This is a genomic window from Propionivibrio sp., assembly GCF_029255185.1.
Classification (GTDB): Bacteria; Pseudomonadota; Gammaproteobacteria; order Burkholderiales; family Rhodocyclaceae; genus Propionivibrio.
On record NZ_JAPUVO010000091.1, the window covers coordinates 1 to 43,545 of the forward strand.

Genomic DNA, 43,545 nt, shown 5'->3' on the forward strand with positions numbered 1-43,545 from the left:
AATCATCAGCAGGGTGTCGATCAGAGGGTGACGGGTCGCGCCAAGGACATAGGAGTTGGAGAGAATGACGCTGTTGGCAAACCCGAGCCGCTGATGCTCTTCCTTGGCCAGGTGACGATACAGACGCGTATTGAGCGAACTATTGGCGCTGTGGCAGGCGAGACATTTCTTCTCGGCTTTGTCCTTGTTCAGGATTTCGTGCGAAATCGGCTCGCCGGCGGCGACAGCCGGAGTGTGGCACTCGACGCAGCGCACTGCTTTCCAGTGAGCGCGGGTATTGGGCAGCCAGTCGTGAAGGTCATCGATACGTGGACGGATTTTCTTGTCGGGTGCGAACTTGGCAAATTTATCGTCTGAATCATGGCAACTCAGACAGACTCGGTTGTCCTGGGCAACAATTTTCTGCGGATCGCCAAGTTTGGCGGCGAGGCGCATCAGGTGCGGATCGTGACAGGTTGCACAAGTGAATTTGTCGGCAAGATTCTTGGCGTGCACCGATTTGTCGAACTGTTTGCCGACCAAGGTTGCCGTCTTGTCATGGCAGTCGGAACAGGTGGTCGTCATGTCCTTGGCATCAGCGGCATGTGGGTGCTCGTCGTAGCCTTCGTTATGGCACTTGGTGCACGCCAGGCGCTGGTGGTCTGAGCCGTAAAAGGCATTGGCGTCACGCACCAGGCCGCGCAGAAGCTTGAGATCCATGCCCTGTTTGGGGGGATGCGCAATTCCGTCCGCGCTATGGCAGGCAAAGCACTCGTTGTTGCCGATGCGGATTTTTTCCAGTTGATCGGGGGTGATCACTGCTGCGGGCTTGTCCTGCGCCAGCGCCGGCACAGAAAGAAAGGCGAGGTGCAGCAACGTGGCGACGAGCACTTTATTGAACAGCGAACGCATTACGTCCCCTCGTAAAGAAACAGGGCAGGCGCTGCCTGCCCTGCCTTGATTCCGAAAGTTCATTGGAACCTGTAGATGTAGCGTATGCCGATGAAACTGGCGGATTGTGTTTTGTTGGACGTTACCGTGGTGCCGTCGACAACACCGGTATAGCCGGCACCCACACACCCGGTACAAGTTTGCGTTCCAGTGTAGTAGGCGAATGGTGAACCACCACCATAATTCCAGGACCAATCATCGGTATGCCAACGCTCGTGGATCAGGTCGAAACGAAGATCCGAGCTTTTGTCGATGGCGTATTTTGCATCCAGTTTGAGACGTAGAAGGTTGTTTTTAATGTCCGGCAGCGGCCCCGAAGTGCCGGGAGCTGCCGTCGGATAGGTCGCTCCAGCGCCAGAGAGCGTCAGATCCTGCGCCGTACTGCTGGTGCTACGGAACCAGTCAAGTCCTATACCGGCGTCGAGCCGGGCAGTTAGCTTCCCGCGTAAATTGAGCCCGAAAGAGTCGCCTACGTCCTTCAGGTGAGAATCCTTGACCGCATCGGCCGAACCATCCTTGGCCTGACGGAAACCAACTGCTCTGGCCTTGGTCCTCTCCAGGGAATACCAGGCGGAAAGAAGCCAGTTGTCGGAGAAGGCATAGCTTCCGTCAACCGCGTAGAGTTGCGCACTACCGTCCCTCATCCCGTAGGGACGACCATCCTCGGGATAAGTGTCCTGAGAGTGATCAATGCGCAATTGCAACGAAAGCTTGTCCAGAGGTTCCCAATCAAACGCAGCGCGCCATTTGTCACGGCTGCGGTCAGCGATGTGCACCGGATTGATCTGGTTCGAATACGGACTCGAGCCGTTCGCAGCCAAGTAAGACGACCCGTTCCGATCGCTGTGCAGATAGCCCAGAGTGCCATTCAGACTGTCCGCGAGCGAACGGCGCACTTGAAGCCGGTAAGTGGTTTCATTGACTTCAGTTCGGAATGGAACATAGACCGTTCCGACCGACGGTTGTGAACGATCCTGGCCGGAATAATCGACGCCCCCGGTCAGACTGAAATTTTCCGGCAAACGATAGGTCGCTTCAAGTTTCCCTGATGTCGTGGTGTATGACTGCGGGGTATTGTAAACACTAGCGACCCCCGTCGTATTGTTCCCGACAAATCCAGCCAATGGCGTTTTGTCATTCAGGTCGTAATAGCGAAGGTTGGCGGTGATCAACAGTTTGGGCATGGGTCGGGAACTCAGTCCCAGTTGCACCAATGTCGTATCGACTCGCCCATCCAGGTGTGACGGCGTACCGACGAAAGGTGCATTGGCGCCGGTGAGATCGTAGGAGGGCAGATGTTCGTCCTGCGTAGCCATCGAGTAGGCTACTTTAAAGGTGCCGCGCGTTGTTGGCGTAAATGCATAGCCACCATCCAGAAAAATCTGATGCGCCTGATTGCTCAGCGGCAATGACATCGGCGTAGTCGCGGAAAAACTCGCGCTGGTGCCTCCGGTCACGCCATTTAACTGCTGGAGCAGCAACGAGTTGTGATTGTCATACCAGCTGCCATAGTATCCGCCCGAAAGCTGTAGTTGCTTACCGGTGTACTGCAACATCGCTTCAAGCTGCCGGGTAGTGCTGTCAATCGGTTCAACAGAGAATAGAGCAGCACTCCCCCATCCTGCCAGCCGGGTACCTTTCTTGTCCTCATTCTTGAAATCAATTTTAAAGTCGAGCCCTGGAAGAAGATTCTTGTAGCCGCCCAAACGCAACAACTCACGGGTCGTGCCGAGGTCGACATCACGCTTGGCGAACGACCCTAGATTGGTACCAACGGTCACATTTGTTGTTCCGATTCCCTGCAAGCCTGTGTTGACCGTATAGGGGTTGTCACGTGGCGTCTTGTTATACTCGACGGAGCCACCGATATCGCCCTGACGCAGGTATTCCCCTTTGATCTCACGGGCGTCCAGCCCCAGATTGGTGGCCTTTAGCTTCAACCAGGTACCGGTGGTGTCATCGCGTTTGATGATGTCCGCGTCGAGCAGTCCATAGGCGCCCTTGTCACGCATGCCGTCATAGACGCCTTCGTGAGGACGGTCTGCTGACCAGTTGCCGATACCGACCGAGATGGAACTGTCCGGCTTGGCCAGCTCATCGACATTGGGTTCCTCAGCCAGTGCGGGCCCAAAGACAAGCATCAGAGCAACCGACATGGCAGTTGGCCGGAAAGTTTTTAGCATGGTTTTCATGAATCATCCCCCTCTCGAATTAGCGACGGAAGCGCCCGGCAGTCGCACTATTTACCGTGCTATTGCCGCCGTGAATGTTCGTGTGACAGCTCATGCAACCTCGACCCACAGTGCCCAAAAAGCCTGTTCCGTTGGTTGTACCGTTAGGCAGGGTTGCAGCCTGACCTGGATGGCTGTCATGGGAGTGGCATTCTTGGCACAACAGGGGAGAGCGCGCCTTGAGGAGATTGTCCACGTTCGTACCGTGGGGTTGATGACAGATTGAACAATCTTCCGACACCGGCTGATGGTTATGAACGAAGGGCCCGCGCTTCTCCATGTGGCAGGTGTAGCAGGTCTCGTTAGTGCTGTTCTTGACGAGCTGTTTCGGGTTATCGCCATGCACATTGTGGCAGGACGAGCAGGTCATCTTGCCCTCTATCACCGGGTGGTGCGAAGGCTTGTTGATCTGGACACGCTGCTCCTTGTGGCAGGTGAAACAGGTCTCGGTCTGCGTTGCCTTGCCCATCACCTTGTCGTTTCTGGCGTGAACTTGATGGCAAGAGGTGCAGGCAAGATCCTGGGTGCTGTGCGCACTGCTCTGCCAGCCAATGCGGTTGCCACCCTGGTGGCAATCAAGGCAGGCACCATTGCGCTCAGCAGCGGAGGTCTTGGTTTTCTTGCGGAAATCGCGATCGGTCAGCGGCGGGCTATCGTTGCCTCGGTACGCCAGATGTTTTTCGCTCTCGCCATGGCAGTCGGTACAGGTCGGCGTCCGTCCGTCGGCCTTGGTACCATGTTTGGTCTTGCCAATTGACAGTACCGACGGGTGCAGGTCGAGCATTGTCGGCTTGGCATCGTCGGCTTCGTCATGGCAGCCGGTGCACTTGGCGTCGCCCTTCAAAATGAGGTCCTTGGGCGACTCGGCCGGCTTGGCGGGTGTAGCCGCCAAGGCAAGGCCTGAACCTGCACCCAGCAAGCCCAGCAAGACCGACAACATGAAAAACTGGCGTAAACACTTCATTGCATTTCCCCCGATTCACTCAATCCCTGGATTGGCAGGACGGCTGGCACGTCGTCCACTCGCTATGCCTTTGGTACTCGTCCTAGGGTCGAGAGTGTAAAGAAACGTAAATAGCCTTGATATCAGCGCCAGGATTAAAAGCGGCATAGGAAAATTCCTACGTCGCTTTGTTTCCGCCTGTTGGCGCTCAAAAATCGGATGGAGCAGCCAACCCGTGGGTAATGGCGTAGCGAATCAGATCGACGGTGTTCGCCAAATTCATCTTTTGCAAGATGTGTGTTTTGTGCGTACTGATGGTTTTGACGCTCAGAGAAAGTTCGACACCAATTTCAGTCAGCCCGCGCCCGAGAACCAGCAGATTGAAAACCTGATACTCGCGGTCGGACAGGAGGTTGTGCGGCAGGGCGACAGTGGCCGGTCGGATGCCGCGAACCATGAGTTCGGCGACCTTATCACTGATATAGACGCCGCCCTTGACCACCTGCCGGATGGCAGCAACCAGTAGCTCACCATCGCTTTCCTTGGTCAGATAGCCCATGGCTCCGGCCTGGAAGGCACGGATAGCATACTGTTCTTCGTGGTGCATGCTAAGAATGAGAATGGGGAGATCGGGTTTTTCGTTCTTGATCATGTGGATCAGTTCCAGGCCGTTACGCCCAGGCATGGAGATGTCGAGCACCAGCACGTCCCAATCCTTCTCGCGCACCTGCTGCATGACCTCCAGCCCATTGGCAGCCTCGCCGGCCACGGCCAGATCGTCCGTATCGGCAAGAATCTGCTTCAGTCCATCGCGGATAATGGCGTGGTCGTCGGCCAGCAACACTTTCAGTTTTTCCATCAGGCTCTCTTTTGCTGCGCTGGAATAAAAACCTCGATCAGGGTCCCGGCGCCGGGCGCCGTCGTCACAGCGAACTGCCCACCGAGGATCTGTGCCCGCTCACGCATGCCGACCAGGCCAAGATCGCCACACCTACCATGATCATGCACAAAGCCGACCCCGTCATCATGGATCGACAAAGCCCATTGCACGCCCTGAAAATCGAGCCGGACCTTGACCCTGGTCGCCCGAGCATGGCGTGCGACGTTGGTCAGCGATTCTTGCAGCACGCGGAACAATGCCGTGGCCACTGTATCATCGTGTTGCGAATCGTCGGCCGGGAGAACCAGCTCTACCGGCAAGCCGGTACGCGCCGAAAACTGATCGACATACCAGCCCGCGGCAGCGGCAAAGCCAAGATCGTCGAGCACCAGCGGCCGCAGTTCGGATGACATGCGACGAACCGAGGCAATGGTCTGGTCGATCTGCCCCTTAATGGCAGTGACCTTGTCCGCCAGCGCCTGCTGCCCGTCCACCAGGCGCCCGCCCAGCCAGGACACCTCCATTCGAATGCCGGTCAGCATCTGGCCCAGTTCGTCGTGCAATTCCCGGGCTATTCCCGTCCGCTCTTCCTCGCGAACACTTTGCAGCGAGGCCGACAGTTCCTGCAGTTGGCGATTGGTTTCAAGCAATTCGCGTTCAGCGCGCTGGCGTTCGGTCAAGTCCCGGAAAACTGCGGTAAGCAGAGTTTTTCCCCGAAAAGTAGTGGTCGACAGGCTCAATTCGACCGGAAACTCCTGCTCGTCACGCAGTGATTCGATGATGCCAAGCAGAATTCTGCCGTCTGGCGAGCGCCAGCCTTCGTCCAGGAAGCGCAGCAGATTCGCCAGTTGTGCCTGGCTTAGGTAGCGCGCCAAGAGCTCATCGATATCACTGCCGATCGCTTCCTCGGCACGAACGCCGAACATATGCTCGGCCGCAGCATTAAAAAAAACGACGCACTTCGCGGAATTCACCGTCACGATAGCGTCCCTGGCCGATTGAATCATGTGCCGCAACTGCGCGTCACTGTCCTTCAACGCAGATTCGAGCACCCCTTTGCGCAGGAGATTGCGCGCCATAAGGAAAGTCACCAGTACGACGAAAAGAACGACCAGAACGACGCCAGCAACAATCGGTCGCATGACCTGACGCCAGGGCGTCAGGGCATCGTCTTCAGTGACTGCCGCACCAACCACCAGCGGATAATTGGCGACCTGGCGGTAGGCGACAAATTGCCTCCCCGCAACCGACTCTTCACTGACAACAACCACCCCAGCCACCTGCTGCTCCTGCAATTTCACCAGCGTCGCCGAGTTCCCGATGCTTTTGCCGAAAAGCATTTCGTCATGCGGCTTGCCGGCCAGGAAAACCCCGTCACGATTGAGCAGCAGGATGCGGCTGACAAAATCCAGGCCTATGCTGTCGTACAGCGACTCGAAATAGTCGATGTTGATCGCTGCCACCAGCACGCCACGGAACTGTTCATCAGCATCAAGCAGGCGCATGCTGACGTAATAGGTCCACTGACCATCGACTCGCGCTTTTTCCGGTCGACTGATGAAAATCTCGTCGTTGCCACCGGCGACGAAATGGCTGAAAAATTCCCGGTCGACCACGGACAAGCGCCGGGTGAAATCCGGGCGTGATGAATTGACGCCCAGACCCTGGCTATCGACCAGGAACAACGATGTCACCTGCGGCAGCCCGGCAATACGCGCTTGCAGCAGCAAATGGATAGGGCGGCTGTCGAGCTCGAAACGGCGACCAATGTCATCGGAAATTCGTTCTCGGGCGCCACGCATGGTCATGGCTACGCTCTCGAAAGTGCGTGTCGTCTGCTCGGAGAGAATTCGGGTCAGGCTGACGATTTCGCCCTGGGCGTGCGCCAGTTCCTTCTGGCGCAGATCCAGAAGCAAGGCAGTGGCCGAGATTACCGTCGCCAGAATCATGGCCAATGACAGCAAGAGCAGCGCCTTCACCGACGGAATCTGCCGCAGGCGGGCCTTCAGGCCAATTGATCGAAACACCAAACCGCTCTCCATATTCCAGGCTCCGGATGGAAAAATCGGTCAGCAAAAACCCATAGCGCCATACTCAGCCCGTCTTGAGCCTGGCATCATAGCACCCGTCACCAGCGCCATTTGCTTCATTTTATTTGACTCCCGTCAATCCACAGCTAAACTCGCGACTGCACAATAGCGGCCCTGCCCTTACTTTCAGATACTCCTGCATGCTTGAAGTCTCCGGTCTTGAATGCGTTCGTGGTGAACGTCGCCTTTTTGCCGGCGTCGGTTTCCGGCTGAGCGGCGGCGAGATGCTCTATTTGCAGGGTAGGAATGGTTGCGGGAAAACAAGCCTGTTGCGCATTCTCTGTGGCCTTTCACCAGTGACAGATGGCGAAATTCGCTGGCGCGGCGAGTTGATTGGCAAACTCGGCGAGGACTATCGCCAAGAGTTGTGCTATTTAGGGCACCACAACGCCATTAAGGAAGAACTGACGCCGCTGGAAAATCTGCTGGCGTCCGCCCGGCTGGCTGACGAAGCGCTCGTTGAGGGCGCCGCGCTCGACGCACTGGAAATGCTTGGTCTGGCTGGCCGCGAGGATTTGGCCTGTCGTTACCTTTCGCAGGGTCAAAAACGCCGGGTGGCATTGGCTCGGCTGGTCAATGAACGGCGCGCGCTGTGGGTGCTTGATGAGCCTTACGTAGCGCTTGACCCGGCGGCGATCGAGCTGGTCGCCGGTTTGATTGGCGCCCACTTACAGCGTGGCGGGCTGACGGTATTGACCACGCACCAGGCGGTCAACATCACCGCCGGCACGGTGCGTGAACTGCGACTGGGCTAACGGGATGCTGAAACTTGTCCGTGCCATCATCAGCCGCGATCTTCGCCTAGCCATGCGTCGGCGGACGGACATTGTTTCGGCGCTGTTTTTTTTCATCATTGTCGTCAGCCTGTTTCCGCTCGGCGTCGGCCCCGAGCCGGAACTGCTGCGCAAGCTGGCGCCCGGCGTGCTATGGGTGGCCGCATTGCTGGCCACCATGCTTTCACTGCCGCGCCTCTTTGCCGACGACCAGCGCGATGGCACCCTGGAGCAACTGGCGTTGGCGCCACAACCGCTGGGCCTGATCGTCCTTGGCAAGGTGCTCGCCCACTGGCTGGTTTCGGGCTTGCCGCTGGCGTTGCTGGCGCCGGTATTGGGCCTGCAATTCGACCTTTCAAACGACGCGCTGTGGGTACTCGCCTGCTCGCTGCTGATCGGTACGCCGGCGCTGTCCGGCATTGGCGCCATCGGCGCCGCACTGACTCTGGGCGTCCGCGGTGGCGGCGTGCTACTGTCGCTGCTGGTCCTTCCCCTGTATATTCCGGTTCTTATTTTTGGCGCGGGGGCCGTTGATGCAACAGTCACCGGACTCGGCGCGCAAGCCCATTTGTCCCTGCTCGCCGCACTAACGCTGGGCGGCGTGTTTTTCGCCCCATGGCCGACAGCGGCCGCTTTACGGATTGCTTTGGAGTGATGGAAGTAAAGACTTAAACACTTTCAACGCAGAGAGCGCAGAGACGCAGAGGCCGCAGAGAAATTCGGCATTTACGCGCTGGGTGAGTAGCGTTACTCTCGGAAACCTTTGCGTTCTCTGCGTCTCTGCGCTCTCTGCGTTAAAAGAGGTTTCATTTTTCTAATGGATAAACGATTGATCAACTGGTTCAAATTTGCCAGCCCGCAGGCTTTTTATCCGCTCGCCGGACGGATGATGCCGTGGTTCTGGGCGGCCGCTGCCGTTTTCGGCATTGCCGGCCTCTATGTCGGCTTTCTGGTGGCGCCGACCGACGCGCAGCAGGGGGAAGGCTACCGTATCATCTTCCTGCATGTTCCTGCGTCGTGGATGTCGATGTTCATCTATCTGGTGATGGCTTTTTGGGCTGGGCTTGGCTTGGCCTTCAACTTCCGCCTGTCGGGAATGATGGCTACGGCACTAGCGCCAACCGGCGCGCTCTTCGCCTTCCTCTCGCTGTGGACCGGCGCGCTGTGGGGCAAGCCGATGTGGGGCGCCTGGTGGGTGTGGGATGCGCGGCTGACCTCGGAACTGATCCTGCTTTTTCTCTACGTCGGCTTCATCGCCCTGCAGTCGGCGATTGACGATCCGCGCCGCGCCGACCGTGCCGGCGCAATCCTAGCGCTGGTCGGCGTGGTCAATGTGCCGATCATCTATTTTTCGGTCAAGTGGTGGAACACCCTGCACCAGGGGTCGTCGGTCAGCCTGACCAAATCGCCGTCGATGGCGATGATCATGCTCTGGGGCATGCTGCTCTGCGCACTGGCCTGCTGGATGTACGCCATCGCCGTAGCGCTGATGCGGGTACGGACGATCATCCTGGAACGTGAGCGGCATACGGAATGGGTGCGCATCGAGTTGAGCAGCAAGGAGTAGTGCATGTTCTGGAACAGTTTTTCCGAATTTCTGGCCATGGGTAACCACGGCGTCTATGTCTGGGGTTCGGTCGGCGTCATGATGATCGCGATGATCGTGGAACCGGTACTACTGATTCGGGGTCACAAGAGCCTTGTCGCGCGGCTCAAACGCCAGTTGCGTGCCGATCGCCGCACATTATCCCAAGGGTAAAGATTGAAATCACGTCACAAGCGCATCGCGCTGATCATCGGCGGCCTGGTCATTCTCGGCCTGGTCGTTGCCTTGGTGCTCAACGCCTTCCAGAGCAATCTGGTGTTCTTCTTTTCGCCGACTCAGGTGGTCGCCGGCGAGGCGCCCAAGGGCAAGTCTTTCCGCATCGGCGGCATGGTCAGGGAAGGCTCGATCAAGCGTGAGCCCGATGGCGTTACCCTGCGTTTCGTCATGACCGATACCGAGAATGACATGACCGTCGCCTACACGGGAATCCTGCCCGACCTGTTCAAGGAAGGCAAAGGCGCGGTCGCCCAGGGCAGGCTGCGCGACGACGGCATCTTCATCGCCAGCGAGGTTCTCGCCAAGCACGACGAGAACTACATGCCCCCGGAAGCAGCCAAGGCCGTTGGCGATGCGCACGAGCGTGCGGCGGCCACCAAGGCTGCCAGCGCAGCCGCAGCCAAGACATTTAAGCAGCAATAAAGGACCCTATGATTCCCGAAATTGGACACTTTGCTCTCATCGTCGCGCTATGCGTGGCGCTCGTCCAAGGCATTCTTCCGCTGATCGGCGCCCACCAGCGGCGACCCGGATGGATCGCCGTGGCGCGTCCGGCAGCTATGGCGCAGGCCCTGCTGATCGCCGTGGCTTTTGGCTGCCTGACCGCTGCCTTTGTGCAAAACGATTTTTCGGTGGTCTATGTGGCGCAGCATTCGAACACCCTGCTGCCGCTGCCGTACCGCGTGGCCGCCGTGTGGGGCGGTCATGAGGGCTCGCTGCTACTGTGGGTCATGATGCTGGTGATGTGGACGCTAGCGGTGGCGCTCTTCTCGAAACAACTGCCAGACTACATGGTCGCCCGTGTACTCGGCGTTCTGGCCCTGGTGGCGGCCGGTTTTCTGCTGTTTATCCTGATGACTTCCAACCCTTTCGAGCGTCTGTTGCCCGCTGCCGAAGAAGGGCGTGACCTCAACCCGCTGCTGCAGGATCCGGGACTGATCATCCATCCGCCGATGCTCTACATGGGCTATGTCGGCTTCTCGGTGGCCTATGCCTTTGCCGTAACCGCGTTGCTCTCCGGCCAGCTTGATGCCGCCTGGGCACGCTGGTCGCGTCCGTGGACCACGGCGGCCTGGATTTTCCTGACGCTCGGCATCGCGCTCGGCTCCTGGTGGGCCTACTACGAGCTCGGCTGGGGCGGCTGGTGGTTCTGGGACCCGGTGGAGAACGCGTCCTTCATGCCGTGGCTAGTCGGCACAGCGCTGGTGCACTCGCTGGCGGTGACGGAAAAACGCGGCAGTTTCAAGAACTGGACGGTACTACTGGCCATTTCCGCCTTCTCGCTGTCTCTGCTCGGCACCTTCCTGGTACGCTCCGGTGTGCTGACTTCGGTGCATGCTTTTGCCACCGATCCGCGCCGTGGCATTTTCATTCTCGTCTTTCTCGTCGCCGTGATTGGCAGTTCGCTCGCCCTCTTTGCCTGGCGCGCGCCCAAGGTTGGTCTGGGTGGTCGCTTTGCACCGCTCTCGCGCGAATCCCTGCTGCTTACCAACAATGTGCTGCTGGTCGTCGCCTGTGCTTCGGTTCTGCTCGGCACGCTTTATCCACTGCTCATCGACGCCCTCGGCGCCGGCAAGCTGTCGGTCGGCCCGCCTTACTTCGATTCGGTGTTCGCTCCGCTGTTCATCCCGGCGCTGTTTCTGATGGGCGTGGCGCCCTTTGCGCGCTGGAAGCAGGCGAGCGCCGGCGAACTGGCGCGCACCCTGCGCTGGGCCTTTCTGGTGGCGGCCGGGGTCGGCCTGCTGGCGCCCTTCTTCTTCGGCGCCTGGAAACCGCTGGTCGCCCTCAGCCTGCTGCTGGCAGCGTGGATCGTCCTCTCCGGGTCGCTTAACTTTTTCCAGCGCGTGCAATCAACACGTGCCGGCCAATCTTTCCTGGCGGCAGCGCGCAAACAGCCCCGCAGTTTTTTTGGCATGCATACGGCGCACGTCGGCATCGCCGTTTTTGTCGTTGGGGTGACGATGGTCAATGGCTATCAGGCCGAAAAAGACGTGATGATGGAGCTTGGCGACACCGTTGACGTCGGCGGCTATACCTTCAGGTTCAATGGCGTTCGCCAGGAGAAGGGGCCAAATTACACGGCACTGGTTGGCGACATCGATCTGCTCAAAAGCGGACAAGTGCTGCGCAAAATGAACCCGGAGAAGCGCAATTACGTTTCCTCTTCGATGCCGATGACCGAAGCGGCGATCGACACTGGCCTGCTACGCGACGTCTATGTGTCGCTCGGCGAGCCGATCGACAAAACCAAGCCGTTTGCCGCCTGGGCTGTACGTGTCTATTACAAGCCCTTTGTAGACTGGATCTGGGGCGGCTGCGTGCTGATGGCGATCGGCGGCCTGCTGGCCATGACCGACCGCCGCTATCGCAGCAGGTCGCGCGTGGCGGCAAGTGTTGCTGTGCCGCCGGCGCAGCAAGCGTAAGGATTAGCCTTAACCGAAAAACCTCACCGCAAAGGCGCGAAGAACGCAAAGTAACCTAGGCTTTCGATTTGTTTACCCTCCCTTGATTTTCTTTGCGGAACTTTGCGTTCTTTGCGCCTTTGCGATGAATCACTGAGCTTTTCAAAATGAACCGTTTTCTCTGGCCGCTGATCGGCTTTGTTGTTCTCGTTGCCCTGCTTGCGGTGGGGCTTAACCTCAATCCGCGCGATGTGCCCTCGCCGCTGGTCGGCAAGCCGGCGCCGCTGTTCTCGCTGGCCCGGCTGGATGCGCCGGAGCAGAACTTCTCGCCAAAAGACATGCTGGGCAAGGTGTGGCTGCTCAACGTGTGGTCCACCTGGTGCGTCTCCTGCCGGCAGGAGCACCCGGTGCTGGTCGACATGGCGAAAAGCCGGGCGGTGACGCTAATTGGTCTGAACTACAAGGAAGTTCGCGGCGATGGTGGTATCGACGCGGAGAAGCTCAGCGCGCTAGCCGAACGGCAGTTGGCGCTTGAGCGTTCGAACGCCTGGCTGCGCAAACATGGCAATCCCTACACCCTGTCGGTGCTCGATCTTGATGGCCGCGTCGGCATCGACTACGGCGTTTACGGCGTTCCTGAAACCTACATCATCGACAAGGCAGGTATTATCCGCATGAAACATACCGGCCCGATCAGCCCCGATGTATTCTCCGGCAAGATCCTGCCGCTAGTTGCGGAGTTGTCAAAATGAAAGTCTGGCTGACGGTACTGCTGCTGGCGCTTGCCTCACTGACCTTGCAGGCCAAAGAAGCTGCGCCACTGGCGCAAGATGAAGTCACCGAAAAGCGGCTGGTTGAGATTTCCTCCGAACTGCGCTGCCTGGTCTGCCAGAACGAGTCGCTCTCCGGGTCGCATGCGGAACTCGCCAACGACCTGCGGCGCGAAATTCGTACGCTGATCAAGGAGGGCAAGAGCGACAGTGAAATCATGGATTTCATGGTCAGCCGCTACGGCGATTTCGTTCGCTACCGGCCGCCGCTCAAGGGGACGACCCTGCTGTTGTGGTTTGGTCCGCCGTTACTCTTCGCCGGCGGCCTCGCCGGGCTGGTGCTCTATCTGCGCCGCCGCAATAAGGCCATCACGGACTCGCCGCTTTCCACTGAAGAACAACAACAGGCCGACCGCCTGCTCCAACCTTAAAGAGCCGCAACAATGACGCCCCAGACTGCATTCATTCTCGCTGCCGCACTGCTTGTTCTCGTCGTCCTGGCCATCATGCTGCCGCCGCTGTGGCGGGCACCCAGGCTGGCAAGTGCGGTCGACCGGCGCGAAGCCAATCTGGAGATCTTTCGTGATCAACTAAGCGAACTCGAACGCGACCGCACAGAGGGTGCGCTTGCCGAAGCTGATTTCGAGCAGGCGCGCAGTGAATTGCAGCGCCGCCTGCTCGAAGAAGTCCAGCCCGAGACCCCGCTGCAAGCACGAACCGGCGGGCGCAAAACCGCGCTGGCCCTGCTCGTCGCCATCCCGCTGGCGGCAAGCACCGGCTATGCGCTGCTCGGCAAACCGGAAGCGCTTGAACCGCTACGCACCCAAGCGCGGGTGAGCCCGCAGCAGATCGAAGAGATGCTGGTCAAACTGGCTGACCGGCTCAAGAAGACGCCGGATGACAATAAGGGCTGGGTCATGCTGGCGCGCTCCTATAAGGCATTGGGCCGTTATATTGAGTCGGTCGAGGCGTATAGCCATGGTGGTGCACTGGTCGATGCCGACCCCATGCTGCTAGCCGATTACGCCGAGGTGCTGGCGCAGGTCAACGGTGGCAGTTTCGAGGGCAAACCGCGCGAACTGATTGCCCGTGCCCTGAAGCTCGACCCGGACGAACCACAGGCCCTGTTCCTGGCGGGTGCGGCGGCGACCGATCGCAATGATTTCCCCGCCGTTGCCGATTACTGGGGACGTCTGCTACGGCAACTCGATCCAGCTTCGGAAGAAGCGCAATCAATGGAGGCCGCGGTGAATAAGGCGCGCGAAATCGTCGCACGAAAAGATGGAAAAGTGCTCGGGAAAGCGGGCCAGGAGCCGACGGCCAGCAAAGCCGCAGTCAGCTCTGAAGCGATTAGCGGCGAGGTGACACTCAGTGGCAAGATCGCTTCCCAAGCCAGGCCCGACGACCTGCTCTTTGTCTTTGCCCGCGCTGCGGAAGGTTCACGCATGCCGCTCGCCGTCATGCGGATGCAAGTCGCCGATCTGCCGTTTGAATTTCGTTTTGACGACGCGATGGCCTTGCCAGGTGGCCGGAAGATTTCCGAGTTCGCTACGGTCAGCCTCGAAGCACGGGTGGCCAAAGCCGGCAAAGCGCAAACGTCGAGCGGCGACCTCTTCGGCAGTATCAAGGCCGTCAAACCCGGCAGCAAGAACGTCAAGCTGGTAATCGATCAGGTCCAGCCTTAAGCCGCCTCATGCGCATTTTCCGTCTCGCCAAAATCCTTAGCGTCGCCAGCCGTTTCGGCATCGACGAAATGATTTTCGAACACGAGCCGAGCGGCCATCTGGCGGCGCTGTCACGCATTTTTCATTTCTGGCGGCGCTTCGATACTCCCCGCGCTGTACGTCTGCGGCTGGCGTTGGAGGCGCTGGGGCCGATCTTTGTCAAATTCGGGCAGGTCATGTCGACGCGCCGGGATCTGCTGCCGCTGGATATCGCCGACGAACTGGCCAAGTTGCAGGATCAGGTTCCGCCCTTCTCGTCCGAGCTGGTGCTAGCGCAGGTGGAAGCGGCATATGGCCGGCCGGCAAGTACGGTGTTCGCCGAGTTTGACGCGACGCCAGTAGCCAGCGCCTCTGTCGCGCAGGTGCATTTTGCCAGGCTCAAGGCTGAAGACGGCGGCAACGAGGTGGCGGTCAAGATCCTGCGCCCGAACATGCGCGAGGTCATCGCCCACGATCTGGCCCTGCTCGACACGCTGGCCGGGCTGCTCGAGAAGATTTGGTCCGACGGCAAACGCCTGAAGCCACGTGAGGTCGTTGCCGAGTTCGCCAAGTACCTCTACGACGAACTTGACCTGATGCGCGAGGCCGCCAACTGTTCGCAACTGCGCCGCAACTTCACCGCTTCGAAACTGCTGCTGGTGCCTGGTGTTTTTTGGGATCACTGCACGACGACGGTGATGGTCATGGAACGCATGCGCGGCATCCCGATCAGCCAGCGCGAAGTGCTGCTTGCCGCCGGGATCGACCTTTCGACGCTATCGCGCGCCGGCGTCGAGATTTTCTTCACGCAGGTGTTTCGTGATGGTTTCTTCCATGCCGATATGCACCCAGGCAACATCTTTGTCGCCACCGACGAAGAGCACCACGGCAAATATATCGCCCTCGATTTTGGTATCGTTGGCACACTGACCGACGTCGACAAGAATTACCTCGCGCAAAACTTTCTGGCCTTCTTCCAGCGTGATTACAAGCGCGTGGCACTGGCGCACATCGAGGCCGGCTGGGCCCCCGCCGATACCCGTGTTGATGAGTTCGAAGCGTCTATTCGCGCTGTTTGCGAGCCAATCTTCGACCGGCCGCTGCATGAAATTTCCTTCGGCCGCGCGCTGCTGCGTCTGTTCCAAACCTCGCGCCGTTTCAACATCGAGATCCAGCCGCAGCTCGTCATGCTGCAAAAGACCTTGCTCAATATCGAAGGACTAGGACGGCAGCTCGACCCCAACCTCGATCTGTGGACGACCGCCAAGCCCTTCCTCGAACGCTGGATGAGCGAACAACTTGGCCGACGGGGCATGATACGTGGACTAAAACAGGAAGCGCCGAACTGGGCGCGCATCGTTCCGCAATTGCCACGCCTGGTGCATCAGGCGCTAACACGCGAACCCGCCCCCGATCTGGCTCCAGTCTTAAATGCGTTGCTTGCCGCGCAGCATCGGCAAAACCGACTGCTCGGCCTTATCGTCGTGTTGCTGGCGGCTTTGCTTGCAATTTTGTACTTTTAAAGTCCAGCGGCGGCATCGAGGGGCTGAACAACAAGGTCATTTCCTTTTCACAACGAGTGGTTGCAAGAACAACGCAGAGTGGCGCGTCGTCCCGGCGCAAGCGACCGAAGGAAGTGCAGAGCCCGGGATCCAGCATCGGAGCGCTATTCTGGACATCGGTTTGCGCCGGTGTGACGGTCGCTTGCGATGGCCGGAGTGATGTTTCGGCGATGCTTTCGGCTTATGGTAGTGCCATTGCAGTCAGAGTTGAAATGCCAGCCACAGGAGCAGGCCCTCGGCCAGCTCGCGCGCCATCCCTGGAGTGCGCACGACATAGGGCGCGCACTCCTGACGCCGCGCCTCAACCCATGAGGAGAACCCGTGTACCGCCTTGTGATCGTAGAAAGCGATCATCATTTCGTAGTTGAGGAACAAGCTGCGCCCGTCGAGATTGGCTGATCCGACGAGGGAAAAATCGTCGTCGATCAGCACCGCCTTGGCGTGAATCATGTGTGGATGCAGCCAGATTCTGGCGCCGGCAGCGACCAGATCACGCATGGCGCGGTGGCGCGCGAAATCCGCCAGCCGATGGTTGGAGCGCGCGGGCAAGACCAGATCGACCTCGATGCCGCGACGGGCAGCCAGCGACAATGCCGTGATCAAGGCCGTGTCGGGAACGAAATAAGGCGTCACCGCCAGGATGCGCTGCTGCGAGGTAAAACAGCCTGAAATGAGCAAGGTAAAAATGGTGTCGTCGGGTTGATCAGGGCCGCTAGCCACTAGTTGCGCCAGTGTTTTCACATCGGGTGCCGGCGTTTCAGAAATCTTTGGCGCAGGCGTCGGACGCTCGGAGGCAAAGGCCCAGTCCTGCTCGAATTGCTGCTGCGCCTGTCCAGCAAGCTCTCCATCCAGATCAAAGCTCAGGTCGAGCCAGGGCGTGCTGCCAAGAATTGGACGTGGATCACCCTCAAAGTATTCGGCCGACAAATTGCGCCCGCCACACCATAAATGCCGGCCATCGGCGATGACCATCTTGCGGTGGTTGCGCAGATTGGTACGGCCGCGCTTGGTCGAGCGAAACGGCGGGACGAAACGTAGCACCTCGACGCCGGCTTCGGCAAAACCCTTGAGGTCGGGATAACCGCCCAGATAAACACCGATGCCGTCAATCAGCAGTCGTACTCTGACCCCTGCCCGCGCTTTCTGCTTTAGTTTTTCGGCAATTTCGTCGCCCAGCACATCGCGTCCGAAAACGAAGGTCGATACCTCCAGCGTTTGGCTGGCGCCGAGAATAATTCGCCGCAGCGCGACTAGCGCCTGCCTGCCATCGTCATGAATTCCCAACTCGCTATAGACCGCTGGATCAGGCAGCCCCATTGCCGCTCCCAACTGCTGCGCACGCGCGGCCGGGGTATTGGCCGCATTGGCGCGCATCCGCCGCGCACCTTGTGCCGGACGGGGGGCCACGACCTTGCGACTGCCAAAGGCGAGATAGAGCGGCAAGGTGACATAGGGAACCAGAAGAATGCCCATTACCCAGGCAATCGCCGCCGACGGATGGCGACGTTGATGCAGGGTGTGCGAGGCGGCGACGTAAATGACCAGCCCGACCGCGACCAGCAGGGCATCGAGCATTTTCCAGTGGAGGCCGATCAGGCCGGAGAGCCAACCGAAAAGTTCACTCATCGCGCTGCTTCGACACTGGTTTGAGCCCTGCGCTGCGCCGGCGCCACAGGAGGCGTAAGACGAATCCACCGAGCACCAGCAAACCCGTAGCGTAGCCCGCTACTGCATAATCTGAGCGCAAAGGCTTAAATCTTGGCGACGTCGGATCCTTGAGGTTCGCCGGGAAGGGACGCGGGCCCACGGGAACAAGCTGCTGTTTGGCCGGGTCTTGCGGCACGCGGCTATGGTATTCATCGATACCCGCCACCGGATAGCTGCCCCAGGCGCGGCTCGATGGCAATTGCGGAATGCGGACCAGCAGGATTTCCTCGACGTCCTGCCTGAGCAGTTCTTCGTAAGGCGTCAGTGCGCGCGTGGCCTCGCCACTGACCAGTTGCAACAAATCGGCGCTGGCCTGTTCAAAGGCCAGCGCCGGAAGGAGTCGTGTCTGATCTTCGGTTAAATAATCAAACATGGCCTTGCCCTTGGTCAGGCTGCCGGTCGTCACGGCAAACACAGGCAGCCCAGCAATCGCCTTCCACCAACTGACAGGACCCAACACCGGAACCTGCCAGCCAATGGTGCGCAGCGTCGAAACACTTATTCCCGTGCAATTGGCAGCGGCATGCTGATACACAAACTGGTGCCGGTAGAACTGGTTGAACACCCTGGCCAGCGCCGAACCCAGGTGTACCGCCGTGCGCTCAGCACGCAGGGTCGCCACCAGCATATAGGACGGCCGATACCAGGCCTGCCCGCTATTGAGGTCGGCAAGGTAGCTATCGAGCGGCAGCATGGCAGCGATGATACCTTTCTCGCTTTCCGAATCGAGGGCGTAGTAATTGGCAATCAGCCAATCGTGCATCTGCCCCTGCTCGCCAACACGTCCGGTGAGCAGGCCAAAATGACCACCGTGCGCTTCATCGTCGTCACCCTGTGCGCCATTGAGTAGGATGCCAATCAACGGCCGGCCGGCACGTCGCGCGGCCGCCGCCGGATCGCGTTGCCACAATAGTTGCGTTGCAAAAGCGCTCTGTGCACCGCCGCTCGGCTCGCTGCGAACGAACTCGCGGATGGCTTGTGGTCTGGCCGCGATAGGCCGTAGCGGCGCCTGCGGATCAAGCCGGAAATCAGAGGGCCAGATGCTGCGTGCGACAAACGAATTTTCTTCCTGGTTTGCTTTTTGGCTTGTTACCTTTTGCCCGCGCAAGCGCAGTTCGCGCCGACTGAAAAAGGCGGTGCTGTCGGCGTTGTAATAGGCCCGATTGGCAGCAAGCCGTGGCACCAAAGCAAAGCCGCTCACCTCTCTGACTGTCTTTAACTGCTCGCCTCGGGGGTCGAGCCAGGCCCGCTCTATCACCTGTGGCGAGCCAACCCACACCAGCGCTGGATAATCCCGCGCTGACCCGGGAGGGGTCAGCGCATTCCAGCGCTGCAGATCTACTATGGCGCGCAACTGGGGATCATATCCGGCAATGGGGTGTCCGACGCGGGGGACAGCAATGGTCTCATTTTTGAAGAACCACAGCGCCTGCGGGATGGTGGCACAATCGCCACACGCACCGGTCGTCACTCGAAAATCGTCGGCCGGGAACAGGCCATAGGCTGGCGCGTTTTGTGTGGCGCTTACTTGTGCAAGAATCATGAGGATACGGATCAGAAATATTCGTACGGCTTCAATCATCGCATTCTAGCGCGTGGACAGGTACCTTATTGATCCTGAACGAAAGGCTGGAAATATGTATCACGGAGAACGATTCAATGCCTGGACCCATCTTGTCGGCACCCTGCTCTCGCTTGCCGGAGTTGGCCTTCTGGTCGTCATGGCGACGACGACGGGCGATCCGTGGCGGGTCGTCAGCGTCTCCATCTTCGGCGCCACGCTGATCCTCCTCTACAGCACCTCGACGCTCTATCACAGCGTGCGTGGACGCGCCAAGGTTATCCTGCGCAAGCTCGACCACTTATCGATCTACCTGCTGATTGCCGGCACCTATACCCCCTTCTGCTTGGTTACTCTGCGCGGCCCGTGGGGCTGGTCACTGTTCGGTGTGGTATGGGGACTGGCTGTTGTTGGCATTCTGCAGGAAATGAAGCCACGCTCCGAAGCCAGAGTCATGTCACTGATCATCTACGCCGTCATGGGCTGGGTCATTATCGTCGCCGTCAAGCCGCTGCTCGACCATCTTGAGACTGCCGGCTTCATCTGGCTAGCCAGCGGCGGCGCACTATACACCATCGGCATTGTGTTCTATGCCTTCGATAGCCGCTTCAGGCACTGGCATGGCATCTGGCATTTGTTTGTCATTGGCGGCAGCCTAGCCCACTACATCGCCATTGCACTCTACGTCCTGTAGTTCTTGCTGCGACTTGGCAAACGCCTGACATGACTTACAGATGCTTAGCCGTTGTTATTGTTGTTGTTATTGTTGTTGTTATTATTGTTATTGTTCGAATTTCCTCCGCCATCGTTTTGCTTCTTCCTCGCGGAAACACTGGCGGTAGCCGTTCCGGGCAGGGTCAGGATCAATCCGGACGTGCCGAGCATGACCAGTTTGCCGGTACTCAGGAATTCTGCGCCATCGATCACCGAGAGCTTGCTGCCATCGCACCAGAGAGTGCGGTGCTGCGTCACTTCGGGCACGGCAAAGCTTTTCACCGCCTTGCCGCCGCTGTAACAATCGATCATCGATTTGCTGTAGATCACGCAATCGTCCTGTCTGTGACTTTTCCCAGCCAGCCAGCGCACCAGCCATTCTTCGGTGGCGGTGCGTTCGGGACCGTCATTTAGGCGCAATGCGTTGAGAAAGCATTCGACGGTGTAGGCGGTTCGTTCAAGCTCCGGCGTGCTCAAGGCGATTCTCCCGGTTCAAGGCAAGTAGTTGAATTCAAAATTCTGGAACGGCAGATTGATGGCCTGGATGTGGTAGAAGGCGTTGTTTTTTTGCTTTTGGTAATGGTACTCGCGCAGGGACAGCGTGGTGAAGAAGAGGTTATTGCGCACGCCCCGGCGGTAATGCTCGCGGTGCAGCTCGATCAGGCCGGCGAGATCGAGCATCAAGTAGTCGGCCCCCAGGCGGTTACTCGCCTGCAAACAACTGGCAAAACGCTGGTACGTAAACACGTGCTCCTGCTTGGCGCGCTGTTCGTCGCCATAAACAACCGACGTGTCACGCAGTAGTTGCAGGTACAGCGTGTTGCGCAAAAATTCAGGGCAGTTGGCGTCAAACAGGCTGCGCCGAGTATGCAGCACGAGTCGGTCACCGGGCACCAATGTGTACCAGGTGGCGCGGTCCTTGAGCAGTTGTGAGCTAAGCGGCACGAGCTCATCCCGCACTTCGAGCACAAAGGCGGTATCGCTATAGAGCGCCTGAAGCACCGGGTCGACGCCGATCATGGCCTGTAGGGTGTTTTTATCCTCGGCCAAGTCGCTAGGCAGGCGAATGCTGGCGGGCGGCGCGACAGCAGGCTGCGCAAAAGCGAGATTCGGATGCATGTTGAGGCGATATTGCCGAATGTCTTCGCGCTGCTCATCCGGCGAGGCCGCAGGGAAAGAACGTGGATTGTCGGCATAGATGGCCTTCTGCAGAGTGCAGGTGTACGAGTGGCCGCTGGCATTCTGATGTTTGACCACCGGACAGCCGGTATGACACAAACCAAGGTGGTCACAGCGCTGGCAATTGTCATCGAAACCGTGCGCCTGATGAATGCGTTCGATTTTGCGCGCGCCGTTGGCGAGGATGTCATCGATACGGTCGGTAAAAATGTTGCCGTAATGGAACTCCTCAAGACCCTGCCCGCGCACACAGGAATACACCGAACCGTCGCTTTGCAGAAGGTAGAAGCGTTCGCCGCAGTTAACGGCGTTAGTGCAATAGCTTGGCTTGAATTCGTCGAACCAGTTGCGGCGCAGACCATCTTCCAGTTCAGTTCCGATGAAGGCGCCCTTGAGCGCTGCGTAAAGCGCCATCTGTTGCGCTGGCGTGGCTGGCGAAAGCGCAGCATCACCCTTGTGGGCTCGATTCATCTCGGAGGCAAAAGCAAACATGATGTTGAACTGGTTCATGTCAAAACAAAGTTCGTCGTGAATGAAACGAATGTCGTCAATGATCGCCGGAATGTCGTTCAGGTGTTCGCTGCACAGCGTGGCGGAGATTTTTTTTGCGTGCGGATAGCGCGCCAGCAGGCGGATATTCTCGTGTGTTCGCGCTAGCCAGTCGCGGCCCCCGCGGGTGGTGCGGTAGCGCGCATGCATGCTCAGCGGCAGGTCGATACTGGCGCTGATCGAGACCTTGTGTTTGTCAAAAAGGTCATAGAAGGGTGCGAACTTGTAGAGGTTGGTCTTGATATGCGGTGACGATTTCCTGTGCCCGAGCGCGTTGATTGCGTCGAAATTTTCCAGGTAGTGGCTTCGGATCAGCGTAAAGAGTTCATCGAGCACGACTTCCGGCAGCGTCGTCACTTCGCCGCCATGCAGCGAGACATTGAAGGCCAGCACGCCGGCTTCGCGCAGGGCGTCGAGCGCGTAGCGCAGTGTGGCTACGGCGCGCCCGGCATCGACCTTCAGCGCCGCCTGCGTCGTCTGCTCGCCAAGGTAACAATAGGCGCAATCGAGATTGCAGCACAGCGTCGGCACGTAGAGCAAATGAATGCTGCGCCGGGCAACCGGTTCCGGCGCCAGCGTGGCTGCCAGGTCCATGGTCTGCGGATCAAGCACCGGCTACCACCGGCGATGCGCGGCGCACTTTCTCGATGATCTTGGCCGACACCTTGTTGAATTTGGCAGCCTTGTTTGCTGCGACCTTGTGTGCCTTGCGCGCATTGGTCGGGAATTTATCGCGTTCAAGCGTAAACGTAGCCCCGCTCGCCATTTTCAGATTCAGGCGGCCTTCGCCTTCATGCAGCGCTACTTGGGCCACGTTGGCGAAGTAGACAATGTCGTTACCGCAGACAAGATAGCGCGGGCCGAGGGCGAGGGTGCCCTGCCTTACGAAAAAAACACCCAGCGGGATCACCAGCGCCATCAGCCCGCCTGGGAAAGCAAAGAAAGCCGCGATCAGGGCTGCTGCCAGACTGATAAGCATGAAGGTTTTGCGCTTGGCGGAAAAGGCAACGCGTCCACCGTGCTTGTACTTGAACACGGCCAGTTGGGGTTGCTCCAGATCCATGCTTCACTCCCGTCTTGTGAATCACGAGGGAAGTATCGCCTGCCACCTAATCGGGGTCAAATGATCCAGTCTATCCCTCGGCGCTGATGCTCAAGCACTCCATGACGGGGCTGCTAGAATCACGGGTTTCCTAGACGAGTTGTTACTGCCATGCACCCCGATTATCTCGAAAAAATATTGACCGCGCAGGTGTACGACGTTGCGGTCGAAACACCGCTCGATGCCGCGCCCAATCTGTCGGCGCGTATCGGCAACAGCATTCTGTTCAAGCGCGAGGACATGCAGCCGGTTTTCTCCTTCAAGCTGCGCGGAGCGTACAACAAGATTGTTCAGCTTTCAGCGGAACGCCTGAAGCGTGGTGTGATTTGTGCCTCGGCCGGCAACCACGCGCAGGGCGTGGCGTTAGCCGCCGCCAAGGTGGGTTGCCGGGCGGTTATCGTCATGCCGACGACCACGCCGTCGATCAAGGTCGAGGCGGTGCGCAATCGTGGCGGCGAAGTGGTTCTGGCTGGCGATTCCTACGACGGAGCCTACACCCGTGCGCTGGAACTGGAGAGAACCGAAAAGCTTACTTTCGTCCATCCTTTCGACGATCCTGAAGTCATCGCCGGCCAGGGAACGATTGGCATGGAAATCCTGCGCCAGCACCCGAAACCGATCCACGCCGTTTTTTGTTGTGTCGGCGGCGGCGGGCTGATTTCAGGGGTAGCGGCGTACATCAAACGCTTGCGGCCGGAGACAAAAATCATCGGGGTCGAGGCCATTGATGCCGATGCCATGACCCGGTCCCTACAGGCCGGAAAACGAATCCGTCTTAAACAGGTCGGCCTGTTTGCCGACGGTGCGGCAGTGAAATACGTCGGTGAAGAGACCTTCCGCCTGTGCCAGTTGTACGTCGACGAAATGGTTTGTGTCGACACCGACGCCATCTGCGCCGCAATCAAGGATGTATTTGAAGATACGCGCGCCGTCCTCGAACCGGCGGGTGCGCTGGCCGTGGCGGGCGCCAAGGCCTACGCGGCACGTCACAAGCTGAAGGACAAGACGCTGGTGGCCGTTGCTTCAGGCGCCAACATGAATTTCGATCGCCTGCGTTTTGTCGCCGAACGTGCCGAGGTCGGTGAGCAGCGCGAAGCGGTGCTGGCCATAACCCTGCCTGAGCAGCCCGGCGCCTACAGGAAATTCCTCGCACTGATCGGTCAGCGCAACATCACCGAATTTAACTATCGTTTCAATGACCGCCAGGAGGCGCACGTTTTTGTCGGTGTTCAGGTTAGCTCGCGCGCCGAGTCGATCAAACTGGTCGAGCAACTGCGCAAGCATGGTTACGCGACGCTTGATCTGACCGACGACGAAATGGCCAAGCTGCACATCCGGCATCTGGTCGGCGGCCATGCGCCGCAGGTTGATCACGAGATCGTCTACCGCTTTGAATTCCCCGAACGCCCTGGTGCGCTGATGCACTTTCTGAATCAGATGAGCGCCGGCTGGAACATCAGCCTCTTCCATTATCGTAACCATGGCGCCGATTCCGGCCGCGTGCTGGTCGGCATGCAGGTGCCACCCGCCGAAATGAGCGCGTTCAGGAAATTCCTGAAAAATCTGGGTTATGCCCACTGGGACGAAAGCAATAACCCGGCGTACAAGCTCTTTTTGGGCTAGCAGCCTTCCGGGCACGTTGAAGGAGTTCTGTCACATGTATGATTTTGACAATGTCATTGATCGCCGCAATGGCGATTCGCTCAAATGGAACAAATATGCAAGGAAGGACGTGCTGCCGCTGTGGGTGGCGGACATGGATTTTGCCGCGCCACCGGCCGTCCTGGCGGCGCTCGAAAAGCGGATTGCGCAGGGCTGCCTTGGTTACCCGGTAGCGTGGCCGGCGCTGGTCGACACCGTACTGGCGTATTTGCAACGCGAGTACGCGTGGCGCGTCGAGCCGGAATGGCTGGTCTGGCTGCCCGGGCTGGTCACCGGAATCAATGTGGCCTGCCGTGCGGTCGACGGCGATGTCCTGACGGCAACGCCGGTTTACCCCCCTTTTCTCTCTGCCCCTCGTCTCTCCGGACGGCGACTCGCGCAGGTCGGCTTGCGTCTGGCTGATGGCTGCTGGGGTTGGGATTTTGCTGCAATGGAAGCGGCCCTGACTGCACAGACTCGCCTGCTTTTGCTCTGTCACCCGCACAATCCGGTCGGTCGCGCCTGGCGCGAAGACGAACTCGCTGAACTGGCGGCCTTCTGCGAGCGCCACGATCTGGTGGTGTGCTCCGATGAAATTCATTGCGGCCTCATTCTCGATGCCGGCCGGCAACACATTCCACTGGCCAGGATAAATGCAGATATTGCCCGACGCTGCATCACCCTGATGGCGCCGTCCAAAACCTACAACATTCCCGGACTCGGCTGTGCATTTGCCGTGATTTCCGATACGGCGCTGCGTAACCGCTTTACCGGCGTGATGCGCGGCATTGTTCCGGATGTGAACGTTCTCGGACTGACGGCGGCGCAGGCGGCGTATGGCGAGTGCGAAGACTGGCGGGCGGCGCTGATCAGCGTGCTGCGTGCCAACCGTGATCGTGTGACTACGGCCATTTCCGAGATGCGCGGGCTGACCATGACGCATGTCGAAGCCACCTATCTGGCCTGGATAGACGCGCGCGGCCTGGATGTAGCCAATCCTGCGAGATTTTTTGAAGCGGCCGGCGTCGGGCTGTCGCGAGGCGACGATTTCGGTTTGCCGGGCTGGGTACGGCTCAATTTTGGCTGTCCACGCAGTACCCTTGATTCTGCACTTGAACGAATGGCCACGGCCTGTTCTGCCAGGGCATCAAGTTTCCCCAAACCTTGCCGATAACGATCTGTACCCTTTTGATCGGAGGATATAGCGGGAACCCCGGCCTTGTTAAAGTGCCGGACTGAAGCACATGATCACGCGCAAGAACGCTAGACAATTGGCAAGCTGACCTACAGTCAAACAGGGATTCAACAAAACATTGGTCACCCATCTTCGTGCGACGCTTCGAATGACATTCTCCAGACAATCCCCCTTCCGCCGGCATTACCGGCTGCTGATTCTTGTCATCGTTGGACTGCTGGGGCTAGTTTCCACGGCCTGGGTGACACGAGAGATGATCAACCGTTCGAATGATCGGGTGGAACAGCGTTTCCTGCGTGACGCCCAGGAGCGTGCCGATTTGATCGTCGACGCTTTTAGCGAACCGCTCAAGCAATTCACTGTCCTGCAACGCCTGTTTCACAGCGTTGGCAAGGTCGACTGGCCGGTCTTCAAAAAATTCGTCGAGCCGATGCTTGGTCAGCCCGGAGTACGCAGCTTTGGCTGGATGCCGGCCGTCAATGCCGCTGATCGAGCTCAGTTTGAACAGAGCGGGCGACGTCTTTGGGGCAACGATTTTGCCATCAGCGAGCGCGATGCCGATGGCAATCTATTTCCTCTTAAGGCGCGTGAGCGGTATTACCCGGTTTTCTTTGTCTTGCCGGTCGACGTCAATCGCCAGGCGCTTGGGCTGAATCTTCATGCGGCAGCTAATCGCGGTCCGGTCATCGAGCAATCGATTGACACCGGAGGGCAAGCCGCCAGCGGAGTAAGCCAGTTGATTGTCGACAAGCAGAAACAAGTTACCGTGGCCATCATGGCTCCGGTCTATCGCGACGGCACAGTGCCGGCAACGCGTGATGAGCGGCGCGCCGCAGTGCGTGGCGTGCTGTTCTGCGTGCTCGATGTTGGCGATTTGTTCGATGCAGTCAATTCCGCGGTAGCGCGAAATGGTTTACACGTTAGCCTTCTCGACCAGACCTTGCCGGCAGACAGACGACTCATTCATCGTTGGGTGCCCAAGGCCGGCGAAGAGGCTTCGCCACGCTCCGGCATTGCGCTGTCCTATAGCCAGGAGTTCGAACTGGCGCGCAATCTATGGACGGTAAGGATTGAAGCGGGCCCCGCCTGGCTGGAGGCCAACGCACCAGGCAATGTCGTTTATGTCCCCCTGGTCGGCGTACTGCTGACCTTGTTGCTGCTCGTTTATTTACACCGACTCCTTGACCGCAGTGCGCTCGCTGATTCGCTGGAACATAGCCATGAAGACGACCTGAAACAGCGGCGAGCAGCCGAAGCCTGGGCCAACAAGCTGTCCCTGGCGGTCGAGCAGAACCCGGCATCGATTTATATTACCGACCTTACCGGTCGAATTGAGTACGTTAACGAAAAATTTATCGAGACTTCGGGCTACTCGCGCGCCGAAGCGATTGGTCAGGACGCGCGCATCATGCAACCGGGCTTTGCCGACCAGCCCATCTATCAGTCCTTGTGGGCAAGCATTGAGGCTGGGCAGAACTGGCAGGGAGAGTTGCAAAGCGAGCGGCGCGACGGGACGCAGTGCTGGGATCGCCTGCTGGTCTCGCCAATCAAGAATCACGAAGGAAAGGTCACGAACTACGTGATGATCAAGGAGAACATTACCGAGTTGCGCCAGGTGATGCTTCGTCTCCAAGAAAGCGAGGGCCGTTTTCGCGGGGCCATGTCGGTGATGGTTGAGGGGCTGGCGATCATCTCGCCGGAAGGGAGCTTCCTTTTCGCGAATCGAGTCGCCGAAGAATTGCTGGGTTTCGCCGAGGTCGGTCTGCAGGGTCATCGGCTTGAAGACATCGGGCTTGAGCGCTTGCACGAAGACGGCACGCCCTATCTTTACTCCGAGTACCCGACGACCATCACCCTGCGCGACGGTTGCGAAGTGCGCGATGCGGTGGTGGGTTTGCGCTCCACGGACGGTAATCTTCGCTGGTTGCAGGTCAACACCGCACCGCTACGCATCGGCGATGAAGTGCGCTGTGGGGCGGTGTTGACCTTCTCAGACATGACCGAGCGCCAGGCGACGCAGCAGCGGATCGAGTTTCTTGCCCATCACGATCCGTTAACCGGGCTGCCCAACCGCCTGCTGCTGCGTGACCGCATGGCTCAGGCACAAGCCCTGGCTGCGCGCACGCAAAGTCGCGTCGCCCTGATGTTCCTTGACCTCGATCGCTTCAAGACGATCAACGATTCGCTCGGTCATCCGGTGGGCGATGCCATGCTCAAGGAGGTGGTTGAGCGGCTCAAAAGCTGCGTGCGTGAGTCGGATACCATCAGTCGTCAGGGAGGCGATGAATTTATCATTCTCCTCAACGATGTGCGTGATAGCGAGGCAGTGGCGCGTGTCGCCGACAAGATTCATCAGCGCATGGGCGAGCCAATCATGCTCGGCAACCACTCGCTGATCACGTCGTTCTCGATTGGCATTGCGCTATACCCCGACGACGGCGATGAATTCGACGCTCTGCTGCAGAAAGCCGATACCGCGATGTACCACGCCAAAGAGGCTGGCCGCACTGGGCATCGCTTCTTTACCGAGCAGATGAACCTGCAGGTGGTCGAGCACCTGACGCTGGAGACCCAGTTGCGGCAAGCGCTAGAGAACAAGGAATTTATTTTGCATTACCAGCCACAACTGGACCTGCATGAAGGCGGGATCATCGGTGTCGAGGCGCTGATTCGCTGGAACAGTCCGGACAATGGCTTGATATCGCCAGCCCGCTTCATTCCGGTGGCCGAGGATTCCGGAATAATCGTGCCGATCGGCGCCTGGGTGCTAGTGGAAGCCTGTCGTCAAGCACGTGCCTGGCAGGATGCTGGTCTGCCGCCCTTTGTGGTGGCCGTCAATCTTTCGGCCGTGCAGTTCAAGCGTCAGGACCTGGTAAATACCGTGATCAACGCGCTAGTACTTTCTGATCTGGACGCGCAATGGCTTGAACTCGAGCTGACCGAATCAATCCTGATTCAGGATGCCGAAGTTACCCTGGATTCAGTACGCCGCCTGAAGGCACTGGGCGTGCGGTTGTCGGTCGATGATTTCGGCACCGGCTATTCAAGCCTTGCCTATCTGAAGCGCTTTGCCGTCGATAAGCTGAAGATTGACCAGTCCTTTGTCCGCGATTTGGTGACCGATCCGGACGATGCAGCCATTGTTCGCGCCATCATTCAGATGGCGAGCAGCCTGAAGCTCAAGACGATTGCCGAAGGTGTCGAAACCGAGGAACTGGCTAACCTGCTACGCATATTTCACTGCGACGAGATTCAGGGCTACTGGTTTGCGCGACCGATGCTGGCAGACCAGTTGGAAGCCTTCGTGCGAGCGCATCAGGCGAAACAAAACTAGGCTCAAAACCTCTCACCGCAAAGGCGCAAAGATCGCAAAGAAAACAAGAAAGAGCCAAGCTTTTGATGTTCTTTGCGGCACTCTGCGTCCTTCGCGCCTTTGCGGTGAGACTGTTTGGGTTAATCGAACTTGAACACCCCGGCTTCGCTGACCATTGCGTTTAGCCGGACATCATGCGGCTCGGGGCGGATCGAGTCCACTCGCGCCAGTTCGAAGCCGACGCCGATGCACAGGGGAGCAGGCTTGAGCGCAGCCAGCGTGCGGTCGAAGAAGCCGCCGCCATAACCGATGCGGTAGCCGTCGGAATCAAACGCATTAACCGGGAGTAGCAGGGCTTGTGGCAGCAGAAATTCGCCGGCGGCTGGCGTCGGAATCCCGTAGCCGTCGGCAATCAGCGCGCTACCCGGCGTCCACGCCCGGAAGGCGAGTGCGGTGTCGACGGCGAGAACTACCGGCAGCAGCGCCGCGAATCCAGCCTGACCAGAGTCAAGCCAGGTCGTCATCAACGGCCGTAGATCCGGCTCATTTTTTACCGGCCAGCAAAAACCAACGCGCATCCCGGCCAGTTGCGGGAAGTGCGTTTGCAACTGCGAGCAGATCGTCGCTGAAAGACCCGCACAGACGTCTGCTGATAGCGCCAGGCGACGATCCACGAGCCGCTTGCGCAGCGCACGACGATAGTCGGCGCGCTGGGCCGGGGTCATTTCTGGCGGTGATCCAGCGCTCATGTGGTATGCTGAAAGTCAGTGTTTACGGGGATTCCAGCTTATCATGAAGTTTCGTCTTGCAGTTTTTCTCCTTGCCTTTCCTTGCCTTATGGCACATGCGGTGGGCGGACCGGCCAACGCCGACGAGCGCTTTCTCGCCGCGCGTGACGCGGCCCGGGCAGGCGATCGCGCCAAGTTAGAACGCATCGCGTCCGAATTGCAAGGCCATGAGCTTGCCGCCTACCTTGAATACTGGCGGCTTCTGCTTGATCTGAACACCACCGATCCGGCGACAATCAAGAACTTCCTGTCGCGCCACGAAAAAAGCTATATCGCCGACAAGCTACGCTCTGACTGGCTCAAGCTGCTCGGCAGAAAACAGCAGTGGGCCGAATTCGATGCCGAGTACCCGGAACTCGTCCAAGCGGATCAGGAGCTTTCCTGTTATGCCTTGCAGAGCCGCCGCGCGCGTGGCGATGCGAAGGTTCTTGACGAGGTGATGCCGCTCTGGCTGAACCTGATCGAACCTCCCGAATCCTGCTATCCGGTTCTCGAAGCGCTGATTCTGGAAAAACGAGTGCTGGCCGACCAGGTCTGGGCCCGTATCCGGCGCCAGTTTGAAGCCAACAGGTTGGCTGCCGCGCGCTACAGCATGAACTATCTGCCACCCAGCCAGACACCAGATGCCCGCACCGCGCTCGCAGTGAGTGATACGCCGCTACCGTGGCTGGTCAAACTGCCGCCAAGCCTTGCCGGTAGCCGGATGAATCGCGAACTGGCGGTGCTGGCCATCAGCCGCATTGCGCGCAATGACCCAAACATAGCGTCTGACCAGTTGAACAAGATAGCGAGTCGTTTGCAGGCCAGTGAAAAAGCCTGGGCGTGGGGCCAGATTGGCTGGCAGGCGGCTCAACGACACCTGCCGGAGGCGCTTGAATGGTATCGAAAAGCCGGTGACACACCGCTTTCCGACGAGGTGGCGCAGTGGAAGGTACGCGCCGCATTGCGCGTTCAGGACTGGGGAACAGTGCGCTCGACGATTGAAAAAATGCCGCCCGAACTCGCTGAGCAGGCGCCCTGGGTCTATTGGCTGGGGCGCGCCTACCGTGCCGGCGGACGCCTTGGGGACGCCAATACACTGTTCGCCAAAATTGCCGGACAGTCGAATTTCTACGGTAATCTGGCGGATGAAGAGCTGGATCGGGTGATCATGACGCCGCCCCGGGCAGCTTCGCCAACACGCGAAGAGAACGCCCAGGTGGCGGCTAATCCGGGCGTACAGCGTGCTCTCGCGCTGTTTCGCCTCAGTCTGCGCAGCGAGGGGGTCAAGGAATGGAACTGGGCACTGCGCGCCATGAGTGATCGTGAACTGCTGGCGGCTTCGGATATTGCCCAGCGCGCCGGCATTTATGATCGTGCCATTGCCGCTGCTGATCGCACCAGGAACGAACACGACTATTCGCTGCGCTACCTGTCGCCGTACAGCGAGCAGGTGCGCCCAGCGGCAAAGAGCCAGGCCCTTGACGATGCCTGGGTTTACGGCCTGATGCGTCAGGAGAGTCGCTTCGTGACCAATGCCAAATCAACGGTCGGTGCGTCCGGCCTGATGCAACTGATGCCGGCGACAGCCAAGTGGGTGGCCAAGAAAATTGGCCTCAAGGATTTTCATCAGAGCCAGGTGAATGATACCCAGACCAACGTACTACTCGGCACGACCTATATGCGGTTGGTCATGGAGAGCCTGGACAATCACCCGGTGCTGGCCTCTGCGGCCTACAACGCCGGCCCCGGTCGCGCCCGCAAATGGCGTGCCGATCGTCCGCTGGAAGGAGCGGTCTACGCCGAGACCATTCCGTTCAACGAGACGCGTGATTACGTGAAGAAAGTAATGAGCAATTCGGTCTACTATTCGGCGCTGTTTGACGGCAAACCGCAATCACTCAAAAGCCGGCTCGGCATTATTGGGCCGCGCACGACTCTTGATCCAAAGGGTGAAGAATTGCCGTAGAATCCGCACTTCGAAACGTATTCAATCGTCAGGGTGCTATGGAGCTTAAAAAGGTACTGTTGATTGGCGGAAGTGGTTTCGTCGGCAGTTGGATCGCCAACCGGCTTTCCGAGCGCGGAATTCGCGTCACTATCCCGACTCGGCATCGCGACAACACCAAACAGTTGATTTTGCTGCCAACGGTTTATACGGTTGAAGCCGATGTGCATGATCCGCAGGCGCTAGCCTCGCTGGTGCACGGCGTCGATGCCGTGATCAATCTGGTCGGCATTCTGCACGACAAGGATTCGAGCCAGCCTTACGGCAAGCGGTTTGCCGCCGCCCACGTCGAGTTGCCCAGAAAAATTCTCGCTGCCATGAAGCAGGCCGGGGTGCGTCGCCTGGTGCATATGAGCGCACTCAAGGCCGCGTCTGATGCGCCATCGGCCTATCTGCGCTCGAAGGGCGACGGCGAAGCCATGGTGTGCGCGGCCGGTGGGGAATTCGATATCACCGTATTCCGTCCGTCGGTCATCTTCGGCCCCGGCGATGCTTTCCTCAACACCTTCGCCACCCTGCTCAGGCTCTTTCCCATCCTGCCGTTAGCCGGCGCCGCCGCGCGCTTTCAGCCGGTTTATGTCGGTGACGTGGCCGATGCCTTTGCCGGGTGCCTGGGCGATCACGCCACCTTTGGCCAGATCTATGAACTGTGCGGTCCCAAGGTCTACACCCTGCGCGAACTGGTCGAGTACACCGCCAGCCTGATCGGCAGGCGCCCTCTGGTGATCAAGCTGCCCGACACTCTGGCCCGCCTGCAGGCGTGTATGCTGGGACTGCTGCCCAATCCGCCGATGTCACTGGATAATCTGCGTTCAATGCAGATCGACAATACCAGCAATGGTCATTGCAACTACCCTGACTGGCATCCCAAGCGTCTGGAAGCGGTAGCTCCAGCCTACCTTTCTGCACTCAGTCTGCAACCGCGTCTTGACGGCTACCGCTGTCGTGCAAGGCGTTCATAGCGTTCATAGGAAATTTTCTAATGTTGAAACTTGTCATTGGCAACCGTAACTACTCGTCATGGAGCCTCCGGCCCTGGCTGGCCATCAAACAGGCCGGACTGCCCTTTGAAGAAATAGCCATTCGCCTCAACGAAGCCGGGACCAAGGCGCAGATCTACAAGTATTCGCCTTCGGGCAAAGTGCCTTGCCTGATCGACGGCGATCTACTGGTCTGGGATTCGCTGGCGATTTGCGAATATCTTGCCGAGAAATCGCCATCCCTGTGGCCATCCGACGCCCGGGTTCGGGCCGAGGCGCGCTCTGTTTCTGCCGAAATGCACGCCGGTTTCAGTGCTTTGCGCCAGAGCATGCCGATGGAGATCAACGCCTCGAAGCCCTATGACGAGCGCACGGCCGAAGTGCTGGCCGACATCGCACGCATCGTTGCCATCTGGGAAAGCTGCCGCCGTCGTTTTGCCGCGGAAGGCCCCTTCCTGTTTGGCCGTTTTTCGATTGCTGATGCGATGTTTGCCCCCGTCGTCTGGCGTTTTAAGACCTATGCTGTTGAACTTCCTCCAGCCTCGCGTGACTGGGTTGAAGCCATCTGCGGGCTACCGGCCATGCAGGAATGGCGGGCCGGTGCGCTGAGCGAAACAGCCAAGTAGGCGCTCGCCGGCGCCATGCAGATCTTCACGGTCGGCGGTGCTGTCCGCGATGAGTTGCTTGGCCTGCCAGTGCAGGATCGTGACTACGTGGTCGTCGGCGCTTCACCCGAAGAAATGCTGGCGCGTGGCTTTAAAGCAGTGGGCAAGGATTTCCCGGTCTTTTTGCACCCGCAGACGCACGAGGAATATGCACTCGCCCGCACCGAGCGCAAGTCCGGCCACGGCTACACGGGTTTCGCCTTTCACGCGGCGCCTGAAGTCAGTCTCGAAGACGACCTGGCGCGTCGCGACCTCACCATCAATGCCATCGCCCGTTCCGCTGATGGCGTACTGACCGACCCCTTTCACGGCGTCGCCGATCTTGAGGCGCGCATACTGCGCCACGTCGGACCGGCTTTCGTTGAAGACCCAGTGCGTATTCTGCGCATCGCCCGCTTCGCCGCGCGGTTCACTGATTTCTCCGTAGCGCCGGAAACCATCGACCTAATGCGCCAGATGGTGAGCAGCGGCGAGGCCGATCATCTGGTCGCCGAACGAGTCTGGCAGGAGCTGGCCAAAGGCCTGATGGAAGCGAAACCCTCACGCATGATCGCAGTGCTACGCGAATGCGGTGCCCTGGCGCGCCTATTGCCCGAACTCGACCGCCTGTTCGGCGTGCCGCAGCGCGCCGATTTCCATCCGGAAATCGATACCGGCGTGCATGTCATGATGGCGCTTGATCATTCAGCCCAGTACGGCTATGCCTTGCCGGTCCGCTTCGCCGTACTCCTGCACGATCTTGGCAAAGGCTTGACGCCAACTGCGGAACTTCCCCGCCACACAGGGCATGAGGCGCGTAGCGCTAAGCTGGTCGACGAAGTGTGTGCACGCCTCAAGCCCCCGGCCGAGTGCCGCGACCTGGCCCGCCTGGTGGCACGTTATCACGGCGACATTCGCCGTGGCCCCGAACTGCGCGCTGCAACCATTACCAGACTGCTGGAAAACACCGATGCCTTGCGTCGACCGCAACGCTTCAAACAACTCCTTGAGGCCTGCACCTGCGACCACCATGGCCGCCTGGGCTGGGAAGAAAAGACGCCCCTCGGGGCAGGGCTGTTTCTCAGGGCGCTGGATGCAGTACAGGCAGTTAATGCGGCAGCGATTGCGCACAGTTGCAGCGATTCGTCACAGATCCCCAAGCGCCTGCACATGGCCCGGGTGGCAGCCGTCAAACAGATTTTGACGCTACCTGACTAATTTTTGAGGACGACCCACGATGAAACGGAAAGAGAAACCCCGGCAATCCGTAGTTGCAGCGGAAAGTCCGGGGTTTTTGTTTTTATGGGTAACGACACTGCTGTCCGGTTAAATCATGAATAGATTCAGTTGGTTGCATGGCACACCCTCTGGGGGAATGTACTCGCTGGCTGGAAAGGCTTGCTGCAAGGGCATCTTCTCGAAAAGGGTGACCGACATAATCTGTAGCAAAGTGTAGAGCGAGGCATCCAATTGCAACTTCTTTTTGATGATGGCGACGAGCACATAAACCGATACGGCGATCCAGATTTGCGTCTTGACCGCATTCTCCGAGGTTCCGAAAAACCGTTTGATCCGCAGATGCTGCTTGATCCACTTGAAGAACAGTTCGACCTGCCAGCGGTTCTTGTAAAGCGCGCAGATCGTCATGGCCGGCAAAGTCACCTGGTTGGTAATGAAGATGAGCGTCTTGCCGGTGTCGGGATCGTTGAAGCGAACCCGGCGCAACTGAGCAGGGTAGTCCGGGTGCGATTCAAACTGATGTGGAGTAATCTCGCCCTATCCACCACCCAAGGAGTTTCGACATGACCGATCTGTTATTGAGTGATGCGGAGTTTGTAAGAAGATTGAGTGCGCATCCTGATCTGCGAAGTCGAATGGAGTCGTTGCTGCTGTCGGTCGAAGATGAGACAGGGGATCTGAAGAGTGCCGATGCGGCTGAAATGCGGGTTATTCAGGAAATGCGTCAGACCGGCAAGGTTGCGCTTCAGTCCTGGGCCAAACGGCAAGTGGACAAAACTTCGCAAGAAGTCAAACAAACCGCTGGCGTATGGAGCGAGGGTAAAAAAACTCTGCTGGCACACCACCTTTTGCGATATCAGCATCGACGAGCCCCAATACCGGAAGGGCAGCAAAAGAGTCCGCCCGTTTGCGCAAAGTGCTGGGGTCAGCAACCGTGGCTGCTCGGGCCCGCTCCAGCGCGTAGTGACCGATTTCGGTGCTGACCAACCCTTTGCGCAGGCCATGGATAAGGTCGTTGAACACTACGGCGTGATGTTGAGTGAAAGCACCATTGCCCGCATCACCGAAGGTCATGCCCAAGCGATATTTGAGGCAAACCCGCCGGCGCAGGGCTGGCCTACCCAACCGGGGATCAGCACCGCAATCATTGTGGAAACAGATGGTGGCATGGTGCCCATCGTAGAGATTGATGAGAAGCGGGCCGACAAACGCAAAGGCAAGAAGCTGCTGTGGCGCGAGGCAAAATATGTCTTGCACACACGCAGGGGAGTAAAACACTGACCTTTGGCGGCACGTTACAGGGTGATGTTGACGCGGTCGGGCAATGCCTTTTTGACTGTGCGATCCAGGCTGGCTTTGGCACAGACACGCCGATCCATGGCGTCGGCGATGGCGCGCCATGGATAGCCGATCAGATTGAGAAGAGATTTGGCGCGCAGGGCAGCTACCTGGTCGATTTCTTTCATGCGTGCGACTACCTGGGTGCTGCTGGGAAGGCCATCCACCGCGATGAGCAGGCGCAAAAACGTGGATGGGCGAGCAGAAAACCCGGCTCAAAACGAGCCAAGCCAACGCAGTACTGCACCAACTGCAAACGCATCTTGAATCCCCTGCGGTACAGGACAGCGAGGCACCGGTGAGGCAGTGCCACCGCTACTTCAATAACCGACCAGGCCAACTCAATTATCAAGACGCAATCGAGCGCGATTTGCCCATTGGTTCCGGTGAAATTGAAAGCGCCCACCGCTACATCGTCCAACAGCGCATGAAGCGCCACGGCGCTTGGTGGCGTGCGGACAATGCCGAGCATATGCTGGCGTTGCGGCTCAATCGCGCAAACCGACTCTGGGACACCTATTGGCAGCAAATTTCAAAAAAACAGCATGATCAACTTGCCACATCAGTTTGAATCGCACCCGAGTAGTCTTGCTGCGTATAAAAACCATCCAACGCAATGTGCTGATCGCAGATGATGCCAATGGTTCTGTCCGTCGGCATCGAGTAGACGCGATGCCACTTCATGTTCGACTTGGCCCGCGTGACGAAGAAGGCCCCGGCCAGATGCAACGCATGCAAACGAGCGAAATCGACGTAGCCGTGATCCATCACGTAGATGGCCCCGGCCTCCAGTTCCAGCAGGTCGAGCAAGGTGTGCATCTTCACCTCCGCTTTGGTGGTACGAAAGTGCGCCCACGGAAACACCGACAGGCACAAGTCGATGGTCGTCGAATCCAAGGCATAGACGGTGTTGGTCAGATCGAGCCCCAAGTCTTCGCTCAGATACAACTCGCGAGCCTGAATGATCAGGCGTCCGGCAAAGGTCTCCCAGATGCGCCAGTCGCGCGACTCGTTCGCGTCCGCCAAGGTCGATTTGGCTACCGGTTCGCGAAACCCCATGTGGTAAAGCTTGGCCGCTTGGGCCAGCAAGCAGGCTTCGATATCCCGCAGGCTCTCGCGGTACGTCAGCTGCGCAAAGGCCATCGCTCGGAATTGTTCCGCGCAGGTCAGCGACCGCACTCCTTTGTCGCCACCATGACGCGCCACGATCCGATGAAAGGTCTTCCACGGCAGAAAGTCCATGATCTGGGCGAACAGCGTCTTGCCGGTGTTCATTGCAGTCTCCGAGCCAAAGCTCGGAATTCTGCGGGAACCTCAGTTTTAATTTCAAATCGGAGACACCCATCGTTGCTCGGCAACCATTGTCATTCATGGCTTACAGCAGTTCACCCTTCAATTTAACCGGACAGCAGTGATCTTAAAGTGTAAGCAGTGAACTTGCAGCGTCCTCGTGTGAACTTTGGCCCGTCTACGTTAGAATGACGGTGCTCTGCGGGCGTCGTATAATGGCAATACCCTAGCTTCCCAAGCTAGAGCCGTGGGTTCGATTCCCATCGCCCGCTCCATTAATCCAATAACCTTTATTCTGGTATCCAGTCGGTTGGTACCTTGAATGAGTCACGCAGCATATAGCTCATTGGCAGATTGAGGTTGATCTGTTGCGGTGGGATCGGCGATTCAAACCATTTGCGATAGATGGCGTTGATTTCACCTTGCAGGATGATACGAATGACTTCGTTATCAACCACTTTCTTGAAAGCCCAATCATCTTTGCGCAGCATGAGCGAGAGCGGCTCGACGGTCAGTGCGTCGCGAGTAATCACATACTTGGCGGGGTCTTTGGAGGCTGCTCGCAGGCTGTAGAGCAGCACGTCGTCCATGATGAAGGCATCAGCTTTGCCCGCTTCAAGCGTGGAAAAGGACTCGGCGTGATCCTTGCCGAGAACAAGAGCTGTGCGTAGCGATCGAGCCAAGTTAAGTTCGTTGAAAAATTTTTCACTGCTGGTTCCCTTGGTGGTAACCACCGTTTTCCCAGCCAGATCGTAGATCGACTTGATAGCGCTCGTTTCGCGAGTCATCAGGCGTGTCGCGGCAAAAAAAGTCGGAATGGTGAAGGAGACAATTTTGCGCCGCTCTGCCGTGGCGGTTGTTGAGCCGCACTCCAGGTCAATATCGCCGGAAATCAACGCCTGTTGACGCGAAGCTGACGTAACTGGAGTGAACTTAACGGCAAGGTCTGGGCGTTTCAATTCGCGCCTTATCGCCTCCACGACTTTCATGCAGATGTCAATCGAATAACCAATTGGCCGTCGACGTTCGTCCAGATAGGAGAACGGCGCTGATGAATCACGATAGCCTAGCGTGACGCTACCTGACGCCACCACCTTTTCCAAGGTGCCGACCGCATGGGCTGAACACGACAAGAGAATAATTAATATGGCGCAACAGGCGCGAATGAGGCTGGCGATGGCAGTTACTCCTCTCTGAAAATACGTTCTTCACGATCGACTCCTCTTACTGCTCGGGCTTCATTCAGAAAAGTGTTGCGAGGGTAGTCGATAATTGCTGTACACCTGCGCTGGAAGCAACCAGTTTGTAAACAGAGCCTTGGTCTCAAATTTGGGTTACGACAATAGAAATCAGTGATGCAATATTTTTGCCAGAAACTGCTGCGCTCGCTCTGAACGGGGGTTAGCAAAAAAGGCGTCCTTGAGGTCGTCCTCGACGATGTGACCGTGATCCATGAAGACGACCCGGCTGGCGACGCGTTTGGCAAAACCCATTTCGTGCGTGACACACATCATGGTCATGCCTTCCTGCGCCAGTTCGGTCATGACATCGAGCACCTCGTTAATCATTTCGGGATCGAGCGCCGAGGTGGGTTCGTCGAACAACATGCAAATCGGGTCCATGGCCAGCGCACGCGCAATCGCTACCCGCTGCTGCTGTCCACCGGAGAGTTGTCCCGGATATTTCAGAGCTTGGACTTTCAGCCCAACGCGGTCAAGCAGCTGTATCCCCTTCTCATCGGCTTCGGGCTTGTCACGTCCCAGAACCTTGATCTGGGCCACGGTCAGATTCTCGACAATCGACATGTGCGGGAAGAGTTCAAAATTCTGGAAGACCATGCCAACGTGTGAACGCAACTTCGGCAAATCGGTCTTCGGATCGCCGACCGACACACCATTCACGGTAATCTCGCCGGACTGGAACGGTTCCAGACCATTCACGCATTTGATCAGCGTGGATTTTCCCGACCCGGAAGGGCCGCAGACAACCACCACCTCGCCTTTGTTCACGTGAGTCGTACAGTCGGTCAACACCTGAAAGGCACCGTAGTGCTTGCTGACCTTGTTTATCGCAATCATCTGAGGTTCTCCTGAGAACGTTTTTCAAACGGCCTCAAGCCGTCTTAAGTTTTTTCTGGTAGTAGCGCACCAGTTGCGAAACGGTAAAGCAGAGCACGAAATAGACCGCGCCCGCAAAAAGAAGCATCTCGACCAAGCGCCCATCTCGATCACCGACCTTGTAGGCCGCACCGAAGAAGTCGGCTAGCGCCGAGACATAAACTAGGGATGTATCCTGAAACAGGATGATGCCTTGCGTCAGCAGCAAGGGCACCATATTGCGGAAAGCCTGTGGCAAAACGACCAAGCGCATCGATTGCCCGTAGGTCATTCCCAGCGCGTTAGCCGCCGCCATCTGGCCTTTGGAAACTGATTGGATGCCGGCACGGATGATTTCTGAATAATAGGCGGCCTCGAACAACGCAAACCCGGCAATCGCCGACCCCAGCCGCATGTCGCTGCCGCGCGGGAAACCGAAAATGCTTTCGAGCATATGCGGAATCATAAGAAAGAACCACAACAGCACCATAACCAGCGGCACAGCGCGGAAGAGATTGACGTAACCGGCGGCAAACCAGGAAAGCGCGGTAACCGACGAGAGCCGCATCATGGCCAGCAAGGTCCCCCAGACAATGCCGACAACAATCGCGATAGCTGTGATCTCTAGCGAAATATACATGCCCTGCACGAGAAAAGGCAGGGCGCCGGGAATAGAGGACCAGTCGAATTCGTACATATCACTTGCCTCCGATATAGCCGGGTACCCGCACATGGGCCTCTAGCCAGCGCATAGAGAACATCACCACTACGTTGATCAGCAAATAAGCTAACGTCACAGCGATAAATGATTCATAGGGCTGCGCTGTGTAATCGACGAGTTGCCTTCCCTCAGCAGCAAGCTCAAGCAGGCCGATCGTTGAACAGACGGCAGAATTTTTAAAAATATTAAGAAATTCCGAAGTCAGCGGCGGCACGACCAGACGAAAAGCCATGGGCAACATTACATAGCGATAGGTCTGCGCCAGAGTAAAACCGATGGCCAGACTGGCGTTTTTTTGACCGGGCGGCAAGGAACTGATTCCGGATCGTACCTGCTCGGCAACCCGGGCGCTGGTAAACAAGCCCAGGCAGATCATTGCGGCCAGAAATTGCTGAACAACCGGATTGCTTTGCTTGTAGGCATTGCCAAGACTGGCGGGCAATAGCTCCGGCAACACAAAATACCAGAGAAAGAGCTGGACCAGAAGGGGGATGTTGCGAAACAGTTCAACGTAGGCCATCGCCAAGCCGGACAGAACCTTGTTCGGAACAGTGCGCAAGACACCGATAATCGAACCCAAGAACAGTGCCATAAGCCATGCCGATAGCGACAGGCCAATAGTCATCTTGAAACCGTAGAACATCCAGCCTAGATAGGTGTCATCTCCCGTCGCAGATGGCTGAAGGAAGACACCCCAATTCCAGCTATACCCCATGACGCTCTCCACAAAACCAGAACTGTCGAAAACCCAGCACCAACAGACAATCGAAGAGGAAGGCGCTTACACACTCGATTTTCATAGCCTACACCCGAAAATCGTGCCTGCTTGCGCCTTCCCGACCAGACAGCCCGCCTTGCCTGTCGCTATATCACTCGAAAGCCTTATCGTTCGGTGCTTTGTAAAGTGCCTTCATTTCATCTGACAGCGGCATGTTTAGATTGAGCCCTTTCGGAGGAATCGGTGCCATGAACCACTTGTTGTAGATTTTGACCGCGTCGCCCGAGGCCATGACGGAAGCAATTGCGCTATCGACCACCTTTTTGAACGCAGCATCATCCTTGCGTACCATGCACCCGTAAGCTTCTTTCGATTGCGCGGTGCCTACCACATCCCAATCCGCCGGGCGCTTGGCTTTCGCCGTTTCACCGTAAAGCAGCGCATCGTCCATCATGAACGCTACGGCGCGACCGGTTTCCAGAGTCAGGAAGGATTCGCCGTGATCTTTGGCTGAAATCACGTTCATGCCCATCTTTTTGTCTTCGTTCATCTTGCGCAGCAGGCGCTCGGACGTCGTTCCTGCCGTTGTCACCACGTTCTTACCCGCCAGATCGGGGAAGTCTTTGATCCCCGAATCCTTTTTCACCATCAGCTTGGTGCCGATGACGAAGATCGTATTCGAAAAAGCCACCTGCTTCTGGCGTTCGGTGTTATTGGTTGTCGATCCGCATTCAATATCGACGGTGCCATTCTGGATAAGGGTGATACGGTTGGCCGAAGTTACCGGCATCAGCTTGATCTCGAGCTTGTCCAACTTCTGGTCGGCCTTGATGGCTTCGACGGCCTTGAGCATGAATTCCTGCGAGTAGCCAATGACCTGTTGCTTGTCATCGTAATAGGAGAAAGGTATCGAAGACTCGCGGTGACCGAGCGTGATAACACCGGTTTCCTTGATCTTTTTGAGTGTGCCGGCGTCCTGTGCAAAGGCCGGGGCCGAGAGCAGGGTGGTAGCGACCATGGCTAGCATGGCCAAACGAGGCGAGTTTGTCATTATCATCCTTAAAGTGCGTTGTTAATCGGGAGGAACGGCGCTTGTGGCGGTGCGGTATGGCAATTGTAGCGTCTTGAAGTTCCATGTCGACTTAAAAATGTGTCTAGCAGTTCAGCGAATTTAGTGTCAAGCACGACACCACCTGCCACACCGAACCTTTCGGTTTAGGTGATTTGCTATCGACAGGGTTAATATACCATGATAGATTGGCCGGGTGAACCTGCGAAGCTCGAAGAATTTTTAAAATGTATCCGCCCTGCATCGGCCTGACGGTAAAGGCAGCTTTGCCTTGCGCTGGATTAGCGCCGAATTGGTCCATTAAAAGCCTTGGCATTTCCTGCGCCCTTCTCCCAATTCGATAAACATGCCTTCTTCCAGAAGCTTGGCTAACCTCATTCGTTGTGTCATCACGGGATTTTTGCTCGTCTTGTCGCCTGCATCCTCTTCCTTTGCCTCTTCGTTTAACTGCCTTATTGAACCTGTCCAGACGGTTGAATTGGCTAGTCCGGTGGTCGGGCTGCTGGTAAAAGTTCTGGTAAAACGTGCGGACCGAATCAGTAAAGGTCAGGTACTTGCGGCACTCGAATCACGTGCGGAAGCAGCCGCTGCCGAGTTGGCGCGCTTCAAATCGGAACAGATTGGCCCGACACGTATGGCTGAAAGCAAAATCGAGTTCGCCAAACGGAAATTCAACCGGCGGCAGGTCATGGCGAACGAAAAGCTGATGTCGGCCCAAGATAGCGACGATGCTGAAGCCGAACTCAGACTGGCTGAATCCGAACTCAAGGTTGCCACCGAAAACCGGCAGATCGCGCGACTGGAACATCAACAACAGAGCAGCCTGCTCAATCTGCGTACCATCAGCAGTCCGTTCGACGGCGTCGTGGTCGATCAAATGGCCTATCCCGGCGAAGTGGTCGAACCGGGTGCAGCCAAGAAAGCAGTCTTGAAGGTGGCACAACTTGATCCGCTGCGCGTCCACGTCGTTCTGCCGAAGGATGTCTTCAGCAAAATTGCGCTGGGCATGGCCGTCGAAGTAGTGCCTGAAATTCCGGCCAATGGGCATTACACGGCCAAGGTCAAATCCGTAGATCGGATGATCGATGCGGCCAGCGGCACTTTCGTCGTGCTGTTGGAGATGCCCAATAGCAAGCTGGAAATCCCGAGCGGTGTCAAATGCAAGGCCAATTTCCCTGGAATTGCGGGCGGGGCTGGAAAATAACATAGAAAGTTAGCAGGGGAACGTGACGTCCTAACATGACAATTTTCGTCAAATAGTGACATTAACCGCGTGCGGTTAACGGTCCGCTTTATCCGGTTGCTCCTCCCACGCCCCTTGTTTTCAAAGGGTATGATTCTGGCACGGAACTTGAGTGTGTAACCAGGCCGTCCTGCATCATGCCGGTGATCGGTAACCTCAAGGAGCATTTCCATGCGCAACGCCATCGACAAGAACGACCGTCCAGACCGTCTTCGCAACCTGACCCTGTCGCCGCTCATGTCGGCCCTGCTGCGGACCTTTGGTCCTGCGCAGTGGCAGGCGCGACCGGGGCAGGCGGCGGCTCGACCGGCGCCGCGCGCGCCGCAGATGCCGGCGATCCGCTTCGAAGCGCTGGAACCGCGCGT

36 protein-coding genes, 1 tRNA gene and 3 pseudogenes are annotated in these 43,545 nt (G+C 58.0%); 22 read left to right on the top strand and 18 right to left on the bottom strand.

Annotated elements, in window-relative coordinates:
* The 5 genes from Q1J43_RS06900 to Q1J43_RS06920 form a co-directional block, all read right to left on the bottom strand.
* Positions 1-891: cytochrome c3 family protein (locus Q1J43_RS06900; RefSeq protein ID WP_301101697.1), on the bottom strand; the 891-nt coding region annotated here is incomplete at its 3' end.
* A gap of 59 nt (positions 892-950) precedes the next feature.
* Positions 951-3,122 (bottom strand): MtrB/PioB family decaheme-associated outer membrane protein, encoded by a 2,172-nt coding sequence (locus Q1J43_RS06905; RefSeq protein ID WP_301101698.1) that lies wholly within the window; start codon positions 3,120-3,122, stop codon positions 951-953.
* A gap of 19 nt (positions 3,123-3,141) precedes the next feature.
* A complete protein-coding gene (locus Q1J43_RS06910; RefSeq protein WP_301101699.1) occupies positions 3,142-4,125 on the bottom strand; it encodes a DmsE family decaheme c-type cytochrome in 984 nt (327 codons plus the stop codon).
* 187 nt (positions 4,126-4,312) lie between these two features.
* Positions 4,313-4,963: a response regulator transcription factor gene (locus tag Q1J43_RS06915; protein WP_301101700.1), complete on the bottom strand. Its 651-nt coding sequence runs from the start codon at positions 4,961-4,963 to the stop codon at positions 4,313-4,315.
* Positions 4,963-7,011, bottom strand: coding sequence for a histidine kinase (locus Q1J43_RS06920; protein WP_301101702.1), 2,049 nt, complete (start codon positions 7,009-7,011; stop codon positions 4,963-4,965). Before Q1J43_RS06920 ends, Q1J43_RS06915 begins: the two co-directional genes overlap by 1 nt.
* A gap of 203 nt (positions 7,012-7,214) precedes the next feature.
* Between Q1J43_RS06920 and ccmA the strand changes: the two genes are divergently transcribed.
* The 10 genes from ccmA to ubiB all read left to right on the top strand — a co-directional run bounded on the left by ccmA (position 7,215) and on the right by ubiB (position 16,067).
* Positions 7,215-7,829 carry a cytochrome c biogenesis heme-transporting ATPase CcmA gene (ccmA, locus tag Q1J43_RS06925; RefSeq protein ID WP_301101703.1) on the top strand — a complete coding sequence of 205 codons (615 nt, stop codon included), beginning with the start codon at positions 7,215-7,217 and terminating at the stop codon, positions 7,827-7,829.
* 4 nt (positions 7,830-7,833) lie between these two features.
* Complete coding sequence (gene ccmB / locus Q1J43_RS06930; protein WP_301101704.1) at positions 7,834-8,502, top strand: heme exporter protein CcmB; 669 nt, start codon at positions 7,834-7,836, stop codon at positions 8,500-8,502.
* A 162-nt stretch (positions 8,503-8,664) separates the two neighbouring features.
* Complete coding sequence (ccmC, locus tag Q1J43_RS06935) at positions 8,665-9,414, top strand: heme ABC transporter permease CcmC (protein ID WP_301101705.1); 750 nt, start codon at positions 8,665-8,667, stop codon at positions 9,412-9,414.
* 3 nt (positions 9,415-9,417) lie between these two features.
* Entirely contained in the window at positions 9,418-9,606 is a 189-nt protein-coding gene (gene ccmD / locus Q1J43_RS06940) for a heme exporter protein CcmD (RefSeq protein WP_301101706.1), read from the top strand.
* Positions 9,607-9,609: 3 nt separating this feature from the next.
* Positions 9,610-10,092, top strand: a complete 483-nt coding sequence (gene ccmE / locus Q1J43_RS06945; RefSeq protein ID WP_301101707.1) for a cytochrome c maturation protein CcmE — start codon at positions 9,610-9,612, stop codon at positions 10,090-10,092.
* 8 nt (positions 10,093-10,100) lie between these two features.
* Positions 10,101-12,092: a heme lyase CcmF/NrfE family subunit gene (locus Q1J43_RS06950; RefSeq protein ID WP_301101708.1), complete on the top strand. Its 1,992-nt coding sequence runs from the start codon at positions 10,101-10,103 to the stop codon at positions 12,090-12,092.
* 146 nt (positions 12,093-12,238) lie between these two features.
* On the top strand, positions 12,239-12,823 hold the full coding sequence (locus Q1J43_RS06955; protein WP_301101709.1) for a DsbE family thiol:disulfide interchange protein: 585 nt from the start codon (positions 12,239-12,241) through the stop codon (positions 12,821-12,823).
* Positions 12,820-13,272, top strand: coding sequence for a cytochrome c-type biogenesis protein (locus Q1J43_RS06960; RefSeq protein WP_301101710.1), 453 nt, complete (start codon positions 12,820-12,822; stop codon positions 13,270-13,272). Before Q1J43_RS06955 ends, Q1J43_RS06960 begins: the two co-directional genes overlap by 4 nt.
* 12 nt (positions 13,273-13,284) lie before the next feature.
* The gene (gene ccmI / locus Q1J43_RS06965) at positions 13,285-14,526 is read left to right on the top strand and encodes a c-type cytochrome biogenesis protein CcmI (RefSeq protein WP_301101711.1); all 1,242 of its coding nucleotides are present in this window, start codon (positions 13,285-13,287) and stop codon (positions 14,524-14,526) included.
* Between the two features lie 8 nt (positions 14,527-14,534).
* Entirely contained in the window at positions 14,535-16,067 is a 1,533-nt protein-coding gene (ubiB, locus tag Q1J43_RS06970; protein WP_301101712.1) for a ubiquinone biosynthesis regulatory protein kinase UbiB, read from the top strand.
* 240 nt (positions 16,068-16,307) lie between these two features.
* Here ubiB and Q1J43_RS06975 read toward each other — a convergent pair whose 3' ends face one another.
* Both Q1J43_RS06975 and Q1J43_RS06980 read right to left on the bottom strand, forming a co-directional pair.
* The gene (locus Q1J43_RS06975; protein WP_301101713.1) at positions 16,308-17,732 is read right to left on the bottom strand and encodes a phospholipase D-like domain-containing protein; all 1,425 of its coding nucleotides are present in this window, start codon (positions 17,730-17,732) and stop codon (positions 16,308-16,310) included.
* Positions 17,725-19,395, bottom strand: coding sequence for a hypothetical protein (locus Q1J43_RS06980; protein ID WP_301101714.1), 1,671 nt, complete (start codon positions 19,393-19,395; stop codon positions 17,725-17,727). The genes Q1J43_RS06975 and Q1J43_RS06980 overlap by 8 nt, the downstream gene beginning before the upstream one ends.
* A gap of 55 nt (positions 19,396-19,450) precedes the next feature.
* Here Q1J43_RS06980 and Q1J43_RS06985 point away from each other — a divergent pair, with 55 nt between their 5' ends.
* Positions 19,451-20,068, top strand: a complete 618-nt coding sequence (locus Q1J43_RS06985; RefSeq protein WP_301101715.1) for a hemolysin III family protein — start codon at positions 19,451-19,453, stop codon at positions 20,066-20,068.
* A gap of 44 nt (positions 20,069-20,112) precedes the next feature.
* Here Q1J43_RS06985 and Q1J43_RS06990 read toward each other — a convergent pair whose 3' ends face one another.
* From Q1J43_RS06990 to Q1J43_RS07000, 3 genes are read right to left on the bottom strand one after another with little or no spacing between them, the layout of a single operon-like run.
* A complete protein-coding gene (locus tag Q1J43_RS06990) occupies positions 20,113-20,565 on the bottom strand; it encodes a hypothetical protein (RefSeq protein ID WP_301101716.1) in 453 nt (150 codons plus the stop codon).
* Positions 20,566-20,580: 15 nt separating this feature from the next.
* Positions 20,581-22,428: an SPASM domain-containing protein gene (locus tag Q1J43_RS06995; RefSeq protein WP_301101717.1), complete on the bottom strand. Its 1,848-nt coding sequence runs from the start codon at positions 22,426-22,428 to the stop codon at positions 20,581-20,583.
* The gene (locus tag Q1J43_RS07000) at positions 22,421-22,879 is read right to left on the bottom strand and encodes a hypothetical protein (RefSeq protein ID WP_301101718.1); all 459 of its coding nucleotides are present in this window, start codon (positions 22,877-22,879) and stop codon (positions 22,421-22,423) included. The genes Q1J43_RS06995 and Q1J43_RS07000 overlap by 8 nt, the downstream gene beginning before the upstream one ends.
* Before the next feature lie 150 nt (positions 22,880-23,029).
* Between Q1J43_RS07000 and ilvA the strand changes: the two genes are divergently transcribed.
* From ilvA to Q1J43_RS07015, 3 genes are all read left to right on the top strand, one after another.
* Positions 23,030-24,541, top strand: coding sequence for a threonine ammonia-lyase, biosynthetic (gene ilvA / locus Q1J43_RS07005; RefSeq protein ID WP_301101719.1), 1,512 nt, complete (start codon positions 23,030-23,032; stop codon positions 24,539-24,541).
* Positions 24,542-24,575: 34 nt separating this feature from the next.
* Entirely contained in the window at positions 24,576-25,733 is a 1,158-nt protein-coding gene (locus Q1J43_RS07010) for a PatB family C-S lyase (protein WP_301101720.1), read from the top strand.
* Positions 25,734-25,902: 169 nt separating this feature from the next.
* The gene (locus Q1J43_RS07015; RefSeq protein WP_301101721.1) at positions 25,903-29,088 is read left to right on the top strand and encodes an EAL domain-containing protein; all 3,186 of its coding nucleotides are present in this window, start codon (positions 25,903-25,905) and stop codon (positions 29,086-29,088) included.
* 119 nt (positions 29,089-29,207) lie between these two features.
* On the opposite strand, the gene Q1J43_RS07020 is transcribed toward Q1J43_RS07015, so the two are convergent.
* On the bottom strand, positions 29,208-29,816 hold the full coding sequence (locus Q1J43_RS07020; RefSeq protein ID WP_301101722.1) for a 5-formyltetrahydrofolate cyclo-ligase: 609 nt from the start codon (positions 29,814-29,816) through the stop codon (positions 29,208-29,210).
* Positions 29,817-29,859: 43 nt separating this feature from the next.
* On the opposite strand from Q1J43_RS07020, the gene Q1J43_RS07025 reads away from it, so the two are divergent.
* From Q1J43_RS07025 to Q1J43_RS07040, 4 genes are read left to right on the top strand one after another with little or no spacing between them, the layout of a single operon-like run.
* Entirely contained in the window at positions 29,860-31,803 is a 1,944-nt protein-coding gene (locus tag Q1J43_RS07025; protein WP_301101723.1) for a lytic transglycosylase domain-containing protein, read from the top strand.
* Between the two features lie 38 nt (positions 31,804-31,841).
* Positions 31,842-32,804 (top strand): complex I NDUFA9 subunit family protein, encoded by a 963-nt coding sequence (locus tag Q1J43_RS07030; protein ID WP_301101724.1) that lies wholly within the window; start codon positions 31,842-31,844, stop codon positions 32,802-32,804.
* Positions 32,805-32,827: 23 nt separating this feature from the next.
* Entirely contained in the window at positions 32,828-33,448 is a 621-nt protein-coding gene (locus tag Q1J43_RS07035) for a glutathione S-transferase family protein (RefSeq protein ID WP_301101732.1), read from the top strand.
* 15 nt (positions 33,449-33,463) lie between these two features.
* Positions 33,464-34,684, top strand: a complete 1,221-nt coding sequence (locus Q1J43_RS07040; protein ID WP_301101725.1) for a multifunctional CCA addition/repair protein — start codon at positions 33,464-33,466, stop codon at positions 34,682-34,684.
* Between the two features lie 108 nt (positions 34,685-34,792).
* Here the strand turns inward: Q1J43_RS07040 and Q1J43_RS07045 are convergent.
* Positions 34,793-35,206: pseudogene (locus Q1J43_RS07045) on the bottom strand (transposase); the annotation flags it as partial.
* A 62-nt stretch (positions 35,207-35,268) separates the two neighbouring features.
* On the opposite strand from Q1J43_RS07045, the pseudogene Q1J43_RS07050 reads away from it, so the two are divergent.
* A pseudogene (locus Q1J43_RS07050) lies at positions 35,269-36,614 on the top strand (ISKra4 family transposase).
* Here the strand turns inward: Q1J43_RS07050 and Q1J43_RS07055 are convergent.
* Positions 36,610-37,318: pseudogene (locus tag Q1J43_RS07055) on the bottom strand (IS4 family transposase); the annotation flags it as partial. The pseudogenes Q1J43_RS07050 and Q1J43_RS07055 overlap by 5 nt on opposite strands.
* A 216-nt stretch (positions 37,319-37,534) precedes the next feature.
* Here Q1J43_RS07055 and Q1J43_RS07060 point away from each other — a divergent pair.
* Positions 37,535-37,608 (top strand) — tRNA-Gly (locus tag Q1J43_RS07060).
* A 15-nt stretch (positions 37,609-37,623) separates the two neighbouring features.
* On the opposite strand, the gene Q1J43_RS07065 is transcribed toward Q1J43_RS07060, so the two are convergent.
* The 5 genes from Q1J43_RS07065 to Q1J43_RS07085 form a co-directional block, all read right to left on the bottom strand.
* The gene (locus tag Q1J43_RS07065; RefSeq protein ID WP_301101726.1) at positions 37,624-38,424 is read right to left on the bottom strand and encodes an amino acid ABC transporter substrate-binding protein; all 801 of its coding nucleotides are present in this window, start codon (positions 38,422-38,424) and stop codon (positions 37,624-37,626) included.
* 258 nt (positions 38,425-38,682) lie between these two features.
* Complete coding sequence (locus Q1J43_RS07070) at positions 38,683-39,411, bottom strand: amino acid ABC transporter ATP-binding protein (protein ID WP_301101727.1); 729 nt, start codon at positions 39,409-39,411, stop codon at positions 38,683-38,685.
* Between the two features lie 34 nt (positions 39,412-39,445).
* Positions 39,446-40,126, bottom strand: coding sequence for a glutamate/aspartate ABC transporter permease GltK (gltK, locus tag Q1J43_RS07075; protein WP_301101728.1), 681 nt, complete (start codon positions 40,124-40,126; stop codon positions 39,446-39,448).
* A 1-nt stretch (position 40,127) separates the two neighbouring features.
* Positions 40,128-40,865, bottom strand: a complete 738-nt coding sequence (locus Q1J43_RS07080) for an amino acid ABC transporter permease (RefSeq protein ID WP_301101729.1) — start codon at positions 40,863-40,865, stop codon at positions 40,128-40,130.
* A 154-nt stretch (positions 40,866-41,019) separates the two neighbouring features.
* On the bottom strand, positions 41,020-41,919 hold the full coding sequence (locus Q1J43_RS07085) for a glutamate/aspartate ABC transporter substrate-binding protein (RefSeq protein ID WP_301101730.1): 900 nt from the start codon (positions 41,917-41,919) through the stop codon (positions 41,020-41,022).
* A gap of 364 nt (positions 41,920-42,283) precedes the next feature.
* Here Q1J43_RS07085 and Q1J43_RS07090 point away from each other — a divergent pair, with 364 nt between their 5' ends.
* Together Q1J43_RS07090 and Q1J43_RS07095 are read left to right on the top strand one after the other, a co-directional pair.
* The gene (locus Q1J43_RS07090) at positions 42,284-43,141 is read left to right on the top strand and encodes an efflux RND transporter periplasmic adaptor subunit (protein ID WP_301101731.1); all 858 of its coding nucleotides are present in this window, start codon (positions 42,284-42,286) and stop codon (positions 43,139-43,141) included.
* Positions 43,142-43,351: 210 nt separating this feature from the next.
* The coding region (locus Q1J43_RS07095) for a hypothetical protein (protein WP_301100292.1) at positions 43,352-43,545 on the top strand (194 nt) is incomplete at its 3' end.

Excerpts from the sequence above, each read along its gene's own strand:
- Q1J43_RS06905 (WP_301101698.1), bottom strand. The coding sequence starts at position 3,122 with ATGAAAACCATGCTAAAAACTTTCCGGCCAACTGCCATGTCGGTTGCT.
- Q1J43_RS06910 (WP_301101699.1), bottom strand. The coding sequence starts at position 4,125 with ATGAAGTGTTTACGCCAGTTTTTCATGTTGTCGGTCTTGCTGGGCTTG.
- Q1J43_RS06915 (WP_301101700.1), bottom strand. The coding sequence starts at position 4,963 with ATGGAAAAACTGAAAGTGTTGCTGGCCGACGACCACGCCATTATCCGC.
- ccmA (WP_301101703.1), top strand. The coding sequence starts at position 7,215 with ATGCTTGAAGTCTCCGGTCTTGAATGCGTTCGTGGTGAACGTCGCCTT.
- ccmB (WP_301101704.1), top strand. The coding sequence starts at position 7,834 with ATGCTGAAACTTGTCCGTGCCATCATCAGCCGCGATCTTCGCCTAGCC.
- ccmC (WP_301101705.1), top strand. The coding sequence starts at position 8,665 with ATGGATAAACGATTGATCAACTGGTTCAAATTTGCCAGCCCGCAGGCT.
- ccmD (WP_301101706.1), top strand. The coding sequence starts at position 9,418 with ATGTTCTGGAACAGTTTTTCCGAATTTCTGGCCATGGGTAACCACGGC.
- Q1J43_RS06950 (WP_301101708.1), top strand. The coding sequence starts at position 10,101 with ATGATTCCCGAAATTGGACACTTTGCTCTCATCGTCGCGCTATGCGTG.
- Q1J43_RS06955 (WP_301101709.1), top strand. The coding sequence starts at position 12,239 with ATGAACCGTTTTCTCTGGCCGCTGATCGGCTTTGTTGTTCTCGTTGCC.
- Q1J43_RS06960 (WP_301101710.1), top strand. The coding sequence starts at position 12,820 with ATGAAAGTCTGGCTGACGGTACTGCTGCTGGCGCTTGCCTCACTGACC.
- ccmI (WP_301101711.1), top strand. The coding sequence starts at position 13,285 with ATGACGCCCCAGACTGCATTCATTCTCGCTGCCGCACTGCTTGTTCTC.
- ubiB (WP_301101712.1), top strand. The coding sequence starts at position 14,535 with ATGCGCATTTTCCGTCTCGCCAAAATCCTTAGCGTCGCCAGCCGTTTC.
- Q1J43_RS06975 (WP_301101713.1), bottom strand. The coding sequence starts at position 17,732 with ATGAGTGAACTTTTCGGTTGGCTCTCCGGCCTGATCGGCCTCCACTGG.
- Q1J43_RS06980 (WP_301101714.1), bottom strand. The coding sequence starts at position 19,395 with ATGATTGAAGCCGTACGAATATTTCTGATCCGTATCCTCATGATTCTT.
- Q1J43_RS06985 (WP_301101715.1), top strand. The coding sequence starts at position 19,451 with ATGTATCACGGAGAACGATTCAATGCCTGGACCCATCTTGTCGGCACC.
- Q1J43_RS07000 (WP_301101718.1), bottom strand. The coding sequence starts at position 22,879 with ATGGATCTGGAGCAACCCCAACTGGCCGTGTTCAAGTACAAGCACGGT.
- ilvA (WP_301101719.1), top strand. The coding sequence starts at position 23,030 with ATGCACCCCGATTATCTCGAAAAAATATTGACCGCGCAGGTGTACGAC.
- Q1J43_RS07010 (WP_301101720.1), top strand. The coding sequence starts at position 24,576 with ATGTATGATTTTGACAATGTCATTGATCGCCGCAATGGCGATTCGCTC.
- Q1J43_RS07015 (WP_301101721.1), top strand. The coding sequence starts at position 25,903 with ATGACATTCTCCAGACAATCCCCCTTCCGCCGGCATTACCGGCTGCTG.
- Q1J43_RS07020 (WP_301101722.1), bottom strand. The coding sequence starts at position 29,816 with ATGAGCGCTGGATCACCGCCAGAAATGACCCCGGCCCAGCGCGCCGAC.
- Q1J43_RS07025 (WP_301101723.1), top strand. The coding sequence starts at position 29,860 with ATGAAGTTTCGTCTTGCAGTTTTTCTCCTTGCCTTTCCTTGCCTTATG.
- Q1J43_RS07030 (WP_301101724.1), top strand. The coding sequence starts at position 31,842 with ATGGAGCTTAAAAAGGTACTGTTGATTGGCGGAAGTGGTTTCGTCGGC.
- Q1J43_RS07040 (WP_301101725.1), top strand. The coding sequence starts at position 33,464 with ATGCAGATCTTCACGGTCGGCGGTGCTGTCCGCGATGAGTTGCTTGGC.
- Q1J43_RS07070 (WP_301101727.1), bottom strand. The coding sequence starts at position 39,411 with ATGATTGCGATAAACAAGGTCAGCAAGCACTACGGTGCCTTTCAGGTG.
- gltK (WP_301101728.1), bottom strand. The coding sequence starts at position 40,126 with ATGTACGAATTCGACTGGTCCTCTATTCCCGGCGCCCTGCCTTTTCTC.
- Q1J43_RS07080 (WP_301101729.1), bottom strand. The coding sequence starts at position 40,865 with ATGGGGTATAGCTGGAATTGGGGTGTCTTCCTTCAGCCATCTGCGACG.
- Q1J43_RS07085 (WP_301101730.1), bottom strand. The coding sequence starts at position 41,919 with ATGACAAACTCGCCTCGTTTGGCCATGCTAGCCATGGTCGCTACCACC.
- Q1J43_RS07090 (WP_301101731.1), top strand. The coding sequence starts at position 42,284 with ATGCCTTCTTCCAGAAGCTTGGCTAACCTCATTCGTTGTGTCATCACG.